The sequence below is a fragment of the uncultured Cyclobacterium sp. genome, assembly GCF_963977555.1.
In the GTDB taxonomy this organism is placed as follows: domain Bacteria; phylum Bacteroidota; class Bacteroidia; order Cytophagales; family Cyclobacteriaceae; genus Cyclobacterium.
Map to the genome: position 1 here is coordinate 115,344 of NZ_CAXBPD010000011.1, position 57,671 is coordinate 173,014.

Genomic DNA, 57,671 nt, shown 5'->3' on the forward strand with positions numbered 1-57,671 from the left:
GAAAAGTCTTCCTTCGTCTATGATTTTTGCATAATAACTTCCAGGAGGTAAGTTTCGAAGCTTACTTTCCATCCCGATAATTTGTCCTCCCAGACTCACAAATGAATTTATTTCATTGGCCATTTCAAGGCCAGCCTCATTGTACCAAATGACATCATATTGTACCCATTCCTTTCTATGACTTCTAGGAAAAGGCGATGACCAACCACCTTTAATTAAGACACTGGCTTCCCCATTATTATCTCCATAGCAAGTCACATGCTGCACTGTTTCCACTATTTCTACAGGTTCTGGGATGACAATTTCGAAGCTTTCCCTCCCGTTGCATTGAAACCTGTCTTCAATTTCCAGGGTATAAGTGCCTGGATCCATTTTATTGGCTTGAATTACCACAAAACCATCTGATTCAGAAACAATTTCAAAATCCGTAGGTTTTTCTTTACCTTCACTGTCTATAATAATAAAGTTATTTACTGGAAGTGTCGCATTGAAGATAATAAACTCAACAATTCCTGTCTTGTCTTCAGGGCAAAGAAGTCCAGCGAAGTTCAATTCAAAGTCCAATGAATAAGCTAATCCTAATGGACCAGCGTTTCTTAAATATTCCCTTCCCAAGTTATCTACCGCATAAATCTTATACTCTATGTCTCTATTAAGTTCAAAATCTTGTCCGAAGGTGGCAGTTGCTGAACTCTGAAAGGGCGCGGTATTATTTATAGTTACTACTTTTAAAGTATCTCCAATATCATCGATCAGTTTGAAGGTAAATGGAAAAGATGCTTCATGCCGCTGATTTGGTTTATAAGCACTTAATGTAAGCGATATAATGCCTTTACAACTGTTTTCTGAATAGGCTAAAGGCAAAATGGGTGGCATGACAATTACTTTAAATGGATATACTTCGCTGAGATCCACTCCATCTGAAACCTGTATATTAACAATTATCTCTTTGCCTTTGGCTTCCCAATCTTCATTGTACAAGATATTAGGGGATATTGTTTGGTCAATAAAACTATATCCTATTCCTGGTAGTACTTCAAGTTGAAGCTTAGCGTTGTCACCTGAATAGGTAACCGATAACATTTCCGGGGAAAGGGTTAATTCTCCATTGAATTTAACCACTGCATCAATTTGATCTTCGATCTCAATAGTTGCAAAAGGGGAGGTAATATCGCCTTTAATTTCAAAAATTTGAGATGCAAATATTAAAGATAAAATGATACTTGTCAATAAAAATTTACTATTTCCTTTCAACTGTTCCAACAAATGATTTTACGAAAAAAACTTAATAAAAATGCCTTAATCAATTGAGAATTAACCTTGGCCTTATCCAAACTGATAGGTAAAAATAGAGAATAATTATTTAATAAGTAGCTGAATTATAAAATATTATGAACCGAATCCTTTGTCTATTTCTTTACCAAAAACTCAATTATTTGCCCTAAAATTTAGAAGATTCATTATTCCTATTTTCAATTCCTTTTTTACCAGTATCAAATGAAAATACCAAGTAAGAGAAATGAATGGAATCGTCTTATTTTATTTTTTGGATTTCAAAAAAATTATAACCTATTTGGTTTAATTTTTTAATATTTTCGCTTTATATCATTTATAAAATGTCAATTGGAAATCAAATTTCCGGAAACAATTACAACCCATGATTAAAAAAATAACCTGTTGGATTGCCTTATTTTTTATAGCGCTTCCCACCTTTTGTCAGCAAGAAAACTGGCAACCTGTGCAACACAAAATCTTATCGCAATGGGCAACGGATATCGATCCTAAAGTACCGCTCCCAGAGTATCCAAGACCACAGATGACAAGAGAAAATTGGTCAAACCTAAATGGATTATGGCGCTACGCAATATTAAAGAAAGGAGAAAACAAACCTTCCGATTTTCAAGGAGAAATTCTAGTTCCTTACGCCGTTGAATCTGCCTTATCAGGGGTGGGTAAGACAGTAGGCAAGGACAAGGAGCTTTGGTATCAAAGAGAATTTGAGGTGGATCGTGGCATGAAGAAAGGCCAGCTGCTACTTCATTTTGGAGCAGTGGACTGGGAAGCGGAAATATTTGTCAATGGAAAAAGTGTAGGGATGCATCAAGGCGGTTACGACCCATTCTCATTTGAAATTAGTGATGCTTTAATATCCGGAAAGTCGCAACAATTGACCGTAAGGGTTTGGGATCCTACTGACGAAGGTCCCCAGCCAAGAGGCAAACAGGTCAACAAACCCCATGCGATTTGGTATACCCCAGTTACTGGAATTTGGCAAACGGTCTGGTTAGAAGCGGTCCCAGATCAATACATTGCCTCTATAAGAAACACACCAGATTTGGACAAAAAACAAATTATTATTTCCGCTCAAGTGATGCATGCGCAGTCAGGGCAGATGGTTAATATAAGTTTAATGGACAAGGGTACCCTTGTGGAAGAAAAGAAAGTCGCTGCTGGGGAGGAGGCCATTTTTACTTTGGAAGAACCTAATATTTGGGAGCCGAACAATCCATTTCTTTATGATGTAGAAGTGAGTTTGATGAATGGACGTAAAGTGTTGGATGAGGTGAAGAGTTATACCGCAATGAGAAAGATAAGCATGTTGCCAGATGAAAATGGCAATCAAAGATTGCTTTTGAATGACAAGTTTTTGTTTCAGTATGGTCCTTTGGATCAAGGTTGGTGGCCTGATGGTTTGTATACTGCCCCAACAGAAGAAGCTATGGTATTCGATATTGATAAAACCAAAGAAATGGGATTCAACATGATCAGGAAGCACGTGAAGGTAGAACCTGCGAGGTGGTATTACCATTGTGATCAAATAGGCATGTTGGTATGGCAAGATATGCCTAGTGGAGACATGGGCAATAGATGGGAATCAAGGCCTGGTGTAATAGGGAAGGGAACAGAAAAAGAAAGAACCCCAGCGTCCATAGCTATTTTCAAAAAAGAATGGAAGGCCATTATGGATGCCAATTATAATTTTCCTTCTATAGTCGTCTGGGTTCCATTCAATGAGGCTTGGGGCCAATTCAATACTGAAGAAATTGTTAAATGGACGGTTGCTTATGATCCTTCAAGAATGGTAAATGGTGCAAGTGGAGGGAATTATACCTTGGAAGGTCAGATCATGGACATGCACAATTATCCAGATCCCGTTATGCCTGATCCAAAAATTTGGGGAACCAAGCAAATTATCGTTTTGGGGGAATATGGTGGATTAGGATTACCGATTGAAGGACATACCTGGCAAGAGAAGGACAATTGGGGATACCAAAGCTTTGAGGACAAGGCGGCTCTAAAAGAAAGGTATAGCAAATTGATCAAAGACTTAAAGCCTCTTTTACCAATGGGACTATCCGCAGCCATTTATACCCAGACCACAGATGTTGAAATAGAAACGAATGGTTTGATGACCTATGATAGAAAAGTGATTAAATTAGATCCTCAGTTTTTAAGACAATTGCATGAGGAATTGTACACGATTAAAATCCCAATGAAATGAAAGCATCACCCTTAATGGCCTTATTAATAGCTGGTTTGTTAGTGGCCTGTGGCCAGAATAATAAAGAGCAAACTGATAACGAACTAAAATCAGAACCCAAATATTTAACAGCAATGAAAGATTCAGCATTTGAAAAAACCTTAAATGGTAAAACTATAAAATTATACCACCTCACCAATAAAAATGGAATGGAAATGACCGTTACCAATTTTGGTGCAAGGGTAGTAGAACTTTTTGCCCCCGACAAAAATGGGAAGTTTGAAGACGTGGTATTGGGGTATGACAATTTAGACGAGTACATCAATAATCCTGGAGGTTATTATGGGGCACCTATTGGCCGTTATGGAAATAGGATTGCAAATGCAAAGTTCAGTCTTGATGGGAAAGAATATCCCTTAGAAGCCAATAATGGTCCGAATAATCTTCATGGTGCGCCAGAAGGCTACCATAAAGTGGTATGGGAAGTTCTGGAAGCGACGAATCAAAAATTGGAGATGAAATATGTGTCTCCTGATGGGGAAGGCGGCTTTCCTGGAGAACTTACTGTTTTCATGAATTACTATTTGACAGAGGACAATGAATTCAAAATCACCTACAAGGCGACTACAGATAAACCGACTATCGTTAACCTCACACAGCATTCATTCTTCAACCTCAATGGCCAAGGGGAGGGTAATGTGAGAAATCACATGCTTCAACTTAACGCAGACAATTTCACTCCTGTTGATGATACCTTAATTCCACTTGGTGAAATTAGGTCGGTAAAAGGAACACCATTTGATTTTAGTGAACCACATATGATAGGGGAACGAATTGATGACGACAATGAGCAACTTAAAAAAGGTGGAGGTTATGATCACAATTGGGTAATCAACCGGGAAGAAGGAAACAAGGAGACGATATTGACAGCCACTGTATGGGTTCCTGAAAATGGTAGGAAAATGGAGGTTTTTACTGATCAGCCAGGTGTTCAGGTATATACGGGTAACTTTATGTCAAGTGGAGGCCCTTCTAAACATGGTAAAGACTATGTGAAACAAGGGGCCATATGTTTGGAAACGCAGCATTACCCAGATTCTCCTAATCAGCCTTCGTTCCCATCTGTTACTGTAAGGCCTGGAGATACCTATACCCATGAATGCATTTATAAGTTTTCAGTGATAAAATAACCTCATGAAAGCGTTTCATATTTCAAGTTTCCTTTTACTATCAGCTTTAGGTGTGTTTTCTTGTAGCGAAAAGAAAGCAGCGGAAGAGGACCAAGATTACCTTCCTATTACAATTGTTAATGAAAATCGTGGGCTAGAAAATATTATTGCCTCAGGGATTGAGGCTAGGATTTTAGGGGCAGGTTATGAATGGACAGAAGGACCATTATGGGTAGAAGAAGAAAAGATGTTATTGTTTTCAGAAATTCCTGCCAATAAAGTTCATGTATGGAAGGAGGGAGGAGCACCCGAGGTTTATCTTCATCCGGCAGGTCTCACTACTGGTGAGAGCAGAGGTGGTGAAGTGGGGTCCAACGGCTTGCTACTAGATCCTAATGGGAAACTGGTTCTGTGCCAACATGGGGATCGAGGTTTAGCGAGAATGATGGCGGAATTGGATGCTCCTAGACCCGAATATGAAAGTGTCATAGCTGAATTTGATGGAAAACGCTTCAATAGTCCCAATGATGCCATCTTTGATTCTAAGGGAAACCTCTATTTTACTGATCCTGCTTACGGATTGGAATTTAGAATGGAAGACCCCAAAAAGGAGATCGATTTTCAAGGTGTCTATAGGTACAACAAGGACGGTCACTTACAATTGTTGTTGGATAGTATTAGCCGACCAAATGGCATTGCCCTACTACCCGATGAAAAACACCTTTTAATTGCCAATTCTGATCCTGAAAAACCTTACTGGTATTTATATGAATTGGATGGGGATGAAGGTTTAAAAAATGGTAGGGTGTTTTATGATGCCAGTGCTGTGCTAGCCAATGAACCTGGGCTTCCAGATGGATTAAAAATTAAAAAGGATGGGACCATTATTGCTTCCGGTCCTGGGGGCATTTGGATTTTTGGCTCCAATGGCGAGTTGTTAGGCAGGTTGAAATTAAAGGAACTGGTATCTAATGTTGCATTAAATGGTAAAGAGGATTTATTATTTGTTACTGCAGATAGCTATGTGCTTAGCATTCCTCTTAAATAAAGCGGTTTAATAGAGAAATTAAGGCCATGTTTCCATGCTGTTAGATAAATTTCAGCAAGGGAACATGGCTTTTTATTTTTCTTTTAAGGTCGTCAGGAAAAGCTTTTTTCCCCATAAAAATATCAGTCAGTATTTCGCAACCTTTCTGGCCAAACTTATTTAGTAACATATTACGAATAGCTGGTTGAGCATAACAAATAAAAGCAATGATAGAAGAACTGCCTAAATCAGTTAAAATTTGTTTTTCTAGTAATTTCTGGTAAGCTTCTGAGGCTGCAATTTCATCATGAAAGTTGTCGGCAATGGCCTGAGCAGCCAATTCCCCTGAAAGTAAGGCATTAGAAATGCCTTCGGCTGTTAATGGATCAGCGAAACCAGCCGCATCCCCAGTTAGAAAAACCCTGTTTTTAGAAAATCCATCTTTTCTTTTGCCTATTGGTATTTGAAAGCCATGAGCTTCTGAAGAAATAATTTCTTTAATGTCTAACTTTTTCAGGTAGGCATTGTAGTATTTCCGTAGGTCAATTTTTTGTTTTTTCAAAGTGCCAACTCCTAATGAAAGGTGACCGTTTTTAGGGAAACACCAGGCATAGCCATCAGGTACTGCATCCACATCGAAGCGTACCTTACCGGATAATCTATTATAATCCTCACTTGAAACAACAACCTCGTATTCCAAAGCTGGAATCAGGATTCGGCTTTCTTTCCAGCCTCCCATTTTAGCTGTATTGCTAAGGACTCCATCTGCTCCTATCAAGTATTGACATTGGATACTACCTTCTGTAGTTTTGAGGATCAAAGCACGTTCTGATCTTTCAATGTTTAGGGCCGCTGTTTGTTCCATTAATACGGCTCCTTTTTCCAAAGCCTTATTGACCAAGAATTGATCAAAACTATCTCTCATGACCATGGAAATAATGGGTTCTTTTCTTTTGGCGGTGAAAAATTGAGAAGAGTTTTCAAAAAACACTACTAGTTCCCTGTATTCTTTTTCTACCACTTCTTCTATAGAGAAAGGCAATCGTACCCGGCCCCTATGTACAAGACCGCCCCCACAGGTTTTGTACCGTGGCAGTTTTTCTTTCTCAAGTATAACTACGCTTTTACCCTTCTCTGCAGCTTTATAGGCAGCCATGGCTCCAGCTGGTCCAGATCCTATAATCGCAATGTCAAATTTCATCATAAAAATTTCTTAAATATCATCTGGTTCTCTTTCTGGAATGTCCGGTCCAGTTAAAATGAGCTGGCCCTCGTCAACATTAAAATTATAGGCCAATTTAATGGTGTCTAGATCCGCTTCATTGATATTTAAGCAGGCGTTATAAAAATGCTTGTTAAACCCCAAAGAAATGAAACCAGATTCCTGAAGTGGTGCTTTTAATGGATCCAAAAGTTGGATGTTCTCTGCCAAGGCCCCATCTAGTTTTGTGTAGAGGCTTATGAATATTTCAAGTTCATTCATGTTCTCTCTTAAAACGCTAGTTAAAGCTGCCTTAAAATCTACCGTTTTTTTTATGTTCTCACTTTTAAAAACCCACTTCTCCTGCATTATTGCATTATTTTTAGGTGATAAATGTAAATGGTAAACCTTTAATTTAAAGAATAGCCCATTCATGGTAATTTGACGTAATTCTATTGAAAATAACAGACATGATCAAAAATAAATAATTAAATTGAACAGAATAAAAAATATTAATCCCCAAAATTCAATTGAGCTAGACACAGTATTTTTATCTTTAATTATATAAATAAATTTTAAGTTCAGGATTTCAATTTACTAGAAAATCAGGTGTTTTTTACTAATGTAGGAAGATTGTCTAGATAAATATACGCTCATGGACTGGTCGATTTTTAATCTATTGTTGTTTATTTAAAACAGCCTTTAGCCAAAGATAGGTTAAAATACTGTGCGCAAACTTCCTTTAAAATCAATTTACTTTAATGATTTAGTAAAATATTCAATTAATAATCTATTACAAATAACCTTAAGCAAATGAAACCAATTGTACAAATTAGTTTAGACCTAACCAATATTGACGAAGCCTTGGAAACAGCAGCACTTGCCATGAGAGCAGGGGTTGATTGGCTGGAAGCAGGCACTCCTTTAATCCTTGCTGAAGGACTACATGGTGTTAGAAAACTTAGGGAAGCATTTCCTGGAGTTCCAATAGTTGCAGACCTTAAAACAATGGATGGTGGGTACCTTGAGGCAGAAATGATGGCCAAAGCCGGTGCTACACATGTTGTGGTGATGGCAAGAGCCCATGAAGAAACCATAAAATGTGTTGTTCAGGCAGGTAAAGACCATGGTATAAAAGTGATGGGAGATAATTTAGGCTGCCCTGACATGGTAGCAGGTGCGAAGTTTCTTGAAGACCTGGGATGTGATTACATTGTGCATCATATAGGATATGACGAGAGGCGTGGCATAGCTGCCCAAGGCAAAAGAATGCCAAGTCCATTGGATCAATTGAAGGAAATTGTTGCAGCGGTAAATGTACCAGTGCAGGCTGTTGGAGGATTAAGCCTAGAGCAAGCCATTTCTACTCCAACATATGGTGCTCCTCTAGTAGTACTTGGCGCTCCATTGACCATTGATGCTGATGCTTTTAAAACTGCAGATGGCAACTTAGAAGCTTCGTTAAGGAAGATTTGTGAGGCTATACATGCCTACGGAGATATAAAAATATAACAAAAAAAAATAGCGAAATGAAAGCAGCAGCTGTAGTAAACTATGCGGAAACCAAAGGTTCCGTAGAAATAAGAGAAATTGAACAACCGGAAATTGGAGAGGGAGAAGTATTATTGGAAGTGGCCAATGTTGGCGTATGTGGTAGTGATTTGCATCAATGGACTTCTGATCACAGTTGGCCGGTAAACTATCCTGTCGTACTTGGCCATGAATTTGGAGGGAAAATTTTAGAAGTTGGGCCTAGAGTAGAAGGTTGGAAAGTAGGTGACAGGGTAGTGAGTGAAACGGCTGCCGTGATAGATCCTTTGAATCCTATGAGCCGTATTGGACTTTATAACCTTGACCCTACAAGAAAGGGTTTTGGATATGGCGTAAATGGAGCAATGACCAAATATGTGAAAGTTCCTGCCCGTTGTCTACACACTGTTCCTGAGCAAGTGCCATTTGAGGAAGCATGTCTTACCGAACCTTCTTGCGTGGCTTATAGTGCAGTGGTCGTAAATTCTAATATCAAACCTGGTGACAGGGTTTTGGTAATTGGACCAGGAACTATAGGCGTATTGTGTGCTGTAATGGCCAAGATCAGTGGGGCAGAAGTAGCGATCGTAGGTTTGGAAGCCGATAGAGGAAGATTGGAAATTGCTAAAGGTTATGGCTGTGAGGCGATCATTGGTGATGCGACAGGCTGGGCCAGAGAAAGAGATGGCTTAGGTGCAGATTTGATTATTGATGCTGCTGGAGCAAGTGCTACTCTTAAAATTGCAATGAACTTGGTACGCCCAAATGGGCAAATAACCAAAGTAGGTTGGGGACCTCAACCATGTAATTTCTCTTTGGATCCTATAGTTCAGAAAAATGTTCGTCTACAAGGTAGCTTTAGTCACAACTGGCCAATATGGGAAAAGGTCATTGGCATGATGGGTGCTGGTATTTTAGATGTGAAACCAATTATAGGAGGCGTTTGGCCCGTTACTTCATGGTTAGAAGCTTTTGAGAAAATGCACCATGGAGAGGTGATTAAAAGTGTATTAAAACCAGTATAATTATGCGCTTAAAGGATAAAGTGATTATCGTTACGGGTAGTACCACTGGTATAGGCAAGGCGATTGCCCTTAGGAGTGCAAAGGAGGGTGCGAAACTGGTGATTCATGGCCTGGAAGAAAAATGGGGCCAAGAAGTAGTTGAAACCATAGGCGCTGAAAATGCAGTCCTTCATATTGAAGATCTGCAAGAAGATGGCTGTGCAGAGCGGCTAGTTGCACTTGCTGTAAGCACCTTCGGTAAATTGGATGCGGTGGTCAACAATGCTGCCTGGGTGACGTCTTCAGATTTTCAGTCAGTAGACCGTCCCTTTTTAGAAAAGGTAATTTCTATCAATACCATCGCTCCTTTGCTTTTAATCAAGGCAGCTCTAAAACAACTTGAGGCGAATAGGGGCAATGTTCTGAACATTGGTTCTGTCAATGCCTGGAGTGGTGAGCCCAACTTGTTGGCCTATAGTATTTCTAAAGGAGGCCTAATGACCATGACCAGAAACCTTGGCGACAGTCTTTTCCGTGACAATGGTGTACGAATCAATCAAATTAACCCAGGATGGGTGTTGACTGAGACTGAGAAGCAACGAAAAAAGGAACATGGACTTTCAGACAATTGGTTTGAGGACCTTCCCAAAATGTATGCGCCTGCAGGAAGGATTTTAGCACCTGAAGAAATAGCAGCAGCTGCTATATTCTGGTTGTCAGATGAATGCGGCCCTGTTAGTGGACAGGTTATGGAATTGGAGCAGTATCCACTGATTGGAAGAAATGCACCAAAAGACACGAGTACAATAAATTAATACAAATATTGAAATTATAAATATGCCTAAATTAGCAGCATTTCCTAAAGCCTTTATGCAGGCCCTCTGTAAAGATGGAACAATGAAACTAGAAGAGTGGATCCAATTGGCCTCTACTTTAGAGGTTGAGGGTTTGGAATGGTATGCCGGATTTCTGGACATGGAAGACCAGTCGAAATGGTCAACTTATAGAAAAATGGTGGAGGATACTGGAAAAAGCATCCCTATGATGTGTTGTTCACCAGATTTTACTCATCCCGACAAAGCTTTTCGGGACAAGGAAATTGCCAAGCAAAAGCATTGGATTGACATGACACATACCCTTGGCGGTAACTATTGCAGGGTACTTTCTGGTCAAAAAAGACCTGAGTTGACTTTGGATGAAGGGGTGAAACTTGCGGCCGATTCAATTATGGCTTGTATTCCTTATGCAGAGGAAAGAGGGATTACATTGATTCTTGAAAATCACTACAAAGATGATTTTTGGGAATATCCTGAATTTGCACAACAAATGGATGTTTTCTGTAAATTGGTAGACAGTATTGACCACCCAAATTTCGGGGTCAATTATGACCCTAGTAATACCTTTCTTGCGGGAGAAGATCCTATCGAATTGTTGAAACGTGTTTCTGATAGAGTAGTTACTATGCATGCAAGTGATAGGTACCTGAAGTCAGGTACTATTGAAGACCTGAGAAAAGAAGAAGGTGGAGCAGTGGGTTACGCCAAAAGATTGAGCCATGGAGAGATTGGAAAAGGCTTGAATGACTATGATGCGATCTTTACAGAACTGAAACGTGTTGGTTTCGATAGCTGGATCAGTATTGAAGATGGTGTAGATGGCATGGATCAATTGGAGAGAAGTGTCACTTTTCTTCAGAAAAAAATAGCTGTATATTGGCCTTAATAAATGATTTAATATAAAAACCCGTGCAAATGATGCGTTTGCACGGCTTTTAAACCTCTTGTGATTTGGAAGCGATATTATTATTGAATGCACAATGTGTTTTAGCTGAAAGTCCAACATGGCTGGCCGATCAGGGATGTTACCTATGGGTAGACATAGAAAAGGGGCATTTGTACCAACTTAAACCGGAAGTAAGTGGGGTAAAGAAATGGTCTTTTCCACATAGGCTTACTTTAGTAGTTCCCGATGGTAATGGGAAACTTGTTTTGGCTTTGGATGCAAAACTTGCCCTTTTTGATCCTAATACAGAGAAGTTTGACTGGCTTTGTGACATTGAAAAAGACAAACCCGAAAACCGTTGTAATGACGGGTTTTGTGACCGTTATGGCAGACTTTGGGTAGGTACGATGAGTACCAAATTCACAGATCATGCGGGTGCACTTTATTGCGTTGATAAGGACCTCACGGTGACTAAAAAAGTGGAGGATGTATCTATTTCCAATGGGATCTGCTGGTCTCTGGATCACAAAACCATGTACTTTATAGACAGCCCTACCAGAGAAATCAAAGCCTACGATTATGACTTGAGCACGGGAAATATCAGTTTTAAAAAGGTGGCTGTTAAGATTCCGGAATCTCTTGGGACACCTGATGGGATGTGTATGGATGAAAACGGAAAACTTTGGGTTGCCCACTATGGTGGCTTTGGCGTTTACCAGTGGGATCCTGAAACCGGACAACAATTGAATAAAATCAATGTTCCTGCTCCCAATGTAACTTCTTGTGCTTTTGGTGGAAAAGAAAGGAATGAGTTATTGATTACTACTGCTCAGGAAAACATGACTCCTGAAATGCTGGAGAAATACCCTTTGAGTGGGGGCATTTTTACTTGTGAAATGCCTGTGAAAGGCGCTGAAGTTTATGGTGTAGGTTTTTAAAGCCAAATCAAAATTCAAGTAAGAATCCTACCGTTTATTCGGGCTTATAATAAGTAATAAAAAAAGATGTTTAAGTGCTACTCTTCACTTGAACATCTTTTTTTTAGTTTTAGCTGGTAACCCTCTGGCTTCGGCTCTGCTCAGTCGCCGGGAGGGTGGATGACCTGTTCCTGAGACTATGTTAATTCGGAAATGGCTGGTTCCCCTATCGATTTGGAAACGTCCTGACCGGTTCCTGAGCCGAAGTAGTAGGTCTAATGTACTCACTACTGACCCAACTCCACAGGCAATTTCCATCCCTCTCTGTATTCGTGACGGATGTTCTGTTCAGCGGCTTCCAATGCTTTTGTTTCCATGAATTTACTTTCGAATACTGGCCTTCCATTTCTCATGGAAAAATGTTTGCTTTCAATTACTTTTATTTCATCGCTTGAATGGATGTTGGTAAATTTCATAGAAGGACCATCCCAATGTAATGTTTTGTGAAGACTTTGCAGGCGAATAGCCAAAACACCTAGAAGTACCATTTCATTGAAGGGGCCCGCATAGGCAAAATTAGAAGTACTTTGAATCCTATATTCCGGTGATTCCTTGCAAGCTCTTATCCAGTCTTGTTCATGAGGGCCATCTTTATAACCTTTGGCTTTTGGAATTCGCCTTAAGCTTGGGCTTACTTTTGGTTCTCTTCCAGATAGCAATCTCCTGCCCACTCCTCCAGAACCGCAAAAGAGGGTATCCTTGGTTCCTACAAATACAGATCCCCCAAGTCGATCTTCCATTAGGTCAATTCCATCAGGTAATAAATCTGGTCTGTAAGGCAATAAGCCTCCATCGTACCAATAAACAGCTACTTCAGGGAGTTTGAATCCATTTATTGGGGGCCTAGCAGGGAAATGAAATTTAACTTGCTCAGATTGTGGAGGGCTCTCTGTATTATATGGGGAAGAATTACCTTCAATTTGGTCTGGATAGCCTAGATTCAATGCCGCATAAACGGGGTCTAACACATGACAGGCCATGTCTCCAAAAGCTCCAGTGCCAAAATCCCACCAGCCTCGCCAATTCCAAGGAGTGTATATTTCATTGTAGGGTCTGTAAGTAGCAGGTCCTAAAAATAAATCCCATTTTAAAGTTTCTGGAGGAACCATGGCTTCCTTTGGTCTTTCGAGTCCCTGAGGCCAAATGGGCCGATTTGTCCAAGTATGCACTTCTTTTACCTCGCCTATTTCTCCATTCTGAATCCATTCGATAACCTCCTTGGCATCTATTCCTGAATTCCCCTGATTTCCCATCTGTGTAGCTACAGTGTGAATCTTGGCCAATTGTGTGAGTAGACGAGATTCGTAAATGGAATGGGTCAGGGGTTTTTGACAATAAACATGCTTGTCCATGGTCAATGCTGTTGCTGCGACTATTGCATGGGTATGGTCTGGTGTGGCAACCATGACTGCATCAATGTCTTTCCCCATCTCATCAAACATTACCCTCCAATCATAGTACTTTTTGGCCTTGGGAAAATCCTCGAAACAAGGCTTTGAATAAGACCAGTCCGTATCACAAAGTGCCACTATATTTTCTGATTTCATGGCATTCAAGTTTGGTCTGCCTTTTCCACCAATCCCAACTCCAGCAATATTTAATTTGTCACTGGGAGCTTTGTGTCCCAAGCCACTTATTACATGGGAAGGGACTATATAGAAACTGGCAGCACTTGCTGTGGCCTGTTTGACGAATTTTCTCCTGCTATTGTCTTTCATGATGGTATCTTGGGTTTTGATAAGTTATTTGGGCTGATGGAATTCAAAGTAGTTATTAACTAAATTTTTTAATTAAACGGTATTACCTTATCAGCTTTAGGTTTTAGCTTTTAGGACCTCGACACAGGAAACCCAGTGCTTGGATTTTACGCCTGTAAAATGATCAATTTGGTGACGGCAAGAAAAGCCACATGCTGCCACTGATGTATTTTCTGGTAAATTCTTAACAGTGGGGAATAATATTTCTTCGCCTATTTTATGGGATAAATCATAATGTTCCTTTTCATAGCCGAAGGATCCAGCCATTCCACAGCATCCAGAAGGTATTTCGTCAAATTCATCTGGGTTGGCTAAAGTTTGTTTCATGGCTTGGGTGCCGTAGAGTGCTTTTTGATGACAGTGACCATGTACATGTAATTTCCCTTCTTTGGCTTGAAGCTTCACGTTAATAGCCCCATTTTTCATCTCTTGGTACAAAAAGACATCGATCATTACCACATTGGTTTTTAATTTCACTGCCAACCCTTCATCAGGTAATAAATCTGGAAAATCATCATTCAGAGCAGAGGCACAACTTGGCTCACAAACCACTATTTTCAACCCTTTGTCAATATATTTCACCAAGTCCTTTATGGTGGCATGACCATCATTCTTTGCTTCTTTTAAAAATCCGTGAGAGATTTTAGGCCTTTGGCAACAACCTACATTCGCCAAAATCACCTCATATCCACAATCATTTAATAATTTTACAGCATCCTTGCCGATTTCAGGTTCATGGTAATTCAAATAAGTATCCGCAAAAAGTACTACCTTTTTTTCCGCCTTTAATAAATGGGTTTCATTTTGAGAGAACCATTTATAAAAAGGTGTTTTTGCATATTGAGGGAGTGATCGCCGCTTGTCAAAACCTGCAATTTTTTCTAGCCCTGATTTGAATAAAGCGCTGGATTGAATTTTATTAAAGGTTGAAGAGAGTTTACCTGCAAATCTTCTGGCCATCTTTGGGGCATCACGGATCATTTTATCTCTTATTGATGGGCCATGTTTGTCGAAATACAGTTGTTGTACTTCACTTTTCATTTTAGCCATGTCCACATTGCTGGGGCATTCAGATTTACATGCTTTGCAACTTAAACATAGGCTTAAGGTTTCCTGAAGTCTTTTACTGGTTAAACCTTCTTCATCCAATTGTCCGGACATGGCCATTCTTAAAGCGTTGGCCCTTCCTCGGGTGGAATGTTCTTCATCTCTCGTAGCTTTGAAACTTGGACACATTGTGCCTCCCAGTAATTTCCGGCATTCTCCAACCCCTGTGCACATATGCACTGATTCTTGAAAACTTTGTTCTGTCTTGTAAATGAACTCAGTTTTAACATTTCTATCGGCATAATTTGCCCCATAACGCAGGTTTTCAGAAATGGTTTGATTGGAAATTATTTTACCTGGATTCATCAAGTTTTCCGGATCGAATAATTGCTTTATTTGTATAAATGCCTGATAAAGCTCCTTCCCAAAAAACCTTTCGTTAAAAGCGCTCCTGACAAGCCCGTCGCCATGTTCACCACTCCACGATCCCCCATATTCCATCACAAGGTTAAAAGTGTCTTCAGCAATGTCCTCTAGTCTTTTGATGTCAACCTGCTGCCTCAGGTCAAGGATAGGCCTCACATGGATAACACCGACACTCACATGGGCATACATGGCAACTGCTGTGTTGTGTTTTCTGCAGATTTGGAGTGTCCTGTCAATGTAATCTTTGAGGTATTGGGTAGGGATGCCTGCATCTTCTATAAATGGTAAAGGTTTTTTTTGACCTTTTATACCCAGCATTAAGCCTAATCCCTTTTTTCTTACTACCCACACATCTTCGTATTCAGGTCCCTGAGGGAAGAGGGGATAGGCATATCCCAGTCCTTTTTCCTGGAGCTCCTTAATCATTGCCATGGGCCTATCCATAACATCCTCCATCGTATCGCCATAAAATTCCACAATTAGAATAGCCTCCGGGTTTCCGCTGATAAAATGGCAATGGCGTTGGGTGGTTAGGTTCTCGCGACTAAGGTCAACTACAATTTTATCCAATATTTCCACCGCTGATGGTTTAAATTGCAGTATGGGTGTAACTGCACCTACTGCAGCTAGCAAGGCATCGAAGTGGACAACACATACTGATTTAAATTTTGGTAAAGGAGCAAGGTTTAGTTTTAATTCAAGGGTTACGGCTAAAGTGCCTTCACTACCAGTAATTATTTTTGACAGGTTCCAATTGTCTTCCTGGAGGAATTCATCCATGTTATAGCCACCGACCCTCCGCATTACTTTCGGAAATTTTCTTTCAATTAATGCCTTGTTTTTCTCTATGATTCTGGCGAAAGACCTGTATATTTCTCCTTCTCGATCGCCTTGTTTGGCCATTGCTTGATATGCTTCCTTGGTTTTATTCTTCAGATGGAGCAGTGTACCATCGACCAAAAGCACTTTTGCCTCAAGGACATGGTCCACTGTTTTACCATAAATTATGCTTTTGGTTCCAGAGGAATTATTACCTACCATTCCTCCTATGTTGGCCCTACTTGAAGTAGCAGGATCTACTGGGAAATGCAAGCCTAGAGGAGCTAGCTCTTCATTGAGGACATCTCGGACTTTTCCTGGTTGAACCCTTACCCAGCCCTCTTCTGTATTTATTTCGAGCGTATGGTTCATGTATTTGGAAAAATCAAGGACAATAGAAGCGCCAACCGTCTGTCCTGCTAAACTGGTACCTCCTCCGCGAGGTAAAATGGAAACTTTGTTTTTATTTGCCCAGGAAATGACTTTCTGTACATCTGATTCATCCTTTGGAAGGACTACTGCCAAAGGCGTAATTTGGTATATGCTGGCATCTGTCGCATAAATCGCTAAAGAATAAGGGTCATTTAAAACCTCTCCTTTAATTAAGAAGGTAAGTTCATCTGTATTTTTAACAGAACTTTGTAGTCGCATGGGTGTAGTGGGTTATTGTCAATCTACTCAAATATATTATTTTTTACTGAAACAGAACAACTGCAAATATTAAATTGCGAATAGCCATAGCTTTTGACATAAAAATTGTTTGAAGTTGATAAGACATATCGTATTTTACGGATTATTCATTTATTCTATAAGACCAATAGGTCTCAAAACAGTTATATTCTATGGATCTAAATAATAAAAATCGCCGATCATTTTTAAAATCTACTGGAACAGCTATTGTGGCCGGCACGGTATTGCCTTTTGGGTTCAATATCAGAGAAGGTTTTGCTGGACAAAGGGCCAAACTTAAAGTAGGCCTTATTGGATGTGGTGGAAGAGGAACTGGCGCTGCAGCCCAAGCCCTAAAAGCAGATAAGGATGCAGAACTGACTGCGATGGGAGATATTTTCGCAGATTATCTCGAAGAATCTTATCAATCTCTTGTCAAAATTAATCCAGAGCAGGTAAAAGTTGATGAGGCACATAAATTTGTTGGCTTTGATGCTATCCAGCAAGTGCTTGACTCAGGTGTTGATGTGGTCATTTTAACAACTCCTCCAGCTTTCAGGCCTTCCCACTTTAAAGCTGCTGTAGAGGCAGGTAAACATGTTTTTTGTGAAAAACCAGTTGCGGTAGATGCTCCCGGTATTAGGAGTGTTTTGGAATCGGCAAGATTGGCCAAAGAAAAAGGGCTATCAGTGGTTTCAGGATTTACCTATAGGTTTGATATGCCAAAAAGAGCCTTATTTGAGCGCATGAATAACGGAGAAATTGGAGACATTACCAGTGTTTTTACTATTAGGAATGGGGGAGGCTTGTGGTACAAAGAGCGACAAGAGAGTTGGACAGAGATGGAATATCAATTGAGGAATTGGTATTATTATGATTGGTTATCAGGTGATTATATTGTAGAAATGATGGTTCACAGCCTTGACCTAATGTCTTGGGCATTGGGAGATCGTTTGCCATTAAGTGTTACAGGTACAGGTGGAAGACAAGCAAGAACCGAAGAAAAATGGGGGAATATTTACGATCATTTTGCTATAGAGTACCAATATGAGAACAATATCAAAGGGGTGCATATGAGCAGGCAACAAAAAGGTTGCTCAAATACCAATAGAGCCGATTTCACAGGAACTGAAGGATTTGCGACTATAGATACCGGGAAAAGGACTCATGCCACAATGGGTGGGACTAGATGGGATTATGAAGGTCCATCCAATAACCCCTATGAAACCCAACATGAGGAGTTATTTGCAGCCATAAGGGCAGGAAAACCTATGAACCAAGGTGAATTAATGGCCAACAGTACCATGCTGGCAATTATTGGTCGCATGGCAGGTTATAGTGGCCAAACGATTACTTGGGAAGAGGCAATGAAAAGTGAAGTGAAATTAGGTCCAGCTGCTGCAGATTACCGATGGGATTTGGTAGTTGATGTCCCTCAAGTAGCCATACCAGGAATCACCAAAGCGGTCTAAACCTTTCTATTCTAAAATCTAAATAATGAAGACAATTTATAAGTTTTTTACAATTCTTTTCATATCAGGGCTGATCACGGAATTTGCCGAAGCTCAAGAAAAGCTCTTTAAATTTGGGGTTCAACAGGATCTCAGCGCTTTAATTCAAGGTAAAAAAGACAAAGGAAAATCAATTAATTGGGTAGATGTGAACACGGGTAAAGACACCTGGCGTTTCGATGGAGACGAATTGGTTTGTGAAGGATTACCTATAGGAGTCATCCGTTCTGAAAAGCAATATGAAAATTTCATCATGTATGTAGAATGGAAACACATGTCTGATGGTGGGAATTCTGGCACCTTTGTTTGGTCGGATGCTACTCCAGGACCAAATGACCTTCCTAATGGATTGGAAGTTCAGATGCTTGAATTGGACTGGGTAAACCAGCATAAAAATGACAAGGGTGAGTTGCCGCCAATAGCATATGTACATGGTGAATTATTTGGTGTGGGTGGTGTAGAAACGGTTCCGGATACGCCTAGGGGAACACGTAGTAAATCCATAGAAAACCGTTGTTTAGGTAAAGGCCAGTGGAATACCTATGTAGTCGTGGCCGTGGATGGAGTAGTTAAACTTTCCGTTAATGGAAAATTTGTTAATGGTATCAGTAAGGCCACTCAAAAAAAGGGCTATATCTGTCTTGAATCAGAGGGAGCTCCGATTCATTTCCGTAACCTGACCGTAACAGAATTGCCTGCAGGAGTTACCTCTCCTGAACAAATTGCACCTTTATTGCCCAACCCTTAATTATTATAATCAATGGTGAACGATTTATCAAAAGTTCATGAGCTACTGTCCGACCTTTTTGAATGGCCAAAAAATGAGAAAGAATGGGAGCAATATCGGCTCACAGAAGAGCAGGTTACCTTTTTCCATACCAATGGCTACTTACCCAATATTAAATTATTGGAACATTGGCAGGTAGCTAAACTTAATGAAGAACTAGAAAGTCTGACTGATCCCAATCAGGAAGGCATGGAATTGTTTTATGATTTTGCATCTAATGAATCTTCAAACCCAGATACCGTTCTTTTTCATTCCCTAGGACATTGGCGAATAAAAGAAGGGTTTCATGATATTTTATGGAATCCGGCATTTGTCATGGCCGCCAGCCAGTTGCTAGGAGAGCATTCAGTACGTTTCTGGCATGATCAATTGTTTTGCAAGCCTTCTAAGCATGGAGGAGTGGTGGCCTGGCACCAGGATTATTCCTATTGGACCAGGTCTGTACCTATGCAGCACTTGACTTGCTGGGTAGGGTTAGATGATGTGGACGTTGAGAATGGTTGCCTTTATTATGTTCCTAAAAGCCACCAATGGGGTTTGCTAGACAAGCCAGAACTTGCGGGAGATATGGAAGGGTTGATGGAATACCTCACGGATGACCAAAAGAAGGAATTTAACCCTGTTCCAATTGAAATGGAGAGAGGCTATGGTGCTTTCCATCATCCCTTAATGGTTCATGGTTCCTATGAAAACAAATCGGAACGATCCAGAAGGGCTTTTGTTTTGAATGTTTTTGCTGATGGAACAAAATCCAACACTGACAAAGAATTGTTGAAAGGTGTTCCGATTTTTGCTCCAGGTGAGAAATTAGAAGGTCAATTTTTCCCCATGTTATTAGATAGGCAAAAGCCTGCGTAAATTCTGGTTATTCATGCAAAAGGAGAGAAGTAATAAGAATAAATTATGGTTGGGGTTTACTGCTATTCTCGTTATCTTAATTATTTGGGCAACTTTAGGTATCTGGGGAAATTCTTCTAAAAAAGTAGCCGGAATCGAGGTTCCTGAAGGATTCGTAGTAGAGGAGGCCATTGTGCCCGGTCTTGTTCAATATCCTATGTTTGCGGTATTTGATGACAGGGGTGGGCTATTCGTAATGGAGTCCAGCGGACACACCGAAGGAACCGAGGAAATAGTAGCTGAACCGGACTTTCAAATATTACTTTTGACTGACTCGGATGCGGATGGTATTTTTGACCATAAAACCGTTTACGTTGACAATATCCCATTTCCTATGGGAGGTGCCTTTGTAGATGGAAGTTTAATTGTCACAGCTTCCCCTGACTTGATCAAGTTTACTGACCATGATGGGGATGGGGTGGCTGAAGAAAAGGAAGTGCTAATTACTGGATGGACTTTACATCACAATGCAGCTATTTTAAGTGGCCCATTTATGGGACCGGATGGCTATTTGTACATGGCAGATGCCAGACGAGGCTTTGATATTCAAAGTAAGGAATTTGTCAATTTCAAAGGTAAAGGAGCTAGAATTTGGCGTTGTTTACCAAATGGTTCTCAATTACAGAGCTTTGCCGGCGGTGGTTTTGACAACTCTATTGAGTTGGTTTTTACGCCTACTGGAGATGTTATGGGTACCATGACTTATTTCACTGACCCTCAGGGAGGTTATAGAGACGCACTTATGCATTGGGTAGAAGACGGAGTGTACCCTAAAGCTAACCCTGTTATTGGAGAAGATAAATTGGTTCGTACGGGTGATTTGATGCCTGTAATGCATAAAATGGCAAGAGTTTCTCCAGCAGGACTTATGCGCTATGAGGGCAATAAATGGGAGGATGCCTATCTAGGCAATTTATTTCATGCAGAATTCAATACTGGCAGGATTGTAAGAACCGTACTTACACCTCAAGGGGCGACCTATGCTGCCGGGAGCGAGCATTTTATGACTTCCAATCTACCTGATTTTCATCCTACCGATGTACTTCAAGAACCGAATGGTAACTTATTGGTAATTAATACTGGAGGCTGGTTTATTGCAGGTTGTCCATTAAGTAGAACTGCTAAGCCAGAGGTTTCTGGGGGAATTTTCAGGATTAGAAAAATAAGTAAACAGTCTGATGAGGATGATCTTTGGGGAAATAGTATTGCTTGGGATAACCTAACTGTTCCCGAATTGGTGGGACTGTTGGACGATACCAGGATTAAAGTAGCTGAAAAAGCGGGTGAATACCTAATTAAGCAGCCACTTGTTGCTATTCCCTATTTAGTAGATTTATTAAAAACGCATCCGGATGAAACGGTAAGGGTTAAAGCTGTTTTCTTATTGTTTAGAACTCAAAATCCAAGAGCTTGGAGTCAGGTACTTGTAGGTTTACAGGACAAAAGTGACCAGGTGAAAATCGCTACTGCCAGGGTTTTGGGTTTGGCAGAAGTTATTTCAGCCAAAGGAGAACTGATTCGTTTATTGGAAAATCAAACGAATTTGGCCTTGGCAAGACAGGTAGCCGTAGCGCTTGGTCAAATTGGAGACCCTCAGGCCACAAAACCTTTGGTTAGCTTATTAAATTCAAATCCCTCGGACAGGTTTCTAGCGCATGCTGTCATTTTTGCATTGATTCAAATGGAAAATGAAGAAATGCTTTTGGAAGAAATCCAAGATGGGGAATTCAATAAAGCGGCCATAATTGCCCTTGATCAAAAGCAAAGTGGAGCATTGACTGAAGCGTTAATTCAACCTTATCTTATTGATGCTGACAGTACCATAAGAGGTACAGCACTTTGGGTATTGCAAAACCATACCGAATGGGAAAATGCCTTTACTGGTTATTTGGAGTATTATTTTACCCATGACAATGCGGATATCAATGAGCTTACTGCTATTTTACCATCTTTTGTAAATGCAAATCCAGTTCAGGCATATCTTGCAGCTGAATTACAAAGTTCCAGTAAATCTTCTGAGGAGAAATTTCAAGTGTTGCATTTGCTGGAAGAAAATCCTCCTAAGGAGCTTTCAGTCAATTTGAAAAATAGTTTGTTGGGCCTACTGAACAATCCTGATGAACGGATCCAGAAATCGGTCATAAATTTGGCTGTACAATTAGAGGCTGGGGATTTTCTAGGTAAGCTCAAAAGTATGTTGGCTGCTAACGAGGACAATCCTTCTTTAAAATTAACCATCTACAAAGGTTTAGCTGCCTTGGGAGAGCCAACAGGAACGAAGGATTTTGAATGGATTGCCAATCAACTGCTTGTGGAAGGACAACGACCCTTGCACGGTGTGTCTTTAAATGTCCTTAGAAATATAAGTTTAGAATCCTCCCAATTGTTTTGGCTTCTTAATAATGTATTCTCAGCCGCGCCAAATGGAGCTATTTCTTATTTATTGGAATTGTTTGAAGGGGTAACAGATGCAGATTTACTTCAAACGTTGGAAATTAAATTGTTGGAACGAAAAGGCGTTTGGGACAATTTGTCTATGGGCCAATTGGCAAAGATCTTTGAAGAAAGTACTTCAGGAAAGGTTATTTTAGACAGTCTTGAGGCTAGACAAGAAGGCCGCTTGTCACAATTAGAAGAGATGGCGGCGGGTTTAGTAAAAGGAGATGTGGATAGAGGGAGAAGCATCTTCTTTGGTAAAGGTGCTTGTAGCACTTGTCATGCAGTAGCTGGTAATGGACAAACATTTGGACCTGATCTTACCAATATTGGGGAAATTCGTTCCAAACATGATATTTTAGAAGCCATGCTTTTCCCTGGAGCAAGTTTTGCACGGGAATATGAAACGGTCTCTTTGCAAACCAAGTCCCAAAATTACATGGGAATCGTCAAAAAATATCAAAGTGGAAGGTATGAGCTGGCCATAGGACCAGGCAGTTCTGTGCAAGTAGAAGAAAAGGACATAGTGTCTTTAGAAGAGTCCAATCAATCTTTGATGCCTGCCGGTTTGCTTTCTAATCTAAACAATCAAGAGGTCAGTGATTTAATGCATTACCTACAGTCCTTACCGGATGGTATATATGCCAGAGATAAATAATTTAATTAATTTGAACCAATGAAAAATGCAATTATGCTTAGAAAGCCAAGTATTTGTTTAGTGTTGTTTTTCGCCCTTTGTATGGTGAATTTTTCTGTCATGGCCCAGAGTTTTCCTATTGAACTACCGGCAAGTTGGGAAAAAGGGGAGGCAATTGAGTTATTTAATGGTGAAGACCTAGATCATTGGTACACTTTCATCAGAGATAGGGGAAGGGATGAAGATCCTAAAAATGTTTTTCAAGTAGCAGATGGTTTATTGACGATAAGTGGAGAAGAATGGGGTTGTATTACTACCAACAATCCTTATGACAACTACATATTGAAAACCTCTTTTCGCTGGGAAGGCGAGACCTATGGCGACCGTAAAGAAAAGGCCAGAGACAGTGGGTTACTAATACACTCCAAAGGTGAAGATGGAGGATACAGTGGTATTTGGATGCACGGTATAGAAGTACAAATAATCGAGGGTGGAACAGGTGATTTCTTGGCGGTAGGGGATGGCACTGAAACTTTCGGCTTAAGCTCTCCAGTTGCCAAAGAATTACAGGGTAGTTCTCATCTTTATAAACCAGGAGGAGATCTTGTGCGAATTAATAAAGGAAGGATTAACTGGTATGGTAGGTCTCCTAAATGGACGGATACTATTAACTTCAGGGGGAAAAGAGAAGTAGAGAAAAAAGTAGGAAAGTGGAATGATTTAGAAGTACAGACTTGGGATGGCAATATTGCTGTCTTTCTAAATGGTAAACTGGTAAATTTTGCTACAAATGTTCAACCTGAATTTGGAAGAATTCAAGTGCAATCTGAAGGAGCTACAATAGAATTTAAGGAAATTACACTTTATCCACTTATTAAATAATCCGAAAGGGAATATTTTATTCAAGAACCAAAAAATAGAAAAGTTAATTTTAATCAACTAAAAATAATACCATGACCCAAAAATCAGTAAAAATATTAGTTGTAGGATGTGGCAATATGGGGGCCTCCCATGCATTGGCTTATCACCAGTTGGATGGCTATGAAATCGTAGGCCTTGTTTCAGGAGGTAAAACCAAAGAAGTCTTGAATGAAAAGCTTGGAGGTGGTTATGCGCTTTATGATGATTTCTATAAGGCAATGGATGCTACTAAACCCGATGCGGTAAGTATTTCCACTTATCCAGATACACATGAAACTTTTGCCATTGAAGCAATCGAAAGAGGCTGTGATATATTCGTAGAAAAACCGCTTGCAGATACTGTAGAAGGAGCAAGAAGAGTGGTAAACGCTGCTGCTAAACACAAGAAAAAACTTGTAGTAGGCTATATTTTAAGGCATCATCCTTCCTGGGAGAATTTCATTTCTGTCAGCCACAAATTAGGCAAACCCTTGGTCATGCGTATGAACCTTAACCAACAAAGTGAAGGTAAAATGTGGACCCTTCATAGAAACCTAATGAAAAGCCTAAGTCCAATAGTGGATTGCGGTGTACATTATATTGATGTGATGTGCCAAATGACTCGTTCCAAGCCGGTCCAGGTTTATGCAATAGGGGCAAGGCTTACTGAGGAGATTCCCGAAGGGAATTATAATTATGGAAATCTTCAAATCCGGTTTGAAGATGGTTCAGTTGGATGGTATGAAGCTGGTTGGGGCCCTATGGTCAGTGAGACTGCATTTTTTGTTAAAGATGTATTTGGGCCGGAAGGTTCTGTTTCTATAGTTGCCAAAGAGGCAGGTGGATCAGGGAAATCTGACAGTATAGAGGCTCATACCAAAACGGAGTCTCTTCTTTACCATAGATCTGAACTGGATGAAAATGAGAAATTTGCTCATGAAGACGAATGGATTGACCTTACGGACGAGCCAGACCACAATGGCCTATGCAAGCGTGAGCAGGAATATTTCTTAAAAGCTATCCGTGAAGATATAGACTTGACTGATCACATGGAGGATGCCGTCAATAGTTTAAGAATAGCTTTTGCTTGTGACGAATCTGTCAGAACCGGAAAAGTTGTACATTTATAAAATCAATCAATTGATTAAAGGCTGGCTATAAATTAGCCAGCCTTTTTACCCTTTAATCTATTAATATGTCGAGTGAATTTGATCCTAAAAATTTTCCTGTAGGAATAATTGGTTTGGGAATGATGGGTAGTAGTATTGCTGTATGTATGCTAATAGCCGGACATCCTGTAACGGGTGTAGAGTTGGTAGAAGGTGCTCTTGCCGCTGCGCGACTTCGGATCAATAACCATTTCAAATTGGCTGAAGAAAAAGGACTTCTAACTGGTAAAGTTGAGGATTATCTTGACAAACTTCATATATCTGCTGACTTAGCTCAACTCAAAGATTGCCAGCTAGTGATAGAGTCCATCAAAGAAGATATCAATATTAAAGGGGAAGTTTTCAAGGCCGTTGACAAAATTGTATCCAAGGATGCCTATATCACGAGTAATACTTCAGCAATTCCCATAACTGATTTACAGGTTTTTGTAAGTCATCCCGAAAGGTTTTTCGGGTTGCACTGGATGGAACCAGCGTTTACAACTCGTTTCTTAGAGGTTATCTGTGGAGAGAAAAGCGATTTAGACAAAGCACAATTCCTCTATGGGCTTGGAGAATTATGGCAAAAAGAAACGGTTTTATTAAAAAAAGATATTCCAGGGTTTATTGCCAATAGACTTATGTATGCCATGTACCGAGAAGCCATGCATTTGGTAGATGGTGATTATGCTTCTGTGGAAGATGTTGACAGGGCTTGTCGGAATGTGGCAGGTTATTTTATCCCAATGATGGGCGTCTTTCGTTGGATGGATTTTACGGGAATTGCTTCTTACAGAAAAGTCATGAAGGACCTTTTTCCAACATTGGATAATTCGGATGCACCAGGAAGGCTCATCAATAAAATTGTGGATGAGGGAGGTTTAGGGATCACCAACGGGAAGGGTTTTTATGACTATACAGAAGAAGAAAAAGAGGTTTGGCAAAAATTGTACAGTGACTTCTCTTTTGAAATCAGAGACCTTACCCTAAAGTATCCAGCAGACATTGTTCAGCAAAAATTGAAAGAAAAGAAAGAAGAGAAGTAAAAATCGGCTAAAAGGCCGTTTTCTAATTAAAATACATTTGAATCCTTAGGGGATTTTTAATATAGCATTTCAAGCATTTCTAAATGAATTCTGAAATGCTTGAAATGCTATTATTCTATCTTCCTACTACAAATTGGTTGTTAAGAGGTGTCCCCATAGCTTTAAATGCTCTATTAAATTACTAAACAATAAGTCTGGTATCATTTTTCTAATGGTGTCACAATTAGGGATACCTGCTGACCTTTTTCAAGGCTAATCATAATCCCATCTATAAGTTCTTCACCCCTGTAAGTAGGCGTTGTTCCACCTTTTGAAAATGTAACTTTGTACTTTTGGTCCTCAGTGACAGTAAACCACTCAGGCAGTTGGTTGATTCTGGGGTAATCCATAGGCAATTTGAAAATGGTTTTATGCCTCGGGCGGTCAAATTTAATTTTACCTTCCCAATCGGAATCACTCACCATGCTGATTAAAATACCATTGTCTACAGGAGTGGCTCCGAGGTAAAGTTGCTCTTTCCAAGGTGAAGCTGTTACTCCTTGACTTTTCCATAAGGAATACATGATGCTGGTACGTGCAAAATTCCCATCTCCATGCCAACCTTCAATTATTCCGGTATTTCTAAATTCCTCAGTGTCTTTTCTGTAAGAAGAATCCTGAAGTGACCACATGTGCTGAATTTCACTGTCAATCCATTCCTTGGTCCCAGTTAAGGATTCTCTATTGTATAAATTTAATGCACTTTCTACTGCATCTGCATAACCGTCTGCACTTCCTCTTTCCCAATCAAAATTGGTGTATTTGTGGAGATTTCCCAAGGCCTTAAGGACTGCTTTTTGGTAAGGTTGGTGTTTGTCTTGGAGATAGACACTGTAATAGGCATTGTAAGTATATCCATAAGTATCTGCGATTTCCTCGTCTAATATTTCTCCCGTTTGGGGGTTAATTTGATTGTAAAACAGCCCATCTTCATTTATTCCGACTTCCAGAATTCTATCCAACATTCTGTAAACAGGTGTTTTATAAGCCGCACTTTTCTCAGGGTTATTATTGGCTACCGCAACGTAAAGTTCGCACAATCCCGATACGATTTCACAACCATGGTCCCTAAGTCGAAGTACTTCCAAATCACCTGTAGGATGATGCTTCCCCAGAAGGTAATAATCTCCCAAACGTTTGGCCCAGTCCAGGTATTTGTCATCTCCAGTCATCCAATATACGCGAGACAAAGCCTGTAGCAATTCCCCATTAACTTCTACATCCAAGGAAGGGATGTGTCCATAGGGGGTCTCATAAGAAGCATTTTTCCATATGTCGTCAAGCAAGGCTATCATTCGATCTGACCAGGGGGTATGGCCAATATACTCTGTAAGCGGTAGTAGACCATCTTTGATGTATTCCGAAGCACCAAAAATAATTTCATCCTTGTCAATTTCTTGATTCTCAAAGCCTTTTTTGGAGAATGAATAAGTATCTGGAAGCCTGTCAAGTCTGGAGGTAAGCTTAATTTCCGTTTGAAGGATTTCTGCCATTTTTCCTTCATATAGTGTTTTATCTAAAATAGCAGCAGTAAGTACCATAAATGGATAGTTGTCCGCCGCTGCATCTCTGGCATTCCAAATGTCTTTGCTTTCCTTAAGGTTTCTTGGAATTAGTCCCGTTTCCTTGTCTGCGTATTCCAACCATGCATTTACAAAATACATGCTTCTTCGGTATCCCTCATGAGCAAGGTAGCCATTTTCGAGGGCTGCTTTTTGATCAGCTTCATTCGCTATTGGTGCGGCTTGTTGGCAGGAACCTAAATAGAAGGTGGAAGCTATAAAAAGGAAACTTAAGGTCTGGAGAAATTGGGTTTTTGATTGATGTTGCATTGTTTATTTTAATTATTCTAATACGATTCCTTCTTCGAAGGTGGCCTTTATTATTTGATGGGGCTGGGATTTGCTTAAGTAATAAATACCCGAATTTTCTCCATGGAAACTTTCTATAAATAAATTATTTTTAAGGCCTTGAAACTTTACATTTATTTTAAATGCCGGATGATTTTCTAAGATTACTTCTTCAACAACCTTTATCGAGGCATGAATAAAATCAGGAATTATTAATTGCCTTTCGGTTTGTTCGGTATTTGTAATTAGTTTTTGGCTTTGGACAGAAAGGTCAAAAAACTTTAGATTGGTTTCAAATCCCAATGAAATGGGAAGCAGTTTCAATATCCCATAGAACTGGTAAATATCGTATAGCCTAGCATTAGTGGGAATAGATAGCTGTTGTTCGCCTTGAAGGGGATTATTTGCGATTAGGGTAATCGTATCACCATAATGGATTTGAATTTTCGTGTTATTGATTTCATACTGCCTTAATAATGGGAAAAGGGCTTTTTCATCCAATAATAGAGCGTAAGACGACTTTTTAATGCGATTGAATTTCGTGGTGTCAGTGCTACTTTGGATTTTCCCCATAGCCACTTTCTCTTGATTGCGAAATTCTGTTACGGTAGTGATTAGAAATGCTTCAAAGTCGTCTTGAATAGAAGCAGTGGAAGGAAGATTGTTATCAGAAAAAAGCTGCAGAACAGCCTTTTTTAAACCTAAAGTGTCACTGTCTTCATCAAAGGATTTGAAAATTTTAGTGAAGCCTTCATTTATAGCATTCACCTGATCCATATTAAGGCCTAATTTATTGCCTTTTCCTTCAAAATCAGAAGAAACGACGTTTTTTATTACAAGCTTGTTAGGCTTGAATTCTTCAGTTAATTCTTCAATTTGGAACTGCCAAATAGGTTCGGATCTAAATTTTACAGTTAAATTTTCTTTCCATGTGGATGGACTTTTTATCGAATTACTCGTCTCCATTCCAAAATTAGCCTCATTAGAAGCGGTATTAAAAAGGGGCACAATTTCTGGCATGGGTTTGGGGTCAATGGCTATTGAGTTACTCGATAAAATTGATTTTAAATGTAAACGATTTAGATCTAATGAATCTATATCAAAGGGATATTTGTCAAAAAACGATTTGAAGTTTAAATCACTCTCTTGTAGTTCATATCTATGTATTTCCAATCCTATCGTAGGAATACCTTCTATCTTGTATACGTTAAATAATGGCTGTTTTTCACTTCCTTCATTTACCACAAACTTACCCGGCTGCCCTTTATATTTAGGTATTGAGAATTGAAATCCCTGATTACCCACATTGGAGGAAGCGATGCCTGATCCTCTTAAAATTCCTTTGTTTTCCTCGAAACTTATTTCTCCGGAAATTACTTCCAATTCTCCATTGGAAGTAATTATTTTCCCTGATAAATTATTAATTTTTGGTTTTGGGATTTCCTGATTTTCAATGTTTAAATGCAATATGATTTTATTGCCATCTACGTTGGCAAAAGCAATGCTACCCTTCATCGATACCAGGTTTGATTGCGTATCATAATAAAAATCGGTGGCAGATGTGGCATTTGTAAAATTTGCAGGTTTCAAGGAGGGGAGACAGAGTGTTGGGAAAAATTCAGCCCTGTCTATATTTCCTTGCCATTTGTCCGTAGAATTTAACCCTTTCTTTAAAACCAATTCATTCCATTGAATGATTGGAGTGTTATGATTTGTCAAAATATCAGGCAGTAGGCAGTAGATACGTTCTTTACCCTCAGGAAAAACCATGATTTTTGGCAATGATATCTGAAAATTACCTTTGAGGGATTGGATCTCTAAATAACTTTGATTCATTGCTGAAGAATCAATTTTAAGATCAGGACAAGTTTGCGCATATAATTGAATTGAATCAATTGCGCCTAATATACCAACCAAAATCACAGTGAAAAAAGCTTTTCTGATCATAATTTATGTGGATTTGGTACAAATGCCGATTTAAATATAATTTAGTAAAATATTTGGGGTTTAAAAAGTTAGATTACTAATAAGCCATGGAGGTTTGATGATATTTTAAATAGAAGGAGGAATTCCCAAAGGAAAAAAGATTATTAGCTCTATTTCCACAGTTTCCGATTAAATAATGTCATATTATTGGTTTGGTAGCTTTATGAAATAATTTAGGGATCAAAAAAAAGGAGAATAGCTTTAGCCATACTCCCTTCTAATTCCAAACCAGACAAATACCTTCCACTAAAGGTCTAAGCTATTCAGGTAATCATTTATTTGCTGAATGAATTTTTGACACTCTTCTTTTTCTGTTTGGATGAAGCCATTGTCTTCCAATGCGCCCAACACGAGATCTCTTTCTTCCTCGTCGGCATATACCATGTTTCTAAAAGAGTTGTCATAGTCCTTTTTCCTACTGGTGTAAATTTTTTCAGACATGGATTGGCGAAACGATTTTGATTGTTCCAGCATTTCTTGTAATTGACCTTTATCAAAATCTGAGCTTGCTATTCCTCGATCTGAAAAGGCAATGGCAAAGGCATGTTTGGTTTTAGCTTCGGCATATTCATTACCGAGTATTTTGTATCGGTCGTGCAGCTCATTCCAACTATTGATTTCGCCTTCTTTTACATCTGCAATCAATTGATCCATGCTAAGTTTTGGCACCAATTGACCACCGACATTAATCCATTCATCTGGAGCAGGAAGATTGGATGTCAAATCCATGATGAAGTCCTCATTACTCAAATCTGCCTTAGTATAATATTCTGACAAGCAATAAACTGGATAATATTGAATCAGTTGTTTGAAAAGGGTATAAGCCTCAACAACCTTTATCAATCTAATTTTCCTTTTACTATTTTCCCACCCATTGGCAAAAATGTCCAAGTCTTTAACTTGGGGATCTTTCGAAGAAAGTAATTCTTCACCTTTTTGTCGGATAGATTGATTTGATACTACTTGTTCAGGTAGGTGTTTTGCATAATAAGCCTTACCACAAAGCGTTTCTAAAACAGCAATGGAATTCAAAACTTCTACCATACTGTCAGGCGCTAGGAAATCAAATTCCAATCGTTGAAACTTTTCTATTCTCTTGTCTCTGGCTTTGTATTTCCAGGCGTTCCTAGATAAAGCATACAGGTTATATTGAAACCAATAGGCAGGCATTACGATCAACTCATCGTGAGTCACATCGTTGCTAAGTAGGGAAAAAGGAATGGGAATATCCAACTCAGCAGGATAATCACCTTTGGCCACAATGGTAAAGGTAGCCAAACGAGAATTGTGTTTAAGGCTGACACATAAGCCAGGCCAAAAACCTCTTCCAGCAATAATCTCACCATCTGCTCCTCTGGAGTTATGATTGGAGCCCACTGTGGCTCCAGCGGCCATATTGCTTTGACCTTGCACGAGTGCAGCACACAAAAAGGAGTTGTTATGGTGCTGCTCGTGGGAAGGGAAAATTAAGGAATTCAAAACCTCACAACAAGAAATGGTGGCATTGGAACCTAAATAGCTATTGATCAGTCGGGCACCGTACTTAAGCTGAGATTGAGCAGCCATTAAAAACCTCACTGCTTTGACCCCATAAAAGAGCGTGCACCCTTCACTAATAATTCCATTTACCAATTCACAGCCTTCACCTACTTGGGTGCTAGCATCCGCTGTTGAATGTATTGTGAGGTTCTTAAGTTTATTGGCACCTTTGATATATGCATCTGATCCTATCCATACATCTTTGATGATCAAAGTATTCTTAATGATACAGCGGTCTCCAACTTTACCATAATAGCCTCTCTTAACATCAAATTCGTTTTGAGTAAAAGTGAGGAGTTTGGATTGAAAGTCTTTATCTGTTCTGTATCTGGACCACATCCAAGCATCACCAGGGAGCATGCCACTAAATGGGGCTACTTTTCTGCCTCCATTTTCATTACATAGCTCAAGCCATATCCTTACATCTTCTGATTCCCCTTCCTTTACAATACCGTTGCCAAACTTCGCATGGCTAGTTGTGGACATTTCATTGACATTAACCAAGACTACCTCATCACCTAGAATGTAATGCGAAAGATAGTTAACATTGTCGATGACCACATTGTCCCCAATATCGCAGCTGATAATGGTACTGTTGTAAAGGCCTACTGGCATTCTTAAATTATGGTATTCCAGGAAAAATGGTTCCAGTTTTCCAATTCTGATCAAGCCGAAAAATTTGCAATTTTTTACCAGATCAGGATTGAAAGCATCTGATACTAAAACGTTGTTCCAGTTGTCTGCTTGATTGTGGTTTCTTACAAGTTGTTCAAGTTCACTAGCACTTAAGTTCCGAAACAAAGTTGTTGACCTGTTTTGTTTGTTTCGAAGGTAATATTCATCTGCACCTTCCGGCAAATATTTAGGATCAATGAATTTATAGCCTAAGGATGACAGTGGGTGGCGAGAGATTTTATTCATTCTAAAAATTTTTATTTAAACAAGGAGCTATTCTACAGTTACAGATTTCGCTAAATTCCTAGGTTTATCTACATCCAGCCCTTTTGCTAAGCCCGTATAATAAGCCAAAAGCTGTAGTGGGACTACGCTTATCAATGGCGCGATAAGTTCATCAGCAGCAGGAACAGAAATGATGTCATCCGCTATTTCTTCGAATACCGTATCATTTTCAGTAACTACAGCCAATACCATTCCTTTTCTGGCTTTGATTTCTCTTGCATTGCTAACGAGCTTTTCATGATACAAGTCTTTAGTGGCCACAAATACCACAGGTAGTGTTTCCTCTACTAGGGCGATTGGGCCATGCTTCATTTCGGCAGCTGGGTATCCTTCTGCATGGATATAGCTGATCTCTTTCAATTTAAGCGCTCCTTCAAGGGCTATAGGAAAATTATACCCCCTTCCTAAAAAAAGAAAATCTCTAGCCTGCTGGTATTTAGCGGCTAGTTTTTCGATTGAGCCTGCTGTATTCAGCACATCCTGAATTTTTTCTGGGACTAAGGAAAGTTCGTTTATGTAATGTTGGTACTTTTCTTTAGATAAAGTCCCTTTGGCATAACCCAGTTTAATCGCAATCATGTAGAGAACCGCCAGTTGGGCAGTAAACGCTTTGGTAGAGGCTACGCCAATTTCTGGACCAGCATGGGTATAAGCTCCAGCTTCTGATAACCTGGCAATACTCGAACCTACGACATTGACTACTCCAAAAATAAAGGCTCCCTTGCTTTTGGCATTTTCAAGGGCGACCAATGTATCTGCTGTTTCCCCACTTTGAGAGACAGCAATGATCACATCTCCTGGGTTTATCACAGGGTTCCTGTACCTAAATTCGGAGGCATACTCCACTTCTACAGGTATTCGACAAAGTTCTTCTAGCACATATTCCGCCAATAGGCCAGCATGCCAGGAAGTACCACAGCCAACTATTATGATTCTTTTGGCTTCTTTCAACAAATCGAGGTGTTGGTCAATGCCTCCCATAGTGATGGTGCCATTTTTGGCATCAAGTCTTCCTCTAAGGCAATCAAAAACAGCCGTAGGTTGCTCAAAAATTTCTTTCAACATAAAATGCTCATAGCCACCTTTTTCTATGGCTGCCAGCTCCATGTCAAGCTTGGTAATAAAAGGAGTTATTCTTTCATTGCCGGGGTTTTTTAAGATCAGTTCATCTGGCTTTACGATAGCCATTTCATAATCATTGATATAGACCACTTCTTTGGTATATTCTATTATAGGTGAAGCATCAGAAGCTAAAAAATGCTCGTTTTTGCCAATACCTATAACCAAAGGGCTACCTTTACGGGCAGCTATTAAAGTGTCAGGTTGGTCCTGATCTAAAATAATGATTACGTAAGCACCCACAATTCGCTTCAGTGCTATTCTGACTGCTTCCTCAAGGTTTTCCGCATCATTTTGGTAGATGTCATCTATGAAATGAAGCAATACCTCGGTATCGGTTTCGCTTTCAAAAACATACCCTTTTTGCAGTAACTCTTTCTTTATAGGTAAAAAGTTCTCAATGATGCCATTGTGGACCATTGCCAATTTACCTGATTTTGAGCGATGAGGATGGGCATTTCTGTCAGAAGGTTCTCCATGAGTGGCCCATCGAGTATGGCCAATTCCTGAATGGGCATGAAGGTTTTTGCCCACCAGAGAGGATTCTAGCTCTGCTACTTTCCCCATTTTTTTATAAACAGACAACTCTTTGTCTAACAAAGCTACGCCTGAACTGTCATAACCTCGGTACTCTAATCGCTGAAGGCCTTTTAAAATTATTGGATATGCTTCTCTGGATCCAATGTATGCTACTATACCACACATAATAAAATATCGGAATAAAGTTTTGTAAAAATGTATTAAATTATATTATTCCGAAATTTAATGAATAAAAATGATGAATTGCAATACTGAATTTTGAGCTGAATACTTTAGAAAATTAAAAAGTAAAGAAAAGTTTTCCTTACTTTTTAATTTTTAAATAAAGTTTAGCTAGAATTTTATATAACCAAGGATCGTTTGAGGTTAATTTTATTAATTAGAGGATTGATTTAAATTATCTTTATTCAGAAGTGAGAATTTTTAAAAACAATACATGAATTAAATTGAATGATTTCACTTATTTTATTTCATTTTTTATTTCATTTATCCAACTTTCATACATTTCGTTTAACTCTTTAACCCTTTCTGGATATTTATCAGCAAGGTTACTTACTTCCGTCGAGTCCATCTCCATATTGGTGAGGTAGAGTTTGTCTGCTGCAGTAAAAGTTAACTTACCCGTTGGGTCATAAGGATTACCAAGTAATTTCCAAGGTCCTTTTCTAACAGCCCAGGCGTGTTTTTTATCATCGGGGAATCCAGTGCCCCAAAACATGGTTTCGTGTGGAGTGGCTTTTCTTGGATCCAAAATCAACGGTAATAAACTTTTACCGTCTATTTTTTGACTGGAAGGTATATCGATTCCAGCTAATTCGGCAAGTGTAGGCATCCAATCGATACTGTTTGCCCAATGGTGTCTGCTTTCACTTTGTGGAATTACAGAAGGGAACCTGATGATGGCAGGGACTCTTATGCCTCCCTCTAACATACTAAACTTTGCGCCACTTAAAGCTCCTGAATCGCCACCCCCAAAAAAGGCACGTTCTTCTACGCTAAAGCCATGATCTGATTGGTAGACAATGATCGTGTTATCGAGTTCACCTATGGCTTTTAAATGTTGGTATATTTCTCCAACCATTTCATCAATTGTGGATACAAATGCGGCATATTCTTTTCTAGGCGTTTCGAGGTTGCTATAATAATCTAGCCACTTAGGGTCTCCTTGATAGGGGTAATGCGGCATATTTATAGCCCAATAAGTGAAAAAGGGTTGGTCTGATTTTTCACTTGTAAACTGCTTCATCTCTTGAACCATCAGGTCACCGAAAAATTCTCCAGGTCTGTAGATTTCTGTTTCATTTCTATAAAGGTCATGTAGGTTTGGACCATGCCAGAAGAAGAAGTGTGAATAATTATCAATACATCCTCTTTGGTGCCCAAAAAAATAATCAAAGCCTTGACCATTGGGTAGCTTCTCTGGCGTATGGCCCAGATGCCATTTGCCAATTAAACCTGTTCTATATCCGTTGGATTTGAACATTTCCGCCATGGTTACCTCTTCAGTAGGTAATCCGGATTTACCTTCAGGATCAGAGTTGGGAGGAACGACATTGCCAAAAAGACCAGCATTAAAATTGTATTTACCGGTCATTAATGCTGCTCTTGAGGGGGAGCACACAGGTGCTGCCGCATAAAATTGGGTGAATTTAACCCCTTCTGTAGCCAATCGGTCAATATTTGGTGTTTTAAGGTCTGTAGCGCCATAACTTCCAAGGTCTTTGTAACCTTGATCATCCGTAAGGATGACAATAACATTTGGTTTTTTATTGGATTGCGTTTGGGCCACTAAGGAATTTCCTAGGGACAGTCCGATAATCAGACAGATGGAAAAGAATTGGTTCACAGTTTATTGATTTTTTTAGGTTTTTATCTTCTTAATTTTTCTAAATTAGTTGCTTAAACTTTCCTAAAAAATAATTTCACTAATTATATCAAGATGAATCTAAAATTGTTTTTGGCAATGACCGTATTGTTTTGCCAGTTTTCATATGTTACTGCTCAAGTTGATTTAAGTTGGAAAAATCCTTTGAATATCCCTGGCAAAAATCTTGTCCATGGTCAAGGATGGCCAGCTTTAGATTATCACAGACTTCCAGATGAGGCAGAAAATAAGGTTAGAAAAGCAGTATGGAATTTATCCAGACATGCAGCTGGAGTTAAGCTACGGTTCAGTACCAATGCGCAAGAGATTAAAGTAAGGTACGTTGTCTCTGGACGTCAAGAAATGCCTCATATGCCTGCAACAGGTGTTTCGGGGCTGGACCTGTACAATAGGGAGGGTGATCGTTGGGTATGGGTTAGGGGCAGTTATTCCTTTGGTGATACCATACAATATAACTTCCCCCTTAAAGCAGACAATATTACTTTAAAGAACTTTGACCTTTACTTGCCATTGTACAATGAAGTAACATTTCTTGAAATAGGCGTTGATGAAAAATCAGACTTCAGTTTTATCGCTCCTGGTAATGATGATCTGCCTGTGGTTGTTTATGGAACTTCCATTGCTCAAGGGGGCTGTGCGTCCAGACCAGGTATGGCTTGGACTGCCATTTTAGAAAGAATGATCAATAAGCCAATGATCAATCTTGGTTTTTCTGGAAATGGTCTTTTGGAAAGACCCCTAATTGGTTATATGGCTACGATTAACAGTAGTCTTTATGTTTTAGATTGCTTACCTAATTTAGTCAGAAACACCTTTTCTGAAGAGGAAGTAACCAAAAGGATAATCGATTCTGTTAGAGAATTAAAAGCAAAGAGGCCTAATACACCAATTCTTATGGTCGAACATGCGGGCTATACAGATGAAATGGTAAACAAAGAAAGGAAAGAGTCCTATCAAAATCGAAATGAATTGTCCAAGGCAGCATTTAAAAAATTGATTGCTGAGGGTGTGGAAGAACTGTATTATCTGGAGAAGGATGAAATAGGCCTTTCCATGGAAGGAACCGTTGATGGAACACATCCTACTGATTTGGGAATGGATCAACAGGCCAGAGGCTATTATTCAATCGTAAAAGAAATTTTAGACTAGGGAAAAAGAGCCACATTTTGTTCTAAAAGAGCCTATATAAATTCCCTCTGGATGGAATTGGGTCAAATCTCTCGACGTGTTTATTTGACGGTTTCACTTAATTAAAACTTTCATTTTATTCTATGATCCAACAGGGAATCTATGGGATCATTTGGCATGAGGTGAAAAAATTTAGAATTAAAGGGTAACCAGTCATATAATTTATAGGATGTACTATTTGAACCTGAACCTTGAAAAGCTATATTTGAATTATCCCTTTAAGGTAAATGAACTATGATTTTCTTCACTAATTAATAATGACCACCATTCAGAATGCCAGTAGTAAAAGATTAATTTCTCTGGATGCCTATAGAGGGATCACGATGTTTTTGCTGGTTGGAGAGTCAGCAATGATTTATGGTGTATTCCAGGAATTGTTTTCTGAGGGATCTTTAGGATATTTGTTTTTTAATCAGTTCACTCACCACCCTTGGAATGGGTTAAGGTTTTGGGATCTCATTCAGCCCTTTTTTATGTTTATCGTAGGGGTGGCCATGCCATTTTCTTTGAACAAACGATTGGCGAATCAAGGTGATCAAAAGATGGTAACAAGGCATATACTTAAAAGGTGTCTTCTTCTTTTTCTCTTTGGTACTGGTTTATACTGCATTCATGCTGGAGAGTTGGTATTCGAGTTATGGAATGTCCTCACGCAATTGTCTTTTACCATTTTATTCACTTATTTCTTAATCAGGAAACCATTTAAGTATCAACTTGCCATTTCTATCGGCTTACTGGTATTAACGGAATTGATGTACCGGTTATATGATCCCTCGACTCCTTTTATCAAAGGGGAAAACTTTGGCTCCTTTATAGACATGATTTTGATGGGTAAAATTAGCAGTGGGGGATGGGTAGCCATAAATTGCATTCCTACAGCAGCACATACCCTTTGGGGAGCAATGTGTGGTAAATTTCTGCTAAGCGATGAAACGAATAGCAATAAGATTAAATATTTAATAATTGCGGGTCTGTCAGGCTTGGCTGTAGGTTATGGACTAGATTGGTCTGGGATTACTCCCATTATTAAAAGAATTTGCACTAGTTCCTTCGTTTTGGCATCTGGTGGATGGGCCATTTTGGTGTTGGCCTTCTTTTTCTGGTTTATAGATATAAAGAAATTCAACAAATGGCCTTTTGTATTTATCGTTGTAGGTATGAATTCCATATTCATTTATTTGTTTGCTAACCTATTGGGGCATGGCTGGTTAACAAAGGTGGTTCATATTTTTAATTATGGATTTTTGGAACCGATTGGGGTTCCCGAGGTACTTTTAGCTTTGCTTAATGGTATGATAACGTTGGCCATTATGTGGTATTTGTGTTATTTCTTATATAAAAAGAAAGTGTTTTTTAAAATCTGATGATTTTAAATTGAAAATAAAATAAAAATTCAACTAACTAATTAATGTACTTATGAGTAATAAAAGGAGAGAGTTTTTGAAGCTCTCCGGCCTTGCCGGATTAGGAGTCGTGGGAACTGGTTTTAAAGGGTTGTCACTAGAAGAACAAAACAAGGTATTGGCGCAAAGTAAGAGAAGTCATACCCAGAGATTTAACATGTCAGGTTACGCTGCTCCTAAATTGGATGTGGTAAGAATAGGGATTGTAGGTTTAGGAAGCAGAGGGCCTGGAGCAGTCAATAGGCTCAGTAAAATCGAAGGCGTAGAGATCAAAGCACTTTGTGATTTGCTTCCTGAAATGGTAAATAAAGTAGTGAAGTCATTGGAAGGCACTTCCCATACGCCCGATACTTATAGCGGTTCTTCCTACGCGTGGAAGGAAATGATGGACAGAGATGATCTCGATTTGATCTATATCGCTACCCCTTGGGAGTGGCATACGCCTATGGCTGTTTATGCCATGGAGGCGGGCAAACATTCCTGTTGTGAGGTGCCTATAGCTGTGACTTTGGAAGAGTGCTGGCAGTTGGTAGAGACATCCGAACGCACAAAGAAGCATTGCATGATGATGGAAAACTGTTGTTATGATTTCTTTGAATTGATGACACTTAACATGGCTAGAGATGGTTTCTTTGGAGATGTATTCCATGGAGAAGGAGCGTATATCCATGATTTGTTGGGATTGAATTTTGCCAAAGATGGCTATCAGGACATGTGGCGTTTAAAGGAGAATTATAGGGATGGTAATATTTATCCAACTCACGGATTAGGGCCTGTTTGCCAGGCAATGGATATCAACAGAGGAGACCAGATGGATTATCTTTCTGCTCTTTCCAGCAATGATTTTCTCATGAAAGCCCACGCTCAGGAGTTGGCTAAAACCGACGATTTTTACAACTCCTATGCTACTAAAAATTTCAGGGGTAATATGAATACCACAATCATAAAGACTAAAAAAGGGAAATCAATTATGCTTCAGCATGATGTGAGCTCTCCTCGTCCTTATTCTAGACTTCATCTATTGAGTGGTACTAAAGGTATGGCCAGCAAGTATCCTACGCCTGGTATTTCTACAGGACATGAAGGCTGGTTAAAAGCGGAAGAAATGAAGGCTTTAGAAGAGAAATATACGCCAGAGATTGTTAAAAAAGTAGGAGAGATGGCCAAGAAAATTGGAGGTCATGGTGGAATGGACTTCATGATGGACTGGAGGATGATTGATTGCCTTAGAAATGGTCTGCCATATGATCAGGATGTATACGATGGGGCACTGTGGAGTGCAATCGCTCCATTGAGTGAGTGGTCAGTAGCCAATAGGTCCAACTCTATAGATGTACCTGACTTTACAAGCGGAGCTTGGAAAACGAATTCACCCGTTGACCTTACCTTAAATGGTGGTGGAACAACAGGCGTAAACGTCTAAAAAATAAAAAGCTGTGGAATTAATTTCCACAGCTTTTTATCATAATTATTTCAAAGACTTCTTCTTATTTTACTTTTGAAGTGCCATACATTTTTTCTCTTAGCGCTTTAATCTCTGTACTCTCAAGATAAGACTCATAATCCATTCTTCTATCGATTGTTCCTGAAGGGGTGAATTCGATTATTCTGTTGGCTACCGATTGAACAAAAGCGTGATCATAAGAAGAGAATAAAACAGTTCCATTGAAATCTATCATTGCATTGTTAAGGGCATGAATGGATTCAAGATCCAGGTGATTTGTAGGTTCATCCAATACCAATAAGTTTGGATTTTGAAGCATCATACGGGAAAGCATACACCTTACTTTCTCACCACCCGAAAGTACTGATGCTTTCTTAAAAGATTCCTCACCCGTAAATAACATCCTTCCCAGAAAGGTTCTTACGTAGGCTTCCTCTTGATTGTCGGAATATTGACTCAACCAGTCGATTAACTTCAAGTCAGAATCAAAGAAAGGAGAGTTATCATTTGGCATATACGCCTTGTTGATGGTTACTCCCCATTTATAGCTTCCAGATTGAACTGGATTTTCATCCATTAAGGTTTGAAAAAACTTCGTTACCGCTTGTTTGGTTTTTGAAAGAAAGGCTATTTTGTCCCCTTTATCGACCATTAAATTGACATCAGTAAAATAGGTGGTGCCATCATTTTTCAACTCAAGTTCTTCAGTGAGAAGTATTTGGTCGCCAGCTTCTCTTTCTGGTTTGAAAATAATGCCTGGGTATTTTCTGGTAGAAGGCTTGATTTCATCTACATTCAATTTCTCTAGCATCTTTTTCCTTGCCGTAGCTTGCTTTGATTTGGCTACGTTGGCAGAAAATCGCTCTATAAATGCTTGAAGTTCTTTTCGCTTGTCTTCAACTTTTTTGTTTTGATCTGTTTTCTGCTTGGCGGCAATTTGAGAGGATTCATACCAGAAGGTATAGTTTCCAGAGTAGATATTTATCTTACCGAAATCTATGTCCACAATATGCGTAGCTACTTCATCCAGAAAGTGTCTATCGTGAGATACAACAATAACTAGATTTTTGAAGTTGATCAAAAAATCCTCTAGCCATCCAATCGTTTCTGCATCCAAGTCATTGGTAGGTTCATCAAGAACCAAGATATCAGGGTTGCCAAACAAAGCCTGAGCAAGTAGCACCCTTACCTTTTGATCTCCTGAAAGGTCTTTCATTAATTTGCCATGAAGACTTTCCACTACTCCTAGTCCAGACAATAAAGCCGCAGCATCACTTTCAGCATTCCAGCCATCCATCTCCGCAAAATCAGCTTCCAATTCGGCTGCCCTTAAACCATCAGCCTCGCTAAAGTCCTCCTTCATATAGATAGCGTCCTTCTCAGTCATGATATCAAAAAGCTTTTGATGACCAATAATGACAGTACGTAAAACCTCTTCATCCTGAAAGGCAAAGTGATCTTGAGACAATACAGCCATTCGTTGGCCAGGTGTAATGTTTACACTGCCCGTAGTACTATCCATCTCACCGGTAAGAATCTTCAAAAAAGTTGACTTACCGGCGCCATTGGCGCCGATAACGCCAAAACAGTTTCCGGGAGTAAATTTTAAATTAACTTCTTCGAACAGGGTTCTCTTGCCGAATTTAAGGGATAAATTATCTACTGAAATCATTCTTTTTCCTTACTGTTTTAATAATAAAGTGCAAAGTTAAAAAATTATTCCAGTATCACCTATTATATAGTAATTTGCCCCTTAACTAGGTTTCGAATTATGGTACCTGTTAAGCAGCTCGCCTGTCGAATAATAGTATCTAAGCAATACAAGTCCTGCAACTAAAATACAGGAAGCCATTAATAGGACCATAGGTATAGCCGTTCCATTGTGAAATACACTTACTAAAGCAGAAACAATCCCTCCAATGGCCATGCGCATAAATCCCATCATTGCAGCTGCACTGCCTGCATCCTTGGTAAAGGGCGCAAGGGATATTGCTGCAGAATTAGGTACACTTAATCCATGGCCCGTTAAAAAGATAAACATCATGCCTATAAGGAAATAGACATTGAAGATATTTGCCCAAACCCCAATGACCATTATAAGACCAATGACCAGCTGGTAACACAGCGCAGTAATTACAATGGTTCGGTTACTAAAGTGATTTAATAGTATATGATTTAACTGGGTAGCACCTATCATGGCTATTGACAAAAAGGCGAACAGCCAGCCATATTCGGTGACAGATAATCCATAGATATTAATAAATACATCTGAAGAACCTGCTATATAGGCAAATGGTGCTGCACCGGCAATCCCACCAACTAAAATGTAGGTCAGGTACTGTTTGTCTTTTAATACGGCTATGTATTTGTAGGTAACAGCTTTGGGTTTTAGTGATACACTTGGATCAGGATCTGCTCCATCTGGAAGTTGCCATTTGCAAGCTAATATTATGAGCGTACAAAGAATAGACAAGATTATAAAGAGCCAATGCCAATGGAAGTGAGCAGTGATATAGCCCCCTAAAGTAGGCGCTATCATCGGGGAGACAGCGATAACCAATGTTAGCATGGCAAACGCTTGTGCAATTTTATTTACTGGGAAAATGTCCCTTACCAATGCCTGGGCTGCTACCATGCCCACACAACCTCCAACGGCTTGCATAAAACGCATAAAGATTAGCGATTCTACAGAGGAGGTAAAAGAACAGCCTATAGAGGTAGCCACATAAATCCAGAGACCTATATAAAGAGGCTTTTTTCTGCCAAATTTGTCAAGGAGCGGTCCATAAAACAATTGTCCGATAGCAATCCCGATCAAGTAGCTTGTCAAAGACAACTGTACATTTGAAATACTTGTGGAGAGACTATCAGCTATGGCAGGGAAGGCTGGTAAATACATGTCCACAGAAAATGGACTAATGGTACTGAGTGCCCCTAGAATCAAAACCAGAATAAAGTAGTTTTTTTGTTCCTTCATAAGAATATACAAAAGTAACCATTAAAATACATATTCTGGCTTCTTTGGATAAACCAAGCGATTTAAAACAAATGAATAAACAAAAATGTATTTTAAAACTGATTAAATGCTTTTCAAATTTGACTTTTAAAGACTAATTGATTAATATTGTGTCATATAAACAGTTGTAAATTTTTATATTTTTATAATAAAGACAGTTTTAGCATATTTAATTTCAATTACGATGAAAAAGCGGGTAATTATTCCGGTCAAATTGTTTTTTTACATAATTTTGATTGGGTTGGGAAGTTTCGGAAAACTTTTAGGTCAGACAGTAAGTTTTAATCAAACAGCACTAAATTTTAATGAGTTTGAAGAGATAGTTTTAGGTACCTCTTTGGAGTTTGGACCTGATGAGCGGCTTTATGTTTCACAGCTCAAAGGAGAGATTAAAATCTACACCATTTCTAAGGAAGGTCCAAATCAATACGATGTTGTTGGGGAGGAAGTATTATTGGGTGTAAAAGAAATACCTAATTATGATGATCATGGATTGCTGGCATTTGACAATCGGTACGGTCGGCAGATAACTGGGATTACAGTAACAGGAACTGCAACAAACCCTGTTATATATGCTACTTCAAGTGATCCTAAGTGGGGTGGACCTAGTGGAGACACTATGTTAGATACCAATTCTGGCATGATCACCCGTTTGACTTGGACAGGAACTACCTGGGAAGTAATCGATTTGGTTCGTGGTTTAGCAAGATCTGAAGAAAACCATGCTATTAATGGTATTGAACATACTATAATTGGAGGTAAACCTTATTTGATTATTAGTAACGGAGGTTTTACAAATGCTGGTGCTCCTTCAAAGAATTTTACCTATATATCTGAATATGCACTAGCTGGTGCTGTTTTGAAAATAGACCTGGATGCTTTAGAAGCGCTTCCGGTAAAAACGGATAGCCATTCAGGAAGGGCTTATAAATACGATGTCCCTACACTAGATGATCCCACCAGGGCCAATGTAAATGGAATTTATAACCCTAATGATCCTGGATATGATGGGGTGGATGTCAACGATCCTTTTGGAGGTAATGATGGATTGAACATGGGCATGGTGACCTTGGATGGTCCTGTGCAGATTTTTTCTCCAGGGTATAGGAATACCTATGATTTGGTAGTTACTGAAAGCAACAAGCTTTATTTGACTGACAATGGCGCCAATATTAACTGGGGAGGTATGCCTCAGAATGAAGGCGACCCTCTATTAGTTAACAATGCTTATGACCCTCTTGAACCAGGAGCCAGTCCTCTAAATCCAACTGTCACAGGCGAATTCGTTGACAATCAGGATCACCTCTTAATGGTCACCGCTGATCTGGAAACCTATTCCCCTGGAAGTTATTATGGGGGACACCCTACGCCGGTTAGAGCCAATCCTGGACAACCTTATCAAGCAGGTAGTCCTTTTCCTTTTTCTCCAGGTGGAGCAGGATTGTACACGAAATTTGTTGGTGATGATAAAAATTTCACGAATATCACACCTACTGTCCAGCCAACAGACAAATTCAGGACACAAATACTAGAACCTGTAGCGCCTGGCCAACCCGGATTTGAGGAATATGCCTCCAATAGCCTTCCAGCTAACTGGCCCCCAGTTCCTTTTAGTTTGGCAAATGGAGTTGAAGCCGACTTTATATCACCTACTTTACCCAATTCTAATGGGCCACAACCAGATATTGTTACAGTAGTACCAAACAACTCAAACGGCATAGCTGAATATACGGCAAGTAATTTTGAAGGAGCGATCAAGGGCTCTTTAATTGTCGGTAAAAATGGAGGTATTTTACACTTAATTCACCTCAATGAAAACGGGACATTAAAAGAAGCTGAATTTAACAAGTGGAACTTGAATGGAGGAAATGCTTTAGGTATTACTACCAATGGAGATGTATCCTCATTCCCAGGGACAATTTGGGCAGCAACTTTTGACAATAGGATCATGGTTTTGACTCCTGCTGATGATATATTTTGCATCGCAATAGATGATCCAGAATTCGATCCCTTAGCTGATTATGACCACGATGGTTATTCCAATCAGGACGAAATTGACAATGGCACAGATTATTGTTCTGGTGGTTCGGCACCAAATGATTATGACAAGGATTTGATATCTAACCTTAATGATGAGGATGATGATGGTGATGGCATTTCTGATTCTTTAGATCCTTTCCAGGTTGGTTATCCGATTAATTTGCCTTTGGAAAACCAATTGTTTACCAATCAATCTGATGCTTCAGGAAATGAGTTTGGTTATTTAGGTTTAGGACTAACCGGGCTCATGAACAATGGGGATAGTAATCCCAACTGGCTGGACTGGTTGGACAAGGGAAATGACAGTCCTGGACCGCCTGACATATATGGAGGTACTGCTGGTGCCATTCAGGTATCCATGACCGGCGGAACCGCCAATGGCTTGTCAAATAATCAGGATAAGGGATTTCAATTAGGTATAAATGTTGGATCTGAAATAGGCAATTACGTCATTAGTTCAGGGATAATAGGGTTATCTTCTCCTGGCCAATTGTATGATTTTGATGGAACTGGTGAAGTTGGAATACAGATTGGAGACGGAACTCAAAGTAATTTCATCAAGCTAGTATTTAATAGTGCAGGAGTGCTTGCCTCACAGGAGATCAATGATGTGGAAGATCCGAATCCGTTGTTTCTTCCAATACCTGTTAACGAGCGCCCCAATTCAAATACGCTAATAGAATTGTCATTTGATATTGATCCTGTAAACGGAACTGTTAAACCTTTTTACAAGTACAGTAACCAAGCATTGGTGCCACTTGGTACCATTCAAGCAGCTGGAGCCGTACTTACTTCCATACAAGATATCAATCAACCATTGGCAGTAGGTATATATGGTACCAGCAATGACCCTAACAAAAGTTTTATTGGGGTTTGGAATTTTATAAGCGCCATCGGTGAAAAACCATACGATATACGTAGCCTGAAAGATATCAATAGGTTGTTGGGAGACGAAGATGTTATCGTGGATCTTACGGAATACTTTGGTGATAATAATGGAGAGAATAATTTAACGTTCTCAATTGCAGAAAACACCAACCCTGTAGTAGGAGCAACTATCAATGATCAAATCTTAACTGTTGCTATTCCTGATGATGAAGTCAGTTCAAATATTACCGTAAGAGCAACTGACCAAAATGGCTATTTTATCGAGCAAACTTTTGAAGTGATGGTTGAGCAGGATTTCACCGTTCTTTTGAGAATAAGTGGTGGTGGAAATACAATAAATGCTGCTGGTGGCTTACCGTCATGGATGGCAAATAATATACAGGGGCCTGTAAACACAGAGGCTTTTGAAGCTACTAATAGTAAAAGTGGTAGTAATGTTTTCCCTATTGAAAACAGACATGCTTCTATACCTAGTTACATTACTGATGATGAATATGTTTCAATCTTTAATAAAGAGCGATATACCACTGATGCCAGCATGGAATACAAAATCCCACTTCCTGATGGGCAATATGCAGTAAACCTTTATTTGGGAAATGGCTATATAGGTACATCTGCACTTGGAAAACGCTATTATGGCATCCAAATAGAGGGTGAAGTAGTAGAAACATCCATAGATCTTATTGAGCGGTTTGGTCATCAGGTCGGTGGAATGGAGCAGTACCTTGTGACAGTCACTGATGGAGAGTTGAATATCTTTTTCGAAAAACAAAAAGAAAACCCACTTTTCAATGGAATAGAAATTCTTGGTAAGCCTATACAAACACCAATTTCCTATACTAAAGTTGAAGACCAGATCAATTTCGTTGGTCATCAAACAGATGGAAGTATGTTTGTTCAGGCCTCAGGTGGAAATGGTAACTTGAGTTATGCTGCAGTGGGATTGCCTCCTGGAATATATTTGGAACCGACCAATGGAACCATTTACGGAACAATCGAAGAAGGAGCATTGGCCAATAGTCCATATAGAATTACGGTGACTATAGATGATGGGGATGAAATTCATTCGGATGCAGTTACATTTAACTTTAATTGGACCATTAGTCCACAGTTGACGAGTCAGGAATGGCATTTAAAAAATGAAAATCGTTCCTATCACCCTAGGCATGAAGGTAGTTTTGTTCAGGCAGGTCATGAGTTTTACCTTATGGGAGGAAGAGAAAGTTCAACTACCATCGATATCTATGACATAGAAAATGATTCATGGAGGTCTTTAACAGAAATCAATCCTTACAGCTTTAATCATTTTCAAGCAGTTACTTATCAAGGGCTTATTTGGGTGATTGGTGCTTTCGATACCAATGACTTTCCTAATGAAACACCTGCAACAAATATTTGGATGTTTGATCCAGTGAACGAGTTATGGATTGAAGGACCTGAAATTCCTGAAAATAGGAGAAGGGGATCAGCGGGTTTAGTAGAGTATAGAGGTAAGTTTTATATAGTAGGTGGTAATACGGATGGTCATGATGGCGGTTATGTCAATTATTTCGACATGTATGATCCTGAAACTGGTGAATGGACTGTATTAGGTGATGCACCTAGGGCCAGAGACCATTTCTTTGCTGCCACAATAGGTAATAAATTATATGCTGTTTCGGGTAGACAATCTGGAGGTCCAGAAGGAACATTCGCTCCTGTATTGTCTGAAGTAGATGTTTATGATTTTAATACACAAACTTGGAGTACTTTACCAGATAGCTTGAACCTGCCAACGCCAAGAGCTGCAGCGGTAGTGAATAATTATCTTGGTAAGTTGATCGTAGCCGGAGGAGAGGTAGCTACAAATCCTCTAGCGCTACCTAATGTAGAGATGTTTGACCCATTAACGAGGGAATGGAAAATTCTTGATACCTTAAATATCGGGCGTCATGGAACACAAGGTATCGTTTCTGGAAAAGGATTGTACGTCGTTGCTGGTTCACCTAGAAGAGGCGGCGGAAATATTGGTAACATGGAATACTTCGGTTTTGATGATCCTAATACCACACCTTTGGTTGAAAGTGAATTAATTTTGCCGGAATCAATTCTTGTTAAAAAGGGTGAACCTAAAGAAATTAGTATAGGGCTAGACAATGGCCAAACAGGCCTTTGGATTAAATCTGTTGCCATAACTGGTGAAAATGCGGAAGATTTTGAAATCGTTGCCGGAGAATTGGCAAGTGATATACTATTGAAAGCAGGAAGTACCTATAATATAACACTTGATTTTGTAGGTGAGAGTCTTACAGCTTCTGCCAATTTGGTAATTACTACTAGAAATGATGAGGAGGTAATCCTACCAATAGTTGCCGATGGTAATTTTGAAGAGGTCTTCTTGTATTACAATACCGGATCCAGTACCGATGTTGAGTTCGAAGGAAATTCTTTTATTGGAGATGTTAATCTTACTTCAATTCACAATGGTGGTTCAGTTTATAGAAATGGAAATGTTGTAGGGAATGAGATGTATAAATCAGAAAGGTATGCTTCAAATATTGCCTATCAAATAGATGTACCAAATGGTGTTTATACGGTCACTACTCATCATACAGAAACTTGGTTTGGTCTACCAAATGGAGGGCCTAACGAAGCAGGGAGACGTGTTTACGATATCTTACTTGAAGGGAATGTTGTTAAATCTAATTTTGATTTGTTCATCGAAAACAACAATCAGCCCGCGGCATTGGATTTTGAAAACATCCAGGTTACGGATGGCACCTTAAGCCTTAATCTAATCGCTAAGGCAAACAATGCGAGTATTTCTGGGATTTCCATCGTCAATCAAGGGCAAATTGGAGCTGTTCCGATAGCCAATATTACTGCAACCACTTTAGGAGGCTTAGTGCCATTAGAAGTAGCGTTTACCAATGAAATATCCAGGCCTCAAGACTTTACCTTTGCTTGGGACTTTGGTGATGGAAACACTTCTACCGAGCAAAATCCAACACATATATTTGAAGAATTTGGTGAATACAATGTTTTGTTGACAGTTTCAAGTATGTTTGGTGTTTCTGCTGTAGATTCTGTGACTATCAATGCTATTCCACCATCTGAATTTGAATTAAATATCAATGCGGGTAGCCAAAATACGGTAGACAATAATGGTAAAACTTTTATTGGTGAAAACAATGCTGACGTAACTTATACAAGCTCAAATCCTTACAGTAATAACGCAGCAGGAGATGCTCCATTGTTCTTAACAGAGCGGTATGCAAATAATTTCACTTATTCCGTTCCAGTTGAAAACGGTGTGTTTACAGTGAAAACGTATCACAGTGAACTGTGGTTTGGTAAAAAAGGACCTGCCGGTCAACCTAATCAAAGGGTTTATAATATTTATATTGAAGGGGAGCTCGTGAAAGCAAACTTCGATTTATTTGTTGAAAATGGCTACGCACCAATTGAGTTGACACATGAAAACATAACGGTAGCTGATAATTCATTGGACATTCAAATGGTAGCAACTATCAACAAAGCCAATATTTCTGGATTCTCCATTATTGCCCAGGATGGACTTGCTGTTTACCCTGAAGCGATTGCAGAAGCCAATACCGTAAATGGTCCAGCTCCTTTAGCAGTCACTTTTGATGCTGGTAATTCTACTGGCGATGGAGTTTTAACTTATAAGTGGGACTTTGGAAGTGACGCTACTTCTACAGAAGCGCAGCCACAATATACCTTTAATGAAAATGGCACCTATTTGGTAAGTCTTAAAGTGACAGACGAAAACGGGTACATGGATACGGATGAGATTGAAATAAAAGTGGGTGATTATGTTCCAGTACCGGCCTATTCTCTGAATGTTAATGTTGGGACAGACACGCCAACAAGTTATATGGGTACTGATTTTGAAGGCGAATCAACTTCTGGAATTACAATCGCCAATGCATCTACCTGGAACAATTTTGGAGCAGGTGATCCAACGCTGTTTTTAACCGAAAGATCTGGCAAGAACTTTACCATTTCGGCACCGGTAGAAGACGGAGTTTACACCATAAAAACCTATCACAATGAATTGTGGTTTGGAAAATCAGGTCCGGTTTCAGAGGCTGGTCAGCGCGTGTATGATATCATGATAGAAGGTGAGGTGGTTAAAAATAATTTTGATCTGTTTATAGAAAATGGAAATGCCCCAACAGAATTGACTTTCGAAAACATCGAAGTAAGGGATGGGGAGTTAAACCTTAAGTTGGTAGCATCTAAAAACAATGCCACACTGGTAGGATTGACAATTGAGTCAATGACCTCAGTAACCCTACCACCATCTGCAGTGATTAACGCTTCTGCGGTCGAAGGAGCTGCACCTTTTGAAATCACTTTTGATGCATCTTCCTCTACAGGATCAGGTGAATTGATCTACAACTGGAACTTTGGTGATGGAGAATCGAGTACATTGATTAACCCAACACACGAATACATGACAGCAGGTGACTATAATGTAATTTTGACTGTGATGGATAGTGTTGCTGTAATGGATTCAGATACCTTGGAAATTATTATATGGGAGGAAGCTCCGGTTTGGTCTATGCTATTGAATGCTGGATCAGAGGTCAATACCTCTTATCAAGGCAAGGTCTTCCTGGGTGACAAAGCATTTCCAACTTTATTCAATAGCACTAAAACGTACAAAAATACCTCGTCTAGTTCCATTGAACTGTACCAGACAGATAGGTATAGCAAATCGCTGGCCTACAATATCCCAGTTGATAACGGTACTTATAGAGTAAGGACTTTCCACAATGAACTGTGGTTTGGCCTTGGAGGGCCAGATGGTCAACCGGGTCAAAGGGTTTTTGATATCCTGATTGAAGGGGCTTTGGTAAAAGACGATTTTGACTTATATGTAGAAAGTAATTATGTACCTACCGAACTTGTTTTCGAGGACATTGTAGTAACAGATGGCGAAATGAACTTGAGTTTCATAGCTTCAGCAAACAATGCAAGCGTCTCAGGAATAATGCTAGAAAGAGTAGATCCTATAAATGACGGTTCAAATGCAAGAATCCTATTTGAAGAAGATCCATTACCAGAAGGTACGGTCGAGATTTCAAGCGAGGAACAGCAAAAACCAACTTTATCTGAGGCAATTATCTTTCCAAATCCTGCTCAGAATGAAGCGTTTATCGTTATTCCGGAAGGAGTGTCTTTGGATTGGATCAATGTTTACGACATGAAAGGTAGATTAGTGCTGACTTTCAATGCCAGAAACAACAGTGTAAATGCATACACATTACCATTGAGCAGACTTGAACAAGGCGTTTATATGGTGAGGTTACTTGGTAAAGAAGGTATTGTTGACCAGTTAAGGTTAATTATCAACAAATAGTAAGTAATTACAATCCACTTTTTTAAATAATCAACTAACCTCGAAAGGTCTGGTATTTTACCAGGCCTTTCTTTATTGTGTGTCAGGCATGGTCATTAAGCTATAGGGTGTGAGTCCCGAACGAGAGTTGCAGTACTTATCGTTAGCCAAGAGCAAGGGTGTCGTGGGTGACTGCGAATCTGAAAGAAGCTGGCGGCAAATATTCGAGCCTACGAACAGAAACTTCATATAAGGCGGATATGTGTGGGTGATGTTGCAAAAGAAACAAAAGCCCAATACTGCACAGAACACATAAACGTAAATGGAGAGGCTACATGAATAGAAAGCGAATGACCTTACCCTGAGAGATCTGACATTACATTGGCGGAGGCATGCGCGAATGCTCAAGCGGTGAACGATTACAGCGATGTAAATCGGTATTGTTAGAAGTCAGCAGAAGCCATAGTAGGAAAGAAACGAGCCTTGAGAGAATAAAGTCAAGGAGGCCTCACAAAAGAACTGAAGGGCTGAATGTTAAATTAAGGGAACAAATTACAAAGTTCCAAAGAGAAGGCGTAAAACCGAACCACGTAAGAGAACTGTATGCAAGAGGAAAGGGCAGTACCCGAAAGTAAAGTGCAAATAGGAGTTTAGCCCATCATTGGAATAGTAAGGAAGTGACCCTGTGCACCAAAAGTCAAGTAGTATGCTGGCAACAATTATGGACAGGCGTAATATTGATAAAGCCCTATTGCAGGTAGAATTCAATAAGGGAGTAGGAGGTGTTGACCGTATGCAGATCGATAAACTTCGAGACTACCTAGATATTAACTACCAAGAATTGCGCAAAGAAGTGATAACAGGTATCTACAAGCCAAGCCCTGTAGAAAAGGTAGAGATACCCAAAGAAGAGGGAGGAGTAAGAATGCTAGGAATACCCACGGTAATTGACCGATTGCTTCTACAAGGGATGTTGTTGGTTAAGTCAATACTACGAGCCTTATTTTTCCTCATTTAGTTATGGGTTTCGTCCCAAGAAGAATGCCCATCAGGCGGTATTACAGGCACAAACCTTCTTAAACGAAGGGAAGAGTTATGTGATAGAACTTGATCTGGAAAAGTTTTCGACAAGGTAAACCATGATAAACTGATGAGTTTGCTAATGCTAAAAATCACGGATAAAGGCACCTTACGTTTTATTCGAGAATACTTGCGCAGTGGCATAATGGAAGATGGAGTAGTGAGCCAACGAATAGAAGGCACTCCCCAAGGGAGCCCTTTAAGTCCACTTTTATCGAATATTATCTTATATGAGCTCGATAAAGAACTAAGCAGAAGGCGTCTAAGTTTCGTCAGGTATGCAGATGACTGTAGCATTTATGTAAAGAGTGAAAAGTCGGCCCGGCGAGTTCTGGGAAGTATCACCAAATACATAGAAAAGGACTTAAAATTAAAAGTAAACAAAGAAAAGAGCAAAGTAAGCAGTCCAAGAGAAAGCACATTATTGGGTTTCTCGTTTTATAAAGATAGAGGAGCATGGGCAATACGGATTTCTAATAAATCTATATTGCGCATCAAGGAGAAAAGAAAAGCAACTACAAAGCGTAACAGCGGAAGTAATAAAATGCAGAAGATATTGAAAACGTAAACCTTGATCCAAGGTTGGGTTAATTATTTTTCGATAGCCAAAGCTAAGTCAGTGATGCAAAAACTTGACTCATGTGTAAGAGTAAGATTACGGATGAGCTTATGGAAAGAATGGAAGAGGTTCAAGACAAGAACTAAGAATTTGTTAAAATTAAAAGCGAGTAAGCAAAAGTCATATGAATGGGGTAATAGCAGCAAAGGATATTGCCGAGTAGCGCATAGTCCAATACTGAATACAACCCTAAACAATGCATATTTCATAAAACAGGGATACACTGGTTTTTACAACACTTACAAACGGCTGACCAATGAAACATAGCTATCATTATTTTAACAAACCGCCGTATACCGAATGGTACGGTCGAGTAGGTCAGGGGGATTACTCCCCCTTTCCCCTCCAAGAACCGTACGTGAGAGTTTCCCCTCATACGGCTCAAGCACTCTAAAAACTGCCTGGGCAGTCCGGTCATCAAACTAGCTAGCCTTTTTTTACGGTATTTTGGTAGGTTTTCCTCCTTGCCGTCCTTTCTTTAAAGTAAGCTTCCCATTCCCTGTCATAAGGGTTTGAGTTGCTTCTTATTTTGACATGCCGTCGAATTTTGGCGGCTTCGAAGAGCGGGAGCTCGAAGGTCTTATCCCTGTCCGTTGCGGCAAACACCCAATTTCTGGTGCCTTGGGTTTTAAAGTATTTTGCTCTGACCCATCGGCTTCCTTTTTTGGGGTGTCTGCGCTTGGCCCATTTCCACAGTAATCTGAACACTTTATGGTCCAGCAGCGCAAAGGTTCGTGAGGCGGCTGAATGGCGGAAGTAGTTTGCCCACCCCCTAATCTTGGGAGAGATCATACGAATGAGTTCTGCCTGCGTCACGGATTTGTGGCTGGCTGCCGCACCGCCGATACTTTCCATGATTGACTTCACTGAGTCCTTCATGGGTTTGGTAAGGCATTTGTCACCGTATTTGCGGATGTTGAAGCCCAGAAAGTCGAAACCCTTGCGTATATGGGTAATCTTGGTTTTCTCCCGGGAGAGTTCAAGCCCTCTTTTGGAGAGAAATCTGTTGATTAGCGGTTTTATCTCACTTTCAAGATATTCACTGTCGTCACAGGTCACCACAAAGTCGTCCGCGTAGCGGATGAAGTTAATTTTGTGTGGGTTTCTCCCCCCTTTGTGTCCGGCATGGATGTTTATTTCTTTTTCCATTCCGTCAAGTACCATGTTGGCGATTGTAGGCGAGATTATACCACCCTGCGGTGTTCCGCTTTCTGTTGGAAACCATTGTTTGTTGTCCATGTAGCTCGCCTTGAGCCATTGTGCCAGCACCTTTTGGCTCAAGGGGATATTTTGCAGAATCCACTGGTGCGAAATGTTGTCGAAACATCCTTTGATGTCCGCTTCCAGTATCCATTCGGCCGAATTGCGTTGGCACAGCACGTTGTGGCATTGGACCACTGCGTCGGCGCACGAGCGTTTGGGCCTGAATCCGTATGAGTTCAAGTCCGCTGTGGTCTCCGCTATCGGGTCCAGTCCCAGCCTGAACAGGGCCTGCATGGCCCTGTCTGCCACGGTGGGTATGCCCAGGTGCCGGTACTTTCCGTTTTTCTTTTTGATGGATTTTCGCCTGAGTGGTTTTGCTTTGTATCCCCTGACTTTGAGAAGTTCAGTGGCTTTCCACTTTCTCTCCGGTGTGTTCCATAGCACTTTGTCCACCCCGGGGGTTCTGCTGCCTTTGTTGGAGGTTACCCGGAAAATTGCGAGCAGTTTCCCGTAGAATGACCTTGACATCAGGTGCAGCAGTGCTTTTGCCTTGTGAAAATGTTTTTGTTTGACGGCCTTTACGATACGTGATTGTAGTGACTTTACGCCACGTTCGACCTTCTTCCAATTAATGGAGTTCCAATCGTGCCATGTCGTTGGGGATGCACATCCAGCATTTGTCGGATTCATTTGCGTTTTCCTCATTGAAGTCTTACTGTAATTTTCTCGTAAAAGAGTACCATGACGGAAGTGGGCATATCCGCCAAATTAGATGGCGGCATTTGCTTTCTCCGTCTTTCCTTTACCCGCAGCCCGTTGGGCCTGCTTTGCAGCCGGCTAATCCCGGAATGCCGGGAAGGGTTGCGGGCTTACCAAGTTCCGCTTGGATAACTGACGGGGTTAGATCCTGCCTCTTTGCCGGGGGAATCGAAATCCATGTAGCAGAAACCGCAAAGCCTGCCAACTATACCCCTTACCGTTTTGGTCACAGCGTGTCAACGTCTTTCGCTGTCTTCACGTCACGACATTTATCAGCAGTTCACATATGTTGATCATACCCATCGAGCCTAACTCCCCCGCCCCTGACGTTGGTGCGCAACAGACATTCTTGGCAGAATCTCTTTACGGGCTATATTGTCCGGATAGCTTCGCACAATTCCGTTACCAGAAATGCACGTATCCATAGGCTACTTGTGATGGAACACAAGGTTTAATCGTTCTTTGAACGTTAAACAGTTATCAAAGCGACTTCTTGTCGCACTACGGTGGTGTGAGAGGACAGATAGGGGAATAACCCCTATCTTCCTACTCGATTATAGGGACAAAAAAGTATCAAGAGGTTGGTATGGATGGATCGAGATCAGGAACTGGTCAAATTTTTAAAGTTTGGAATTCGGCATTTGAAAGATGACCCTAGCAAGTTCATATGTTTATAGCTCTATTTTGCACACCAACCATAGCACACACTTTTTAGCCATTTGCGGACAATTTTCAAAAGTTTCCATTAAAACTTTAGCATCTTTACTATATTAATTGTCTCAAATCCTTAAATTGATAGGAAAATACACAGTAGGAGTTGGGTGCATAGTCCATATATACGCAACTCCCCAGCTAAAACATAGCTAGTACAAATTTTATATGTAAACTATCCCTCAGTTATTTGCATAACACTCGACCCACTTAAAACATACCTACCACCCCTGTGAATAAATAGAACCACTTGCTGAGGCTTCGAGACAAAAATTCCCGCACATAATGGATACCCTTTAAACTCACTAATGGGTTTTAACTCTTTGGAATAATTTGGTATCTTAGATACCAATTGACCATGCTGGTCACACACAATGTATATACGTAATTCTCCCCATATACCGCACTTCAACCTTACTAAATGAAATTTAGTTATGTGAACAAGGATTACTAGTCCTCATATTGTCTTCTTCCAATAAAAACCATTCAATTATTTTAGCTCATTGAGGCTTTTTATGACAATAGATATACATAAATATAATTACCTTGTAAAAAAACAATAAAAAATATCCAGTATGAAAATAGCAGTGTTATCTAGAAATCCTAAACTGTATTCTACTAAACGTCTCGTAGATGCAATCAAAGAAAGGGGTCATGAGGCGATGATAATAGATCATCTTAAGTGTATAATCGAATTGGAAAAAAAAGCCCCAAAAATTTTCTATAACGGTGAACATTTAGAGAATATTGATGCAATAATACCCAGAATAGGTGCATCAGTCACTTTCTATGGGACTGCTGTTGTTAGGCAATTTGAAATGATGAAAGTTTTTTCTGCTGTTGAATCTCAGGCTTTGGTAAGATCAAGGGATAAACTTAGAAGTCTGCAAATATTGACTAGAGCTGGTGTGGGTTTACCTAAAACGACTTTTGCTGATAGTTCGAAATTTGCTGATCACGTTGTGAAAAGTGTGGGTGGAGCGCCTCTTATAATTAAATTATTGGAAGGTACGCAAGGTTTAGGTGTTGTAATGGCCGAAACTAACAATGCTGCTAATTCAGTAATGGAGGCATTTGATGGTCTCAATGCAAGAGTAATTGCGCAACAATTTATTAAGGAAGCCGGAGGTGCTGACATCAGGGCATTTGTGGTTGATGGAGTAGTTGTTGGGGCAATGAAAAGACAAGGAAAAGAAGGGGAATTTAGATCGAATTTGCACAGAGGTGGAAGTGCATCGATAATCGAATTATCTGATCAGGAAGAATTAACCGCAATTAAGGCTACAAAAGCCATGGGTTTGGGTGTGGCAGGAGTTGATATGTTGCAATCATCAAATGGTCCGTTGGTTTTAGAGGTAAATTCATCACCAGGTCTTGAAGGCATTGAAAAAGCAACTCAAAAAGATATTGCGAAAGAGATTATCAAATACATTGAAAGAAATGTGGATTAACTAGTCTCAAAGTAAATAGATAGGGATTGATCTCATCAGGCTAAATCTGTAAAGGTAACTTATTGAAATAAAAGATATCTGTGCATTGGATTGGGTATAGCTTAAAAAAGTATATCCAACATAAGTTTTGATGGTGATTGGCTCTATGGACTTATGGATATGGAAGGCAAACCCAGACACCTCACGTTTGGCCTTATCTATTAAAGTTTTAGCTGAGTTGATCCGGCTATTGAGCAATTCGTAACTTTTATGTATTTTGCATATCATTATCAGAATTTGTTTATGGACAAAATATCAATGGTAAACCTTTATTTACCAGATGTTTATTTCAATATTGTATAAGTATGCATAGCTTCCTGCCATCAGTTACGACATCCTATACTGAGCGTTGTGTAATTACTGAGAACGAATAA

At 39.7% G+C, this 57,671-nt stretch carries 37 protein-coding genes and 1 pseudogene (1 of these 38 only partly in view); 24 read left to right on the forward strand and 14 right to left on the reverse strand.

The window, feature by feature from the left end:
* Positions 1-1,263, reverse strand: partial view of a PKD domain-containing protein gene (locus tag AAC073_RS14925; RefSeq protein WP_339924586.1) — the beginning only. The gene continues 4,434 nt to the left of window position 1, outside the view; the window shows 1,263 of its 5,697 coding nt (coding positions 1-1,263); the start codon lies at positions 1,261-1,263; its stop codon lies beyond the left edge, outside the window.
* Positions 1,264-1,657: 394 nt separating this feature from the next.
* Here AAC073_RS14925 and AAC073_RS14930 point away from each other — a divergent pair, with 394 nt between their 5' ends.
* From AAC073_RS14930 to AAC073_RS14940, 3 genes are read left to right on the forward strand one after another with little or no spacing between them, the layout of a single operon-like run.
* A complete protein-coding gene (locus AAC073_RS14930) occupies positions 1,658-3,502 on the forward strand; it encodes a sugar-binding domain-containing protein (RefSeq protein WP_339924587.1) in 1,845 nt (614 codons plus the stop codon).
* Entirely contained in the window at positions 3,499-4,671 is a 1,173-nt protein-coding gene (locus AAC073_RS14935; RefSeq protein ID WP_339924588.1) for an aldose epimerase family protein, read from the forward strand. The genes AAC073_RS14930 and AAC073_RS14935 overlap by 4 nt, the downstream gene beginning before the upstream one ends.
* Positions 4,672-4,675: 4 nt before the next feature.
* The gene (locus tag AAC073_RS14940; protein WP_339924589.1) at positions 4,676-5,698 is read left to right on the forward strand and encodes an SMP-30/gluconolactonase/LRE family protein; all 1,023 of its coding nucleotides are present in this window, start codon (positions 4,676-4,678) and stop codon (positions 5,696-5,698) included.
* Between the two features lie 40 nt (positions 5,699-5,738).
* Here the strand turns inward: AAC073_RS14940 and AAC073_RS14945 are convergent, their stop codons facing one another.
* Both AAC073_RS14945 and AAC073_RS14950 read right to left on the reverse strand, forming a co-directional pair.
* Complete coding sequence (locus tag AAC073_RS14945; protein WP_339924590.1) at positions 5,739-6,881, reverse strand: geranylgeranyl reductase family protein; 1,143 nt, start codon at positions 6,879-6,881, stop codon at positions 5,739-5,741.
* 9 nt (positions 6,882-6,890) lie between these two features.
* A complete protein-coding gene (locus AAC073_RS14950) occupies positions 6,891-7,247 on the reverse strand; it encodes a hypothetical protein (protein ID WP_339924591.1) in 357 nt (118 codons plus the stop codon).
* Between the two features lie 444 nt (positions 7,248-7,691).
* Between AAC073_RS14950 and AAC073_RS14955 the strand changes: the two genes are divergently transcribed.
* The 5 genes from AAC073_RS14955 to AAC073_RS14975 all read left to right on the forward strand — a co-directional run bounded on the left by AAC073_RS14955 (position 7,692) and on the right by AAC073_RS14975 (position 12,072).
* Positions 7,692-8,390, forward strand: a complete 699-nt coding sequence (locus AAC073_RS14955) for an orotidine 5'-phosphate decarboxylase / HUMPS family protein (RefSeq protein WP_339924592.1) — start codon at positions 7,692-7,694, stop codon at positions 8,388-8,390.
* Between the two features lie 17 nt (positions 8,391-8,407).
* A complete protein-coding gene (locus tag AAC073_RS14960) occupies positions 8,408-9,433 on the forward strand; it encodes a zinc-binding dehydrogenase (protein ID WP_339924593.1) in 1,026 nt (341 codons plus the stop codon).
* A gap of 2 nt (positions 9,434-9,435) precedes the next feature.
* Positions 9,436-10,227: an SDR family oxidoreductase gene (locus tag AAC073_RS14965; RefSeq protein WP_339924594.1), complete on the forward strand. Its 792-nt coding sequence runs from the start codon at positions 9,436-9,438 to the stop codon at positions 10,225-10,227.
* 22 nt (positions 10,228-10,249) lie between these two features.
* Complete coding sequence (locus AAC073_RS14970) at positions 10,250-11,134, forward strand: sugar phosphate isomerase/epimerase family protein (RefSeq protein WP_339924595.1); 885 nt, start codon at positions 10,250-10,252, stop codon at positions 11,132-11,134.
* Between the two features lie 65 nt (positions 11,135-11,199).
* Positions 11,200-12,072: an SMP-30/gluconolactonase/LRE family protein gene (locus AAC073_RS14975; protein ID WP_339924596.1), complete on the forward strand. Its 873-nt coding sequence runs from the start codon at positions 11,200-11,202 to the stop codon at positions 12,070-12,072.
* A gap of 266 nt (positions 12,073-12,338) precedes the next feature.
* Here AAC073_RS14975 and AAC073_RS14980 read toward each other — a convergent pair whose 3' ends face one another.
* Together AAC073_RS14980 and AAC073_RS14985 are read right to left on the reverse strand one after the other, a co-directional pair.
* On the reverse strand, positions 12,339-13,829 hold the full coding sequence (locus AAC073_RS14980) for a Gfo/Idh/MocA family oxidoreductase (protein ID WP_339924597.1): 1,491 nt from the start codon (positions 13,827-13,829) through the stop codon (positions 12,339-12,341).
* A gap of 96 nt (positions 13,830-13,925) precedes the next feature.
* Positions 13,926-16,811, reverse strand: coding sequence for an FAD-linked oxidase C-terminal domain-containing protein (locus tag AAC073_RS14985; protein ID WP_339924598.1), 2,886 nt, complete (start codon positions 16,809-16,811; stop codon positions 13,926-13,928).
* A 191-nt stretch (positions 16,812-17,002) separates the two neighbouring features.
* Between AAC073_RS14985 and AAC073_RS14990 the strand changes: the two genes are divergently transcribed.
* The 7 genes from AAC073_RS14990 (at position 17,003) to AAC073_RS15020 (ending at position 26,191) form a co-directional block, all read left to right on the forward strand.
* A complete protein-coding gene (locus tag AAC073_RS14990; RefSeq protein ID WP_339924599.1) occupies positions 17,003-18,301 on the forward strand; it encodes a Gfo/Idh/MocA family oxidoreductase in 1,299 nt (432 codons plus the stop codon).
* Between the two features lie 25 nt (positions 18,302-18,326).
* The gene (locus AAC073_RS14995; protein ID WP_339924600.1) at positions 18,327-19,088 is read left to right on the forward strand and encodes a DUF1080 domain-containing protein; all 762 of its coding nucleotides are present in this window, start codon (positions 18,327-18,329) and stop codon (positions 19,086-19,088) included.
* 12 nt (positions 19,089-19,100) lie between these two features.
* A complete protein-coding gene (locus AAC073_RS15000) occupies positions 19,101-19,985 on the forward strand; it encodes a phytanoyl-CoA dioxygenase family protein (protein WP_339924601.1) in 885 nt (294 codons plus the stop codon).
* Positions 19,986-19,998: 13 nt separating this feature from the next.
* Positions 19,999-23,118 (forward strand): PVC-type heme-binding CxxCH protein, encoded by a 3,120-nt coding sequence (locus AAC073_RS15005; protein WP_339924602.1) that lies wholly within the window; start codon positions 19,999-20,001, stop codon positions 23,116-23,118.
* A gap of 18 nt (positions 23,119-23,136) precedes the next feature.
* On the forward strand, positions 23,137-23,979 hold the full coding sequence (locus AAC073_RS15010) for a DUF1080 domain-containing protein (RefSeq protein WP_339924603.1): 843 nt from the start codon (positions 23,137-23,139) through the stop codon (positions 23,977-23,979).
* Positions 23,980-24,050: 71 nt separating this feature from the next.
* Positions 24,051-25,127 carry a Gfo/Idh/MocA family oxidoreductase gene (locus AAC073_RS15015; protein WP_339924604.1) on the forward strand — a complete coding sequence of 359 codons (1,077 nt, stop codon included), beginning with the start codon at positions 24,051-24,053 and terminating at the stop codon, positions 25,125-25,127.
* A 65-nt stretch (positions 25,128-25,192) separates the two neighbouring features.
* Positions 25,193-26,191, forward strand: coding sequence for a 3-hydroxyacyl-CoA dehydrogenase family protein (locus AAC073_RS15020; RefSeq protein ID WP_339924605.1), 999 nt, complete (start codon positions 25,193-25,195; stop codon positions 26,189-26,191).
* Between the two features lie 200 nt (positions 26,192-26,391).
* Here the strand turns inward: AAC073_RS15020 and AAC073_RS15025 are convergent, their stop codons facing one another.
* From AAC073_RS15025 to AAC073_RS15045, 5 genes are all read right to left on the reverse strand, one after another.
* Positions 26,392-28,062 (reverse strand): hypothetical protein, encoded by a 1,671-nt coding sequence (locus AAC073_RS15025; RefSeq protein WP_339924606.1) that lies wholly within the window; start codon positions 28,060-28,062, stop codon positions 26,392-26,394.
* A gap of 12 nt (positions 28,063-28,074) precedes the next feature.
* A complete protein-coding gene (locus tag AAC073_RS15030; RefSeq protein ID WP_339924607.1) occupies positions 28,075-30,027 on the reverse strand; it encodes a hypothetical protein in 1,953 nt (650 codons plus the stop codon).
* A 285-nt stretch (positions 30,028-30,312) separates the two neighbouring features.
* Positions 30,313-32,526, reverse strand: a complete 2,214-nt coding sequence (locus tag AAC073_RS15035; RefSeq protein ID WP_339924608.1) for a DUF4954 family protein — start codon at positions 32,524-32,526, stop codon at positions 30,313-30,315.
* 27 nt (positions 32,527-32,553) lie between these two features.
* Positions 32,554-34,389 carry a glutamine--fructose-6-phosphate transaminase (isomerizing) gene (gene glmS, locus AAC073_RS15040; RefSeq protein WP_339924609.1) on the reverse strand — a complete coding sequence of 612 codons (1,836 nt, stop codon included), beginning with the start codon at positions 34,387-34,389 and terminating at the stop codon, positions 32,554-32,556.
* 295 nt (positions 34,390-34,684) lie between these two features.
* Positions 34,685-36,070, reverse strand: a complete 1,386-nt coding sequence (locus AAC073_RS15045) for a sulfatase-like hydrolase/transferase (RefSeq protein ID WP_339924610.1) — start codon at positions 36,068-36,070, stop codon at positions 34,685-34,687.
* A 93-nt stretch (positions 36,071-36,163) separates the two neighbouring features.
* On the opposite strand from AAC073_RS15045, the gene AAC073_RS15050 reads away from it, so the two are divergent.
* From AAC073_RS15050 to AAC073_RS15060, 3 genes are all read left to right on the forward strand, one after another.
* A complete protein-coding gene (locus AAC073_RS15050; RefSeq protein WP_339924611.1) occupies positions 36,164-37,258 on the forward strand; it encodes an SGNH/GDSL hydrolase family protein in 1,095 nt (364 codons plus the stop codon).
* 296 nt (positions 37,259-37,554) lie between these two features.
* Positions 37,555-38,661: a DUF5009 domain-containing protein gene (locus tag AAC073_RS15055; RefSeq protein WP_339924612.1), complete on the forward strand. Its 1,107-nt coding sequence runs from the start codon at positions 37,555-37,557 to the stop codon at positions 38,659-38,661.
* Positions 38,662-38,713: 52 nt separating this feature from the next.
* Positions 38,714-40,123, forward strand: coding sequence for a Gfo/Idh/MocA family oxidoreductase (locus tag AAC073_RS15060; protein ID WP_339924613.1), 1,410 nt, complete (start codon positions 38,714-38,716; stop codon positions 40,121-40,123).
* 64 nt (positions 40,124-40,187) lie between these two features.
* On the opposite strand, the gene AAC073_RS15065 is transcribed toward AAC073_RS15060, so the two are convergent.
* Positions 40,188-41,816: an ATP-binding cassette domain-containing protein gene (locus AAC073_RS15065; RefSeq protein WP_339924614.1), complete on the reverse strand. Its 1,629-nt coding sequence runs from the start codon at positions 41,814-41,816 to the stop codon at positions 40,188-40,190.
* 81 nt (positions 41,817-41,897) lie between these two features.
* A complete protein-coding gene (locus tag AAC073_RS15070) occupies positions 41,898-43,121 on the reverse strand; it encodes a multidrug effflux MFS transporter (protein WP_339924615.1) in 1,224 nt (407 codons plus the stop codon).
* A gap of 223 nt (positions 43,122-43,344) precedes the next feature.
* On the opposite strand from AAC073_RS15070, the gene AAC073_RS15075 reads away from it, so the two are divergent.
* The 5 genes and pseudogenes from AAC073_RS15075 (at position 43,345) to AAC073_RS15095 (ending at position 53,401) form a co-directional block, all read left to right on the forward strand.
* Entirely contained in the window at positions 43,345-51,456 is an 8,112-nt protein-coding gene (locus tag AAC073_RS15075; protein WP_339924616.1) for a malectin domain-containing carbohydrate-binding protein, read from the forward strand.
* 371 nt (positions 51,457-51,827) lie between these two features.
* Positions 51,828-52,070 (forward strand): hypothetical protein, encoded by a 243-nt coding sequence (locus tag AAC073_RS15080; protein ID WP_339924617.1) that lies wholly within the window; start codon positions 51,828-51,830, stop codon positions 52,068-52,070.
* A gap of 71 nt (positions 52,071-52,141) precedes the next feature.
* Positions 52,142-52,453 (forward strand): hypothetical protein, encoded by a 312-nt coding sequence (locus AAC073_RS15085; protein ID WP_339924618.1) that lies wholly within the window; start codon positions 52,142-52,144, stop codon positions 52,451-52,453.
* A gap of 111 nt (positions 52,454-52,564) precedes the next feature.
* A pseudogene (locus AAC073_RS15090) lies at positions 52,565-53,083 on the forward strand (reverse transcriptase domain-containing protein); the annotation flags it as partial.
* A 3-nt stretch (positions 53,084-53,086) separates the two neighbouring features.
* Complete coding sequence (locus AAC073_RS15095; protein ID WP_339924619.1) at positions 53,087-53,401, forward strand: group II intron maturase-specific domain-containing protein; 315 nt, start codon at positions 53,087-53,089, stop codon at positions 53,399-53,401.
* A gap of 159 nt (positions 53,402-53,560) precedes the next feature.
* On the opposite strand, the gene ltrA is transcribed toward AAC073_RS15095, so the two are convergent.
* Entirely contained in the window at positions 53,561-55,027 is a 1,467-nt protein-coding gene (gene ltrA, locus AAC073_RS15100) for a group II intron reverse transcriptase/maturase (protein WP_339924620.1), read from the reverse strand.
* A gap of 1,355 nt (positions 55,028-56,382) precedes the next feature.
* Here ltrA and rimK point away from each other — a divergent pair.
* Complete coding sequence (gene rimK, locus AAC073_RS15105) at positions 56,383-57,258, forward strand: 30S ribosomal protein S6--L-glutamate ligase (RefSeq protein ID WP_339924621.1); 876 nt, start codon at positions 56,383-56,385, stop codon at positions 57,256-57,258.
* Positions 57,259-57,264: 6 nt separating this feature from the next.
* Here rimK and AAC073_RS15110 read toward each other — a convergent pair whose 3' ends face one another.
* Positions 57,265-57,525 (reverse strand): hypothetical protein, encoded by a 261-nt coding sequence (locus AAC073_RS15110; RefSeq protein ID WP_339924622.1) that lies wholly within the window; start codon positions 57,523-57,525, stop codon positions 57,265-57,267.
* Positions 57,526-57,671 lie beyond the last annotated feature (146 nt).

What these genes read in the sequence shown, in the direction of transcription:
- AAC073_RS14945 (WP_339924590.1), bottom strand. Translation starts at nt 6,881, where the DNA reads ATGATGAAATTTGACATTGCGATTATAGGATCTGGACCAGCTGGAGCC.
- glmS (WP_339924609.1), bottom strand. Translation starts at nt 34,389, where the DNA reads ATGTGTGGTATAGTAGCATACATTGGATCCAGAGAAGCATATCCAATA.
- AAC073_RS15025 (WP_339924606.1), bottom strand. Translation starts at nt 28,062, where the DNA reads ATGCAACATCAATCAAAAACCCAATTTCTCCAGACCTTAAGTTTCCTT.
- AAC073_RS15035 (WP_339924608.1), bottom strand. Translation starts at nt 32,526, where the DNA reads ATGAATAAAATCTCTCGCCACCCACTGTCATCCTTAGGCTATAAATTC.
- AAC073_RS15070 (WP_339924615.1), bottom strand. Translation starts at nt 43,121, where the DNA reads ATGAAGGAACAAAAAAACTACTTTATTCTGGTTTTGATTCTAGGGGCA.
- AAC073_RS14960 (WP_339924593.1), top strand. Translation starts at nt 8,408, where the DNA reads ATGAAAGCAGCAGCTGTAGTAAACTATGCGGAAACCAAAGGTTCCGTA.
- AAC073_RS14955 (WP_339924592.1), top strand. Translation starts at nt 7,692, where the DNA reads ATGAAACCAATTGTACAAATTAGTTTAGACCTAACCAATATTGACGAA.
- AAC073_RS15050 (WP_339924611.1), top strand. Translation starts at nt 36,164, where the DNA reads ATGAATCTAAAATTGTTTTTGGCAATGACCGTATTGTTTTGCCAGTTT.
- AAC073_RS15065 (WP_339924614.1), bottom strand. Translation starts at nt 41,816, where the DNA reads ATGATTTCAGTAGATAATTTATCCCTTAAATTCGGCAAGAGAACCCTG.
- AAC073_RS15005 (WP_339924602.1), top strand. Translation starts at nt 19,999, where the DNA reads ATGCAAAAGGAGAGAAGTAATAAGAATAAATTATGGTTGGGGTTTACT.
- AAC073_RS14980 (WP_339924597.1), bottom strand. Translation starts at nt 13,829, where the DNA reads ATGAAAGACAATAGCAGGAGAAAATTCGTCAAACAGGCCACAGCAAGT.
- rimK (WP_339924621.1), top strand. Translation starts at nt 56,383, where the DNA reads ATGAAAATAGCAGTGTTATCTAGAAATCCTAAACTGTATTCTACTAAA.
- AAC073_RS15060 (WP_339924613.1), top strand. Translation starts at nt 38,714, where the DNA reads ATGAGTAATAAAAGGAGAGAGTTTTTGAAGCTCTCCGGCCTTGCCGGA.
- AAC073_RS14935 (WP_339924588.1), top strand. Translation starts at nt 3,499, where the DNA reads ATGAAAGCATCACCCTTAATGGCCTTATTAATAGCTGGTTTGTTAGTG.
- AAC073_RS15020 (WP_339924605.1), top strand. Translation starts at nt 25,193, where the DNA reads ATGTCGAGTGAATTTGATCCTAAAAATTTTCCTGTAGGAATAATTGGT.
- AAC073_RS14965 (WP_339924594.1), top strand. Translation starts at nt 9,436, where the DNA reads ATGCGCTTAAAGGATAAAGTGATTATCGTTACGGGTAGTACCACTGGT.
- ltrA (WP_339924620.1), bottom strand. Translation starts at nt 55,027, where the DNA reads ATGAATCCGACAAATGCTGGATGTGCATCCCCAACGACATGGCACGAT.
- AAC073_RS14990 (WP_339924599.1), top strand. Translation starts at nt 17,003, where the DNA reads ATGGATCTAAATAATAAAAATCGCCGATCATTTTTAAAATCTACTGGA.
- AAC073_RS15055 (WP_339924612.1), top strand. Translation starts at nt 37,555, where the DNA reads ATGACCACCATTCAGAATGCCAGTAGTAAAAGATTAATTTCTCTGGAT.
- AAC073_RS15075 (WP_339924616.1), top strand. Translation starts at nt 43,345, where the DNA reads ATGAAAAAGCGGGTAATTATTCCGGTCAAATTGTTTTTTTACATAATT.
- AAC073_RS15015 (WP_339924604.1), top strand. Translation starts at nt 24,051, where the DNA reads ATGACCCAAAAATCAGTAAAAATATTAGTTGTAGGATGTGGCAATATG.
- AAC073_RS15000 (WP_339924601.1), top strand. Translation starts at nt 19,101, where the DNA reads ATGGTGAACGATTTATCAAAAGTTCATGAGCTACTGTCCGACCTTTTT.
- AAC073_RS14950 (WP_339924591.1), bottom strand. Translation starts at nt 7,247, where the DNA reads ATGCAGGAGAAGTGGGTTTTTAAAAGTGAGAACATAAAAAAAACGGTA.
- AAC073_RS14930 (WP_339924587.1), top strand. Translation starts at nt 1,658, where the DNA reads ATGATTAAAAAAATAACCTGTTGGATTGCCTTATTTTTTATAGCGCTT.
- AAC073_RS14985 (WP_339924598.1), bottom strand. Translation starts at nt 16,811, where the DNA reads ATGCGACTACAAAGTTCTGTTAAAAATACAGATGAACTTACCTTCTTA.
- AAC073_RS15110 (WP_339924622.1), bottom strand. Translation starts at nt 57,525, where the DNA reads ATGATATGCAAAATACATAAAAGTTACGAATTGCTCAATAGCCGGATC.
- AAC073_RS15030 (WP_339924607.1), bottom strand. Translation starts at nt 30,027, where the DNA reads ATGATCAGAAAAGCTTTTTTCACTGTGATTTTGGTTGGTATATTAGGC.
- AAC073_RS15085 (WP_339924618.1), top strand. Translation starts at nt 52,142, where the DNA reads ATGCTGGCAACAATTATGGACAGGCGTAATATTGATAAAGCCCTATTG.
- AAC073_RS14995 (WP_339924600.1), top strand. Translation starts at nt 18,327, where the DNA reads ATGAAGACAATTTATAAGTTTTTTACAATTCTTTTCATATCAGGGCTG.
- AAC073_RS15010 (WP_339924603.1), top strand. Translation starts at nt 23,137, where the DNA reads ATGAAAAATGCAATTATGCTTAGAAAGCCAAGTATTTGTTTAGTGTTG.
- AAC073_RS14940 (WP_339924589.1), top strand. Translation starts at nt 4,676, where the DNA reads ATGAAAGCGTTTCATATTTCAAGTTTCCTTTTACTATCAGCTTTAGGT.
- AAC073_RS15080 (WP_339924617.1), top strand. Translation starts at nt 51,828, where the DNA reads ATGCGCGAATGCTCAAGCGGTGAACGATTACAGCGATGTAAATCGGTA.
- AAC073_RS14970 (WP_339924595.1), top strand. Translation starts at nt 10,250, where the DNA reads ATGCCTAAATTAGCAGCATTTCCTAAAGCCTTTATGCAGGCCCTCTGT.